At 48.7% G+C, this 57,671-nt stretch carries 51 protein-coding genes and 1 tRNA gene (2 of these 52 cut by a window edge); 16 read left to right on the forward strand and 36 right to left on the reverse strand.

Features of this window, described 5'->3' with window-relative positions; translation table 11 throughout:
* Positions 1 to 526 carry the 5' portion of a thermostable hemolysin gene (locus B4E62_RS04020; RefSeq protein WP_331351153.1) on the reverse strand. 230 nt of this gene lie to the left of the window's left edge, so the window shows 526 of its 756 coding nt (coding positions 1-526); the start codon lies at positions 524 to 526; its stop codon lies off the left edge, out of view.
* Positions 527 to 702: 176 nt separating this feature from the next.
* On the opposite strand from B4E62_RS04020, the gene B4E62_RS04025 reads away from it, so the two are divergent.
* Positions 703 to 1,887 (forward strand): TMEM43 family protein, encoded by a 1,185-nt coding sequence (locus tag B4E62_RS04025; RefSeq protein WP_331351154.1) that lies wholly within the window; start codon positions 703 to 705, stop codon positions 1,885 to 1,887.
* 117 nt (positions 1,888 to 2,004) lie between these two features.
* Here the strand turns inward: B4E62_RS04025 and B4E62_RS04030 are convergent, their stop codons facing one another.
* The 12 genes from B4E62_RS04030 to mrcB all read right to left on the reverse strand — a co-directional run bounded on the left by B4E62_RS04030 (position 2,005) and on the right by mrcB (position 15,399).
* The gene (locus B4E62_RS04030; RefSeq protein WP_310072850.1) at positions 2,005 to 2,598 is read right to left on the reverse strand and encodes a porin family protein; all 594 of its coding nucleotides are present in this window, start codon (positions 2,596 to 2,598) and stop codon (positions 2,005 to 2,007) included.
* Positions 2,599 to 2,728: 130 nt separating this feature from the next.
* Complete coding sequence (locus tag B4E62_RS04035) at positions 2,729 to 4,318, reverse strand: ABC-F family ATPase (RefSeq protein ID WP_331351155.1); 1,590 nt, start codon at positions 4,316 to 4,318, stop codon at positions 2,729 to 2,731.
* 176 nt (positions 4,319 to 4,494) lie between these two features.
* Positions 4,495 to 4,920, reverse strand: a complete 426-nt coding sequence (locus tag B4E62_RS04040; RefSeq protein WP_310072853.1) for a phosphate ABC transporter substrate-binding protein — start codon at positions 4,918 to 4,920, stop codon at positions 4,495 to 4,497.
* A gap of 14 nt (positions 4,921 to 4,934) precedes the next feature.
* Positions 4,935 to 6,098 (reverse strand): DNA topoisomerase IV, encoded by a 1,164-nt coding sequence (locus B4E62_RS04045; RefSeq protein ID WP_310072854.1) that lies wholly within the window; start codon positions 6,096 to 6,098, stop codon positions 4,935 to 4,937.
* 141 nt (positions 6,099 to 6,239) lie between these two features.
* Positions 6,240 to 7,187, reverse strand: a complete 948-nt coding sequence (locus B4E62_RS04050; protein WP_331351156.1) for a tetratricopeptide repeat protein — start codon at positions 7,185 to 7,187, stop codon at positions 6,240 to 6,242.
* A 385-nt stretch (positions 7,188 to 7,572) separates the two neighbouring features.
* Positions 7,573 to 7,998: a phosphate ABC transporter substrate-binding protein gene (locus B4E62_RS04055; RefSeq protein ID WP_331351157.1), complete on the reverse strand. Its 426-nt coding sequence runs from the start codon at positions 7,996 to 7,998 to the stop codon at positions 7,573 to 7,575.
* 12 nt (positions 7,999 to 8,010) lie between these two features.
* Entirely contained in the window at positions 8,011 to 9,207 is a 1,197-nt protein-coding gene (locus tag B4E62_RS04060; RefSeq protein ID WP_331351158.1) for a DNA topoisomerase IV, read from the reverse strand.
* A gap of 132 nt (positions 9,208 to 9,339) precedes the next feature.
* The gene (locus B4E62_RS04065) at positions 9,340 to 10,950 is read right to left on the reverse strand and encodes a methyl-accepting chemotaxis protein (protein ID WP_331351159.1); all 1,611 of its coding nucleotides are present in this window, start codon (positions 10,948 to 10,950) and stop codon (positions 9,340 to 9,342) included.
* 223 nt (positions 10,951 to 11,173) lie between these two features.
* Positions 11,174 to 11,509 (reverse strand): hypothetical protein, encoded by a 336-nt coding sequence (locus B4E62_RS04070; RefSeq protein ID WP_310072863.1) that lies wholly within the window; start codon positions 11,507 to 11,509, stop codon positions 11,174 to 11,176.
* Between the two features lie 57 nt (positions 11,510 to 11,566).
* Positions 11,567 to 12,115, reverse strand: coding sequence for an RNA polymerase sigma factor (locus tag B4E62_RS04075; RefSeq protein WP_310072865.1), 549 nt, complete (start codon positions 12,113 to 12,115; stop codon positions 11,567 to 11,569).
* 6 nt (positions 12,116 to 12,121) lie between these two features.
* A complete protein-coding gene (locus B4E62_RS04080; protein ID WP_331351160.1) occupies positions 12,122 to 12,901 on the reverse strand; it encodes a DUF6249 domain-containing protein in 780 nt (259 codons plus the stop codon).
* A 152-nt stretch (positions 12,902 to 13,053) separates the two neighbouring features.
* On the reverse strand, positions 13,054 to 15,399 hold the full coding sequence (gene mrcB, locus B4E62_RS04085) for a penicillin-binding protein 1B (RefSeq protein WP_331351161.1): 2,346 nt from the start codon (positions 15,397 to 15,399) through the stop codon (positions 13,054 to 13,056).
* A gap of 227 nt (positions 15,400 to 15,626) precedes the next feature.
* On the opposite strand from mrcB, the gene B4E62_RS04090 reads away from it, so the two are divergent.
* Positions 15,627 to 16,628: an adenosine kinase gene (locus tag B4E62_RS04090; RefSeq protein WP_331351162.1), complete on the forward strand. Its 1,002-nt coding sequence runs from the start codon at positions 15,627 to 15,629 to the stop codon at positions 16,626 to 16,628.
* Positions 16,629 to 16,696: 68 nt separating this feature from the next.
* Here B4E62_RS04090 and B4E62_RS04095 read toward each other — a convergent pair whose 3' ends face one another.
* Complete coding sequence (locus tag B4E62_RS04095; protein WP_310072872.1) at positions 16,697 to 16,873, reverse strand: PLDc N-terminal domain-containing protein; 177 nt, start codon at positions 16,871 to 16,873, stop codon at positions 16,697 to 16,699.
* A gap of 286 nt (positions 16,874 to 17,159) precedes the next feature.
* Between B4E62_RS04095 and B4E62_RS04100 the strand changes: the two genes are divergently transcribed.
* Entirely contained in the window at positions 17,160 to 19,334 is a 2,175-nt protein-coding gene (locus B4E62_RS04100) for a TonB-dependent siderophore receptor (protein ID WP_331351163.1), read from the forward strand.
* 49 nt (positions 19,335 to 19,383) lie between these two features.
* On the opposite strand, the gene B4E62_RS04105 is transcribed toward B4E62_RS04100, so the two are convergent.
* The 5 genes from B4E62_RS04105 to hemA all read right to left on the reverse strand — a co-directional run bounded on the left by B4E62_RS04105 (position 19,384) and on the right by hemA (position 24,129).
* On the reverse strand, positions 19,384 to 19,944 hold the full coding sequence (locus tag B4E62_RS04105; protein ID WP_310072875.1) for a TIGR00645 family protein: 561 nt from the start codon (positions 19,942 to 19,944) through the stop codon (positions 19,384 to 19,386).
* A gap of 88 nt (positions 19,945 to 20,032) precedes the next feature.
* Positions 20,033 to 20,782 (reverse strand): molybdopterin-synthase adenylyltransferase MoeB, encoded by a 750-nt coding sequence (locus tag B4E62_RS04110; protein WP_331351164.1) that lies wholly within the window; start codon positions 20,780 to 20,782, stop codon positions 20,033 to 20,035.
* Complete coding sequence (gene prmC, locus B4E62_RS04115; RefSeq protein ID WP_331351165.1) at positions 20,779 to 21,639, reverse strand: peptide chain release factor N(5)-glutamine methyltransferase; 861 nt, start codon at positions 21,637 to 21,639, stop codon at positions 20,779 to 20,781. The genes B4E62_RS04110 and prmC overlap by 4 nt, the downstream gene beginning before the upstream one ends.
* A gap of 118 nt (positions 21,640 to 21,757) precedes the next feature.
* Positions 21,758 to 22,840, reverse strand: coding sequence for a peptide chain release factor 1 (gene prfA / locus B4E62_RS04120; RefSeq protein WP_331351166.1), 1,083 nt, complete (start codon positions 22,838 to 22,840; stop codon positions 21,758 to 21,760).
* Positions 22,840 to 24,129 carry a glutamyl-tRNA reductase gene (gene hemA / locus B4E62_RS04125; RefSeq protein ID WP_310072883.1) on the reverse strand — a complete coding sequence of 430 codons (1,290 nt, stop codon included), beginning with the start codon at positions 24,127 to 24,129 and terminating at the stop codon, positions 22,840 to 22,842. Before hemA ends, prfA begins: the two co-directional genes overlap by 1 nt.
* Before the next feature lie 163 nt (positions 24,130 to 24,292).
* Between hemA and B4E62_RS04130 the strand changes: the two genes are divergently transcribed.
* The 9 genes from B4E62_RS04130 to ychF all read left to right on the forward strand — a co-directional run bounded on the left by B4E62_RS04130 (position 24,293) and on the right by ychF (position 32,088).
* Positions 24,293 to 24,826 carry a hypothetical protein gene (locus B4E62_RS04130; protein WP_310072885.1) on the forward strand — a complete coding sequence of 178 codons (534 nt, stop codon included), beginning with the start codon at positions 24,293 to 24,295 and terminating at the stop codon, positions 24,824 to 24,826.
* Positions 24,827 to 24,956: 130 nt separating this feature from the next.
* Positions 24,957 to 26,675: a tetratricopeptide repeat protein gene (locus B4E62_RS04135; RefSeq protein ID WP_331351167.1), complete on the forward strand. Its 1,719-nt coding sequence runs from the start codon at positions 24,957 to 24,959 to the stop codon at positions 26,673 to 26,675.
* Positions 26,672 to 27,283, forward strand: a complete 612-nt coding sequence (gene lolB / locus B4E62_RS04140; protein WP_331351168.1) for a lipoprotein insertase outer membrane protein LolB — start codon at positions 26,672 to 26,674, stop codon at positions 27,281 to 27,283. Before B4E62_RS04135 ends, lolB begins: the two co-directional genes overlap by 4 nt.
* Positions 27,280 to 28,125: a 4-(cytidine 5'-diphospho)-2-C-methyl-D-erythritol kinase gene (ispE, locus tag B4E62_RS04145; RefSeq protein WP_331351169.1), complete on the forward strand. Its 846-nt coding sequence runs from the start codon at positions 27,280 to 27,282 to the stop codon at positions 28,123 to 28,125. Before lolB ends, ispE begins: the two co-directional genes overlap by 4 nt.
* A gap of 25 nt (positions 28,126 to 28,150) precedes the next feature.
* Positions 28,151 to 28,225 (forward strand) — tRNA-Gln (locus tag B4E62_RS04150).
* 240 nt (positions 28,226 to 28,465) lie between these two features.
* Positions 28,466 to 29,407 carry a ribose-phosphate pyrophosphokinase gene (locus tag B4E62_RS04155; RefSeq protein ID WP_310072892.1) on the forward strand — a complete coding sequence of 314 codons (942 nt, stop codon included), beginning with the start codon at positions 28,466 to 28,468 and terminating at the stop codon, positions 29,405 to 29,407.
* 130 nt (positions 29,408 to 29,537) lie between these two features.
* Positions 29,538 to 30,146, forward strand: coding sequence for a 50S ribosomal protein L25/general stress protein Ctc (locus B4E62_RS04160; protein WP_310072895.1), 609 nt, complete (start codon positions 29,538 to 29,540; stop codon positions 30,144 to 30,146).
* 146 nt (positions 30,147 to 30,292) lie between these two features.
* Positions 30,293 to 30,886: an aminoacyl-tRNA hydrolase gene (gene pth / locus B4E62_RS04165; protein ID WP_310072897.1), complete on the forward strand. Its 594-nt coding sequence runs from the start codon at positions 30,293 to 30,295 to the stop codon at positions 30,884 to 30,886.
* Positions 30,887 to 30,996: 110 nt separating this feature from the next.
* Positions 30,997 to 32,088 carry a redox-regulated ATPase YchF gene (gene ychF / locus B4E62_RS04170; protein WP_310072899.1) on the forward strand — a complete coding sequence of 364 codons (1,092 nt, stop codon included), beginning with the start codon at positions 30,997 to 30,999 and terminating at the stop codon, positions 32,086 to 32,088.
* Between the two features lie 434 nt (positions 32,089 to 32,522).
* Here ychF and secD read toward each other — a convergent pair whose 3' ends face one another.
* The gene (gene secD, locus B4E62_RS04175) at positions 32,523 to 34,829 is read right to left on the reverse strand and encodes a protein translocase subunit SecD (protein WP_331351170.1); all 2,307 of its coding nucleotides are present in this window, start codon (positions 34,827 to 34,829) and stop codon (positions 32,523 to 32,525) included.
* An 89-nt stretch (positions 34,830 to 34,918) separates the two neighbouring features.
* Positions 34,919 to 35,320, reverse strand: coding sequence for a hypothetical protein (locus B4E62_RS04180; protein WP_331351171.1), 402 nt, complete (start codon positions 35,318 to 35,320; stop codon positions 34,919 to 34,921).
* Positions 35,321 to 35,680: 360 nt separating this feature from the next.
* On the opposite strand from B4E62_RS04180, the gene B4E62_RS04185 reads away from it, so the two are divergent.
* Entirely contained in the window at positions 35,681 to 37,276 is a 1,596-nt protein-coding gene (locus B4E62_RS04185; protein ID WP_331351172.1) for a hypothetical protein, read from the forward strand.
* Positions 37,277 to 37,380: 104 nt separating this feature from the next.
* On the opposite strand, the gene B4E62_RS04190 is transcribed toward B4E62_RS04185, so the two are convergent.
* The 6 genes from B4E62_RS04190 to B4E62_RS04215 all read right to left on the reverse strand — a co-directional run bounded on the left by B4E62_RS04190 (position 37,381) and on the right by B4E62_RS04215 (position 47,080).
* Positions 37,381 to 38,703: a glycoside hydrolase family 19 protein gene (locus B4E62_RS04190; protein ID WP_331351173.1), complete on the reverse strand. Its 1,323-nt coding sequence runs from the start codon at positions 38,701 to 38,703 to the stop codon at positions 37,381 to 37,383.
* Between the two features lie 194 nt (positions 38,704 to 38,897).
* Positions 38,898 to 40,193 carry a glycosyltransferase gene (locus tag B4E62_RS04195; RefSeq protein ID WP_331351174.1) on the reverse strand — a complete coding sequence of 432 codons (1,296 nt, stop codon included), beginning with the start codon at positions 40,191 to 40,193 and terminating at the stop codon, positions 38,898 to 38,900.
* Positions 40,193 to 41,464 (reverse strand): TIGR03862 family flavoprotein, encoded by a 1,272-nt coding sequence (locus tag B4E62_RS04200; protein ID WP_331351175.1) that lies wholly within the window; start codon positions 41,462 to 41,464, stop codon positions 40,193 to 40,195. The genes B4E62_RS04195 and B4E62_RS04200 overlap by 1 nt, the downstream gene beginning before the upstream one ends.
* A 202-nt stretch (positions 41,465 to 41,666) precedes the next feature.
* Complete coding sequence (locus tag B4E62_RS04205) at positions 41,667 to 43,643, reverse strand: sialate O-acetylesterase (protein WP_331351176.1); 1,977 nt, start codon at positions 43,641 to 43,643, stop codon at positions 41,667 to 41,669.
* Between the two features lie 168 nt (positions 43,644 to 43,811).
* Entirely contained in the window at positions 43,812 to 44,117 is a 306-nt protein-coding gene (locus tag B4E62_RS04210; RefSeq protein ID WP_310072909.1) for a DUF3144 domain-containing protein, read from the reverse strand.
* 119 nt (positions 44,118 to 44,236) lie between these two features.
* On the reverse strand, positions 44,237 to 47,080 hold the full coding sequence (locus B4E62_RS04215) for an insulinase family protein (protein ID WP_331351177.1): 2,844 nt from the start codon (positions 47,078 to 47,080) through the stop codon (positions 44,237 to 44,239).
* Between the two features lie 62 nt (positions 47,081 to 47,142).
* Between B4E62_RS04215 and B4E62_RS04220 the strand changes: the two genes are divergently transcribed.
* The gene (locus tag B4E62_RS04220; protein ID WP_331351178.1) at positions 47,143 to 47,274 is read left to right on the forward strand and encodes a hypothetical protein; all 132 of its coding nucleotides are present in this window, start codon (positions 47,143 to 47,145) and stop codon (positions 47,272 to 47,274) included.
* Between the two features lie 14 nt (positions 47,275 to 47,288).
* Here B4E62_RS04220 and B4E62_RS04225 read toward each other — a convergent pair whose 3' ends face one another.
* The 6 genes from B4E62_RS04225 to B4E62_RS04250 are packed head-to-tail and all read right to left on the reverse strand — an operon-like array spanning position 47,289 to position 53,445.
* On the reverse strand, positions 47,289 to 48,068 hold the full coding sequence (locus tag B4E62_RS04225; RefSeq protein WP_310072913.1) for a hypothetical protein: 780 nt from the start codon (positions 48,066 to 48,068) through the stop codon (positions 47,289 to 47,291).
* 36 nt (positions 48,069 to 48,104) lie between these two features.
* Positions 48,105 to 50,588 carry an ABC transporter permease gene (locus B4E62_RS04230; protein WP_331351179.1) on the reverse strand — a complete coding sequence of 828 codons (2,484 nt, stop codon included), beginning with the start codon at positions 50,586 to 50,588 and terminating at the stop codon, positions 48,105 to 48,107.
* Positions 50,588 to 51,262, reverse strand: coding sequence for an ABC transporter ATP-binding protein (locus B4E62_RS04235; RefSeq protein ID WP_310072917.1), 675 nt, complete (start codon positions 51,260 to 51,262; stop codon positions 50,588 to 50,590). Before B4E62_RS04235 ends, B4E62_RS04230 begins: the two co-directional genes overlap by 1 nt.
* Before the next feature lie 5 nt (positions 51,263 to 51,267).
* Positions 51,268 to 52,203, reverse strand: coding sequence for a hypothetical protein (locus B4E62_RS04240; protein ID WP_331351180.1), 936 nt, complete (start codon positions 52,201 to 52,203; stop codon positions 51,268 to 51,270).
* Positions 52,203 to 53,081 carry an ABC transporter ATP-binding protein gene (locus tag B4E62_RS04245; protein ID WP_331351181.1) on the reverse strand — a complete coding sequence of 293 codons (879 nt, stop codon included), beginning with the start codon at positions 53,079 to 53,081 and terminating at the stop codon, positions 52,203 to 52,205. The genes B4E62_RS04240 and B4E62_RS04245 overlap by 1 nt, the downstream gene beginning before the upstream one ends.
* A 1-nt stretch (position 53,082) precedes the next feature.
* Positions 53,083 to 53,445 (reverse strand): GntR family transcriptional regulator, encoded by a 363-nt coding sequence (locus B4E62_RS04250; RefSeq protein WP_331351182.1) that lies wholly within the window; start codon positions 53,443 to 53,445, stop codon positions 53,083 to 53,085.
* 200 nt (positions 53,446 to 53,645) lie between these two features.
* Between B4E62_RS04250 and B4E62_RS04255 the strand changes: the two genes are divergently transcribed.
* Complete coding sequence (locus tag B4E62_RS04255) at positions 53,646 to 54,956, forward strand: diguanylate cyclase domain-containing protein (protein WP_310072923.1); 1,311 nt, start codon at positions 53,646 to 53,648, stop codon at positions 54,954 to 54,956.
* Positions 54,957 to 54,987: 31 nt separating this feature from the next.
* On the opposite strand, the gene B4E62_RS04260 is transcribed toward B4E62_RS04255, so the two are convergent.
* The 3 genes from B4E62_RS04260 to B4E62_RS04270 form a co-directional block, all read right to left on the reverse strand.
* Positions 54,988 to 55,389 carry a nuclear transport factor 2 family protein gene (locus B4E62_RS04260; RefSeq protein WP_310072925.1) on the reverse strand — a complete coding sequence of 134 codons (402 nt, stop codon included), beginning with the start codon at positions 55,387 to 55,389 and terminating at the stop codon, positions 54,988 to 54,990.
* Positions 55,390 to 55,433: 44 nt separating this feature from the next.
* On the reverse strand, positions 55,434 to 56,213 hold the full coding sequence (locus B4E62_RS04265) for a GIN domain-containing protein (protein WP_331351183.1): 780 nt from the start codon (positions 56,211 to 56,213) through the stop codon (positions 55,434 to 55,436).
* A gap of 65 nt (positions 56,214 to 56,278) precedes the next feature.
* Complete coding sequence (locus tag B4E62_RS04270) at positions 56,279 to 57,073, reverse strand: DUF2884 family protein (protein ID WP_331351184.1); 795 nt, start codon at positions 57,071 to 57,073, stop codon at positions 56,279 to 56,281.
* Between the two features lie 249 nt (positions 57,074 to 57,322).
* Between B4E62_RS04270 and B4E62_RS04275 the strand changes: the two genes are divergently transcribed.
* A protein-coding gene (locus tag B4E62_RS04275; protein ID WP_331351185.1) for a Tex family protein crosses the window boundary here: on the forward strand, positions 57,323 to 57,671 show its beginning. The gene runs 1,982 nt beyond the window's last position; only the first 349 of its 2,331 coding nucleotides appear in the window; its start codon is at positions 57,323 to 57,325; the stop codon falls past the right edge of the window.

Genomic DNA, 57,671 nt, shown 5'->3' on the forward strand with positions numbered 1-57,671 from the left:
CGGGGTCAGCTTCGGCCAGCACGATGGGTGAATAACGCAAGCGTGCGAGCAGCGCTTTGACTTCGCGAGTGCCCGTAAACATCACATAGTTATAACCCAGGCGCTCCATCACTTCACCAATCACTATAAACAGTAATAAGCTGCTGCCTTTCCAGGTGGACACTAAATTGCCGACTTCAATAATTTGATCGCGTGCGACTTGCATGCTGAGTTTTTCGCTAATTACCTGTTCAACCGGCGCATTCAAATATTGTTCAGCAAACACCTTGCCGTTACCGGCGGACGCCAAGCCCACGGCCGCTGAATATTCACCGCCGCAGCGCAGGCTGATAAGGTTGGGCAGAAAATGAGTAACCTCGGCGTGATGCACGCCGGTAAAACGGTCGTGAATATAAGCTTCAACCACTGCACGTTCAGGTGAGCTGGGAGTATGCAACCCAAAACGGGGAATGCGGATCTGCGGCAGGCGCGGCATATGCCAGCTAGCTATGGAGGCTTCAGGTAGGGTAGCGGACAGATCTTTCATACTGCATCCTCGGATTTGGGATTTCTTAGGATGTAGATTAGGGAAAGAAACTTAAGGGAAAATTAAGCCAGGGAAATTACGCCAGAAAAGAAAAATAATTGCCTGAAGCCAATCAAGCTGTTAACAATACGCAGCCGTTAACCAGTCTTAATAATAACGAAAGCAAGGAGAACATCATGGGCGATAGATTTACCGAAATAACTCACACATCCTGGTTTAGCCGAATTGGATCATCAATTAAAGGGTTGCTATTCGGCATCCTGTTTATTGTTATTGGTGTATGCCTGCTGTTCTGGAATGAAGGGCGTGCAGTCAAAACTCACAAAGCACTGGTGGAGTCGCAGGGTCTGGTTGTTTCCATTAATGCGCAGGAGGCAGCGCCGCAGATGAATGGCAAGTTGGTGCATCTAACCGGTGAAGCCACTAGCACACAAACACTCAGCGACAATCTCTTGCCTGTGAGTGTGCAAGCATTGAAATTGCAGCGAAAAGTGGAAACCTATCAGTGGGAAGAAACATCGCACAGCGAAGAGAAAAAAAATATGGGTGGCGATACGGAAACCATCACCACTTATAGCTATGAAAAAGTGTGGTCCGAAAAATACATCGACTCATCCGCTTTTAAAAAACCTACCGGCCACCAAAACCCGGAAAAATGGCGTTACCAATCTGAGCTTTGGACAGCTGATCAGATTAGTATTGGCCAATACCAATTATCGGAAACCCATAAAAATAAGATCAATAATTTTCAAACCCTGGTAATCCCACGCAACATTGAATTACCAAAAGGTGTGGCGCAAAACAGCGATGGCTTTTATTACGGGAAGGATGAGCGGCAACCCAAGATTGGCGACCAACAAATCTCATTTAGTTATATTCCCGCACAAACCTATAGTGTGATCGGCGATCTCGCGGGGACAACGCTCACGGAACATATCGCTAGTAATGGACGTTCAATTGCCTTATTGCAAGCGGGCATGCATACCGCAGATGCCATGTTTGAAAAAGCCAAAAGCGACAATGCAACTTTGACCTGGATGATTAGATTGGCAGGCAGCCTATTGCTGATAATTGCATTCAATATGATTTTCAAACCCTTATCGGTACTGGCAGATATTGCTCCGCTATTTGGCAATATCGTTGCGATAGGCACAGGCATTGTCAGTTTTTTATTGGGAATTATTTCGGCGTTAACTACGATCAGTATTGCGTGGATTTTTTATCGCCCGCTCGTGGGGCTCGTGCTTTTAGTTGTTGCAGCCGGATTGGTTTATTTGCTGAAACACAAATCAAATCAAGTAGCGAAACAATCACTGCGTCAACACTCCATCGACGAACCCATACGCGCTGCGGGAAATTGATATATCAATAGCGGCAACGCTTAGGATTATAAGCGCCAAAAAAATCCCGCATTTATTTCCATAAATGCGGGATTTTTCTGACTGAAAATCATCCATTCAGTTTTCTACGTGCACAGATTAGAACGTGAACTGCAAACTCACACTGGCATAGTCAACATCCATATCAATATCATCTGGCTGCAGAACGTTGATTTCATCACGTGAGATTTCGAAATTAAAACGCTCATACTCAACACGCAAATCCAAATGTTCGGCTAGACGAAACTTGGTGCCGACCCCCCAGAATGTCTCATCACCATCTGAATCGCTACTGGTAATGAATTCGGATGTATCGATATTCGTGTCTGCATCCCACCACATTTGCCCGCCTTTCGCATAGATTGAAAAGCTTTGCGAAATCGGCAACTCAAGAATCAAATCTAGCGTTTTACCTTTGATATCAATATCAAACGCTTCATTACCGGATTCGTCAAAATCGATGTAGGCTGCTTCAATACCAATAAATTCGTTTATTTTAAAAACGGCGAAGGCTTTTTTCGCCGCTTCCTCTTCATCAAAATCGCCATCTTTCAACTTGGTCAAACCGTAACCGCCACCAATGGAAAACTCGGGACTATATTGCCAGCCATTGCCTGACGCCCTGTCTTCTTGCGCAACAGCAGCGGTTGACAATGCACTGACACATAAAATGGCTAATAAATTTTTGTTCATAGTGATAACTCCATTAATTTAAAAGACGTCATCACAATATAAAAAACTATTTTTTTCGTCTGTACGTTAACGCACTCAAAAAAAAGCCCGCATGTTGCGGGCTTTAATCGAACCATTGCGCGAGCAAATATTACATAGTGTAAATGCCCTGACTGCGCAAATAATCTTCATAGTTACCGTGGAAATCGATCAAGCCTGTCGGCTGCATATCAATAATTCTGGTGGCCAGTGACGAAACAAATTCGCGGTCATGGCTGACGAAAATCAACGTGCCGGGATAATTTTCCAGCGCGAGGTTTAAGGCCTCAATCGATTCCATATCCAAGTGGTTGGTGGGTTCATCCATCAACAATACGTTGGGGTTTATCAGGCTGAGTTTGCCAAACAACATGCGGCCTTTTTCACCGCCGGATAATACTTTTACATTTTTCTTTACTTCATCGTTGGAAAAAAGCATGCGACCCAAGGCACTGCGCACTAATTGCTCGTCGCCTTTGGTCCACTGTTTCATCCAATCAAACACAATTGCATTATCGGCAAAATCAGCAGCATGATCTTGCGCGAAATAACCTATTTCCGCCTGCTCCGCCCATTTCACTGTGCCCGCGTCAGGTTGTAAGTCGCCATACAAACAGCGCAGTAATGTGGTTTTACCGGCGCCGTTCGGGCCGATAATCGCGATACGCTCACCCGCTTCTACCTGCATATTTAAATCAGTGAATAGTGGACGGTCGTAACCCTTGCTGACACCATCCAAGGTTACCGCTTGACGGTGCAATTTTTTGTTTTGGTTGAAGCGAATGTAGGGGCTTACGCGGCTCGATGGCTTGATGTCATCCAACTGGATTTTATCAATTTGTTTTGCGCGCGAGGTGGCCTGCTTGGCTTTGGAGGCGTTAGCAGAGAAGCGGCTTACGAAAGTTTGCAGCTCGGCAATTTGCGCTTTCTTTTTCGCATTTTCGTTTAATAATTTTTCGCGCGCTTGCTCTGACGCCATCATATAGTCGTCGTAATTGCCCGGGTAAACGCGCAGCTCGCCGTAATCCAGGTCCGCCATGTGGGTGCACACGGAATTCAAAAAGTGGCGGTCATGCGAGATGATAATGATGGTGCTGTTGCGCTGGGTGAGCATGCCTTCCAACCAGCGAATGGTGTTGATATCGAGGTTGTTGGTTGGTTCGTCGAGCAGTAATACATCGGGATCAGCGAACAATGCTTGCGCGAGTAACACACGCAATTTCCAACCTGGAGCAACGGCGCTCATAGGGCCAAAATGTTGTTCGATGGGAATATCCAGACCGAGTAATAATTCGCCCGCACGGGATTCGGCGGTGTAGCCATCCATTTCCGCAAACGCCACTTCCAATTCAGCAACGCGCATGCCGTCGTCTTCGCTCATATCCGGCAAGGCATAAATGCGGTCGCGCTCAGCCTTCACCGCCCAGAGTTCGGTATGGCCCATGATCACGGTATCGACTACGGAAAACTCTTCGTAGGCGAATTGATCCTGCTTCAATTTACCCAAACGAACGTTGGGTTCGAGCATCACCTGGCCGGCAGAGGGTTCGAGATCGCCACCGAGGATTTTCATAAAGGTGGATTTACCGCAGCCGTTAGCGCCGATCAACCCATAGCGGTTGCTGTTGTTGAATTTGACCGAAACGTTTTCAAAAAGCGGTTTTGCACCAAATTGCATGGTGATGTTGGCGGTGGAGATCACGGGTATTTTCTCTGCGACTGTGCGACTAAAAAGGGATAGATTAAAGAGCAATAAGGATAAGTGGGTAAAAAAGGCGCGCATTTTAGCCTAATTACATCAGCTTAAGGGATTTTTGTGACGGATAAAAAATGCCCGCACGCGGCGGGCATTATGTACAACGGGTTTACCAGTAAAGATTAAGGCAGCTTGAAGACCACTTTCACGCTGGCATCAACCGCACTGGCGTCCACGTACCCGATCATATTGGGGTTAGCAGCAACCAGTGCTTTTACTGCGGCATCGTCACCCGCGTCTTTGGGTGGCGTACCCTTGCCGGTGAAGACTAACTGCGACCAGTAAGCTTTGTACTGGCTAGCGTTTTTCTTGCATACAGCTTCATTGAATTTATCGCGCGCCGCCGAGCCTTCATTTTGATTCACCGGCACAGCTTGGCCACCCGAGGGGAAGCTTTTGCTTTTGCCAAGGAACAAGCGTGATACATCATCTTCAGTTAGGGAATCAAAACCTGCTGATGGGTGCACAATAACGGCGACTTCGGCAAAGCAGAAGCTGGATAAGCTAAGTACAAGGCTGGCTGCCAATGATTTGAATACAGTTTTCATAGTAGCAACTCTCCTTAAAACACGGCTTGTAAGGCAACAGACAACACTTTCTGCTCGCCTCTTACATCATCAACATCATCGAGCTGCAACTTGAGCGCAGTACCTGAGGCAACATCCCAGCGGGTACCAAGACTGATAACGTCACGCTCAACATTGCGCGCAGCGGCGATGGCATCGAGAGTGCCAATCAACTGTGCTGTTTGGGCACTGGCGGGTATACCAGCCGAAAGCGCGGCAATTTCATCATCCGCTTTGGAGCCAGTCACATGGAACAGGAAATCCCCAAAGCGCAGGCCAACCATTACGTAGTCGCGCACGTTTTTAGCCAACATGGTTTCCTTGACTTCAAACTCTACGTGCTCTGCTGCCGCAACAAACATACCCGTGTCGATATTAAGACCTATCTGTGCAAAGGTGCCCTGATCGTCATCGATAGTGATGCGGGGTGCCAGATAGGCGAAATTTGTATCAGCCTCCAGTTGCGCTACAAAACCATCCAATGTCGGGCTAAATACGTCCACGGTCAGATCCGACTGGTGATAAGCGGCACGGAAGTTCCACCAATCTTTGCCAAAAGTAACAGCAACACCCATTTGGTTGCGCAGGCTGGCGTTGCCCTGGGTACCATCTTCAAAACTGAAATCGGAATCAAAGCTGCCGAAATAGGCCTGGAAGCTGGTATCGAAACTCCCCAGGGCTGCCGTCAGGTAATAGTCGATGCCATCAACACTATTAAACGGCAAGTAGTACACCTCGTTGGGTGCACTAATCCAGGGATAGGAATAGCCTACATCCAGGAAGTCTGAATACATGTACAACGGGGTGCGCAGACGGCCAGCGCGCACCTTGCCGTTGTCAGATGCCTGCCAGGTGAGGTAAGCCCATTCGGCATCCACCTGGTAGTCATTTTCACTGCGTGCGAGCAACTGGGCAGTTGCGGTAATTCGCTCACTCACCTTGCCCGTCACCTGCAAACCCAACAGGTTGCGATCAAAGGTTAAATCCTCTTCGCTATAACCATCGTAGCTAACGCTGGTTTCATCATCGACCATGCCACCACCAACCGACAAAAAGCCGGAGATGCCCACATCGGACGCTTGCGCAAGAGGCGCAAACATCACGCTCGCCATGGCAAGCGCGATGCCATGTTTTTTGTGTATTTTGTTAATTAAACTCATCAATAACCTCTCCTAAAGTTAGCCACAATTTTCCACAACACATTTCAAACAACATCAATCAGCCAATCGAAAATAAACCGCTTTCAGGATTCGCTTATGAATTTTTATGCGATGGTTTTTTATCGAACCTTCACTTCACTCTCACTGCTTTATAGTTGCACGCATTTCATCGAGCATTTTTTTTGCTTTGGCATTACCTTGGGCGACCGCTTTTTGTAGCCAGTCTTCTGCTACAGCGGAGTCTTTTTTTGCGCCTTTGCCAGTGAAATACATGTAACCAACAATTAATTGGGCCTCGTCATAACCCTGGTTAGCCGCCTTTAGATACCACTCGAATGCCGCTGAAATATTTTTATCAACACCCATGCCCTGGTCATACATGTAACCCAACATGTATTGCGCGTTGCGATTGCCCGTTTGGGCGACTTCATTAAACAGGGAAAAAGAGAGGGGATAATTCTGCGCTAATATCTGGCCATTCAGATAAAAATACGCAAGGGTGTATTTAGCATCGAGGTGACCTGCATCCGCTGCCTTGCGATACCATCCTAACGCGGCATCAATGTCCTGTTGAACACCATCACCTTTGTACAAAATATTGGCGAGTTCATATTGCGCATCGAGATTGCCATTAGCGGCGGCAGCCTGAAACCATTCAACAGCTTTGGTGATGTCTTTTTCGTGCAGCTTGCCCTGGTAGTACACGAGCGCCAATTCATATTGCGCTGCGAATGAGCCCTGTTCAGCCGCTTTGTTCAACCACTCGATGGCAGCGTCTGTATCCTGCTCAACGCCTTCACCCGCAAGGTACATCTTGCCAATCTGGTAACTCGAATCGATGTAGCCCTGGCTGGCAGATTTTTTAAACCAGGCCATTGCCCGACCGGCATCCTTGGGCATCCCCAAACCGTCCTTTTGCATAAGCCCCAGATAGTATCTCGCCTCCGCATTTCCCACCGATGCCAACTGGCGGAACTCTGCCAGCGCGATATCGTATTTTTGTTTCTTAAACGCTTTAATGCCGTCAGTTAAGGTGGCGGAGGCTGCCATGCTAAATACACAACCAACGAAGATCAGAAACCATTTCATGTTCAAACATCCAGAGTGCTGTAGTGGTTTTATAGGGTGCAACTGCGTGCAACCTCTTATCCAAGTTACAAATAGTTTCCACGCAAACTCAGCCACAGCGAGGTTCATAGCGCGGCGATGAGGGCATGGGGGATTGAAGTTATTATTAAAATGGGGAAAAGCGCAGGCGTTAACTATTTGACCGACTTAGATATAGTCTTGTCGCATATATCATATTTTCATATGCAATCTAAATTGTCGCACAACTGGTTCTCGCATGCATATTTCAGTGCCAAAAATGTGTTTGGGTATACATTTTAGACGACTAACAAGGCCCCGCTTGATACGGGGTCTTGTTAACCAGTGGTGAATATCATCGTTATCAACCGGCTTCACCAGCCCACAGTCAAGGTATTTTGAATACCACCTTTACAGTCGCATCTACCGCTCCGGCATCGACATAGCCAATCATATTGGGATTGGCGGCGATCAAGGTTTTCACTGCGGCATCATCACCAGCATCTTTGGGTGGAGTGCCTTTACCGGTAAACACCAGTTGCGACCAATAGGCCTTGTACTGGCTGGCATTTTTCTTACAAATAGCTTCGTTGAATTTATCGCGCGCGGCTGAACCTTCATTTTGGTTGACCGGTACCGCCTGCGCACCAGCGGGGAAGCTTTTACTTTTACCGAGAAATAAGCGCGCGACATCGTCTTCAGTGAGCGAATCAAAACCGGCCGACGGATGCACAATTACTGCTACTTCAGCCCAGGCAAAACTGGCAATACCGAGTGTTAAGGTTGCTGCCAGCGAACGAATACTTTTTTTCATGATGGCATCCCCCTAAAACACGGTTTGCAAGGCGACAGAGAAAACCTTTTGATCACCTGCCGTTTTGTTATCAACGTCATCGACCTGAAACTTGAGAGCGGTACTGGATGCAACATCCCAACGAACCCCGAGTGATAGCACATCGCGTTCGGTGACTTGTGATTGCGCGATTGCCTGCAATGTCCCAATCACCACATTCGTGTTACCAAACACCGGAATCGTCTGATTTGCGGGAATGCCGGCTTCAGGGTGGGTCGCTTCGTCTTTCGCCTGCGAGCCGGTCACATGAACCAGCCAGCTTCCTGCACGCACACCCGCCATCACATATTGGCGAATATTTTTGGAGAACACCGCATCGCCCGGATCAAATTCCACATATTCTGCCGCGGCAACAAATCGCCCTGTATCAATATTGAGCCCAAATTCAGTGAAGACAGCATCATCCTCTTCCACTAACAAACGCGCTGCATTGTCGGGATAGCCAAGTGCAGTCAAGGTCGTTGCAAATCCTCCCATGGTAGTTGTGGGGCTAATGGGAATACCGCTCACATCAACAGTTAATTCCGCTTGGTGATAGGCCGCACGCAAGGTCCACCAATCTTTACCCAAGGTGCCCGCCACCCCCATTTGATTGCGCGTTTTGGCTTCAGAAGGTGCACCACCCAATGTCAGCTCATCATCAAAACTACCGAAGTAAGCCTGGAAGCTGGTATCAAATATTCCCAAGGTTTGGGTCACATAAAAATCAACGCCATCCACATTATTAAAGGGTAAGTAATAAACTTCACGCGGCGGAGTAATCCAGGAATAGGCATAACCCACATCAAGAAAATCAGAGTACATATAAAATGGAGTGCGCAACCGACCTGCACGCACCTTGATGGAATCAGATGCCTGCCACGTCAAATATGCCCATTCTGCGTTCACTTCATAATCTGTTTCACTGCGCGCAATCAGCTGTGCAGTCGCGGTTATTTTTTCACTGACTTGCCCGGTCACCTGCAAGCCTAAAAGGTTTTTATCAAACGTTAGATCCTCTTCATCGTAACCACCATAACCGGGGCTGTCTTCGTCATCGATCATGCCGCCGCCAACCGATAAAAATCCCGATAAGTTAAGATCGCCCGCCTGTGTTAACGGCGCCGCCATACAAAGTGCAATGATCAAAGCAAGACTGTGTTTTTTGCGTATTGAATTCATTTTTTTCATGTGCGTGTCACTCCTAATGTTTAGCACTGCCTGTGCTTGAACTCCCTGAATACATAGTTAACGCTGCCATGCGGCGCTAAAACGACTGAAAAATTAAACGCAACGATTAAATACGACGATTAACCAAAGAAACTAAACACGGAATTGGCTGGCGACTTTGCGCAGCTCCTGACTGATGTGACCAATATCGTGGCTGATTTCATTCAGCTCATTGGTGCTACTGGTAACCAATTGTGTGCTGTTATAAATTCCGTTCACGTGTTCAGACACATGCGAAAATGTCACCGTTTGCTCGTGTGTGGCCGCAGCGATACGCTCATTAATACTGCTGATGGTTTCCACATTATTCAAAATAGAATTGAGCACTTCGCCCGATGCGACCGTTGCTTCAACCCCGCGATTTGCACGCTCAACACTGCCCTGCATGGCAGTCACTGCACTCGCTGATACTGAGCGCAACTCGCTAATCACTTTATGAATTTCTTCTGTGGCTTGGCGAGTGCGCACCGCAAGGCCGCGCACCTCATCAGCGACTACTGCAAAACCACGCCCATGCTCCCCCGCGCGCGCTGCTTCAATCGCTGCATTGAGTGCAAGCAAATTGGTTTGCTCTGCAACATTTTGAATGGTGTTAAGCAATTGCCCCACATCGGATGAAAATTCTTCAAAGCGATTCACTACACCCGCCGCACTGCGCACCTCTTCTGCCAGAGTGCTGATAGTGGATACATTGGCTGCGAGAGTTTCTTTTCCACGTGCGGCAGCACTGCTGGCATCCTGCGCCTGGTGCGATGCATTACCTGCAAACTCGGCAATCTCACTCACCATTTTCATCAGGTCTTCAATCGACGTGCGCATACTGGAAATTGCAGTGGCTTGTTCATTAATGCGGCCTAAATTTTGACTGCTGGAGTTCGTTAAACGCGCTGCTACTTTGGTGAGACCACCCACATCCTGGCTGACATTGGCAAAAGACCCATGTAATTTTTCAACAAACGCATTGAAATATTTCACCAGATAACGAATTTCATCGTGCCCTGGGTAATGAATTCGCTTGGTTAAATCGCCCGCACCTGAGGCCATTTCTTTTAACGATTCAGTCACTTCATTAATACTGGAGGTAATTGAGCGGCTGATAATCGAACTCACCACTAACAGCGCCACTACCGAACAAATTGAAATAATTAAAATAATACGCGCTGCACTTTTGGAAGAATCCACCGTTTCACTAATTGATTCGTTAAACCGCTTAGCGGTTTCGGTTTTCATGCTGGATAAAGATTTTCGCAACGCTTTTAATTTATCGGCATTGGCTGCCGCCTCTGCGCCGATTTGATTAAGATCCACAGTGCCCGCAATAAAACTTTTGGCGATGCGTATTGCCGTGGTGTACCAATCTTGCAACTGTGCATCTATATCTTTTACTTGCACTGAAAGATCAGCGCTGAGGCTGGATAATTTTTCCAGATTTTTGCGGATTTCCTGATAATGTTTATCGGCATCAGCCAGTACTTGTTCATCTCCCGTGGTTACCGAACTGTTAATTTGCTGCTCCATCAGCAAGAGCGAACCTAAATTGATCGTGGTTAATTCCAGGGTTGGATAAATACGCTGCTCAACATCTGCCAATCGTCCGCTGTTAGCGCGTTCAACCCACATGGAATAACCCTGGCTAATCACAAATCCCAAGAGCGCAATGGTTACCAGCAGCATTAATTTTTTAGCGATGGTCAAGCGGAGCATTAGCCTTGCCTCAATAAACGCAGTGTTTTAATAGTCATTTTGGTATAGCAGTCGCTCATAGAATGCGCAAACGCGATAAGGAATTTAGCGCCTTAAACGCCTGAGTGAATTTACTTATCAGCACTTATGACGCTTAAAAAAAAACGCCTAATTACCAATGGTAATTAGGCGTTTTTTTATGCAAACATTTTTCTGAATGTGCAGATAACTGTGCGCGATACCGCTAAAACAGGGACTTTGGTTTGAAGATCAATAGCACCGGCGCAATTAACAGGAGTGCGGCCATGACCACACCAAGTATCACAAGGCTGTGCATGTCCAGCGTGAGCACCCAACCATAGGCAGGCTGGACCAGCTCGCGCACGGAAAATTGGCGCAGCACTAACACCGCAATCAGAGTGACCGGCAAAAGCACAATCAGTTTTTCCAACCAGGGATTCAAGCGTTTGGGCGCGGGTAAGCTTGCCAATACGCGCGCGCTGAAATCGCCATCATCGAGATAAGGGCTGGAGCCTTGCAGCTGCAGCCGCAGGAAATCATCAAAATTCTTGTCGTTCATAGAGCGACCTCGTTTAACCACAGTTTCATTTAACAAAAGTGTTATTTAACAAAAGTTTCACTGGGGTAACGCATCCTGCCAGGATGCCAATAAAGTTTGCAGTTTTTGTTTGCCGCGCGCTATATGTGTTTTCACAGTTCCGAGCGGTATACCCATAATCGTCGCCGCTTCTTCATGGGAGAAACCATCTTCATAGCATAGCCGAATCGCCAGCTGCTGGCCTGGACTCAGGGTTTGCATAGCGGCCTCCACATCTTTTTGTGCATGATATTGCTTTACGCTGCACTGCTCAGCTTCGATCTCTTCATTTTCGTCGAGTTCACACCATTCAATTTTTTTCGCGCGCCAGCGGTTGGCGGCGATATTAAATGCAATGCGATAAAGCCAGGTGGAAAACTTGGCTTCTGCACGAAACGCGCCCAGCGCAGCATAGGCCTTCATAAAAGCCTCCTGCGCCAGATCGTCCGCGAGGTGCGTGTCGCCGTTGCACAGGCGTCTTGCCCAGATGCGCAACGGCGACTGATAGCGCAAGACCAGCTGCGCGAAGGCGTGCTGATCCTTGCGGCTAACCACCCGCGCAATCAATTCCTGATCGGAAAGGGACATTGCTGGTTAGTCCTGCTGCCCAGCCTGTTCACTCGCATTAGGTCGGTTCAGATACCAGATGACTACTTGGGATGCCCCAAGAGCGATCCAGATAAATCCGGCTGACCCTATATCAAAACCCACCATGATCGTCAGGAAAACCAACCAGCCAGTACCGAGGAAGATATTGCGAATCCCCTTGTCGCGGCTGCCCACCGGCTCATCGCGCCGTGGCTCATCACCGCGCAACAATTCGACGGGAATATCGCGTCCCGCAGCAAGCAACTTGTCGATATTCATATTGATATCCTGCTGGCGGCGGCGCTTGGCGCCAAAGAAAAACACCAGGATCAAGATTAATAAAAGAATGGGGCCGCCAAAAATAAACAGGATGGCAAACAGGGGAATCAATAGCGCCGGGTGAAAATCTCCATCATCTTCGTGATCGCCACCAAAGGCTTGGCTAAGGTTTTTTTCCCAGTCGCGCTCCCAATTTTGGTTGTCGCGCACCCAACGCTCGTTGTCTCGTTTCCAGCGTTCATTGTCCTGCTTCCAGCGCTCGTGATCTTCGGCACTGGGAGGCTGAGGGGGTTGTTCAGGTGCAATGGCATCAGGGCTGGCCGGAGCGGATGCCGGCTGGGGAGCGTCCACTTGAACCTGGACGGGCGCTGAGCCATCGACGGTTACTACTGTGCCCTCAAGTTCTGCCGCAGAAGCGGCCATACTGTAGGCAACGGGAAAAGCACAGACCAGCGCGAGGCCGAAGGCACTCATCAAGCGACGCGGCAAGCTTAGGAATAATGTCATGGGAAAAGCCTCTCAGGAAAAATCCGGGCAGGATTACATCAATATTGCCCCCAACTCACAAGCTAAGACACAGTCTAGTGAGCTTCAGATTCACCTGAGAGGTTTATTTTTTTGACGCACAGAAAGCCGGCCAGATCACCGGCTTACGCAGATCAGTTCAACAGCTTCTGCCAGAGGTTCTTGATCGGATTTTTGCCTGCCATATCGCAATCCGCAGATTCGAGTGGGCGGAAATCGTCACGTAGTGGCAACCAAACGGAGCCTTCGCAGGTCTCGGCGCCGAGCTTGCCGGTTTTGTCGTCGACCCAGTCAAAACTGACACCAGCGGGTGGTTCCTGCTCCAAACTGCGGGTTGGCAACTGCTTCATAAAATCCGTCCAGACTTGTAAGGCGCCGCCCGCGCCACTTAATGGCGTTGCGCTGTTGTCATCGCGCCCGAGCCACACAATCGCCAAATGTTCACCACTGAAGCCCGCAAACCAGCTATCGCGCTGATCGTTGGTAGTACCGGTTTTGCCGGCCAAGTCAATGTGCGATGGGATCTGATTGTAGGCGCTGCGCCCAGTGCCCTCACGCAAGGTGCGCTGCATCGCGTATTGCAACTGAAAGGTAGATTCATTGGAGAAGCGCTGCTCCAACTCAAGTGGATAACGCTTGAGCGGTTTGCCATCAGCGGTGAGCACTTCCCGGATCGCATGCAGTGGTGTGTACACCCCTTCAGCGGCGATGGTGTGGTACATACCCGCGACTTCCAGCGGCGACATATCGATCGAACCCAGCAACATCGCCGGCAGTTCCGGTACATCGCCTTGATAGCCCGCGCGCTTTACGGTTTTGGCAACCGCACCTAAACCGAGTGTCATACCCAAGCGTGCAGTGGATTGGTTGTAGGAATAGGCGAGGCCTTTGTAGAGCGGAATATCGCCGTGATCTTTTTTGTCGGCATTTTGCGGCGCCCACCATTTGCCACCAGATTTATAACTTACTGGCGCATCGCTGATGATGGTCCCAAGATTATATTTCTGTGGGATTTCCAGTGCGGTTAAATACACAAAGGGCTTCAATAGTGAGCCGATAGGACGTTTTGCATCGAGCGCGCGATTAAATCCGGTGAAGCGCGGATCGCGGTCGCCCAGCAGTGCGAGAATTTCACCGCCGCCCACTGAGGTGACCACCATACTGCCCTGCACGTTTTTGGTTTTGAATTGTTTCTCCAACTGCTCTACACGGAACTTCATCGATTTTTCCGCCTGGCGCTGCACCATGGGCGAGAGCGTGGTGAAAATGCGCAAGCCTTCGCTGCGCAAATCATTCTCTTTGTAATCCTGATTTAACTGGCGCTTCACCAAATCCATGAATGCTGGATAGGTTGTTGAGCGCGATTCACCTTCGGCCACAATACCGAGCGGTGCCGCCTGTGCACGCTTGAGTTGCGCATCATCAATCAACCCTTCCTGCTTCATCACGCCCAATACCACATTGCGTCGCTCTTTCGCGCGTTCAGGATTGCGCCAGGGATTGTAATAAGATGCACCTTTTACCAAACCTACCAGCAAGGCTAATTCATGGGTATCCAGTTCACGCAGGGGTTGGCGGAAATAATGCTGCGCACCCAGCGCAAAACCGTTGATCGAACGTGAGCCGCTCTGACCTAGAAACACTTCATTGATGTAGGTTTCCAGAATTTCCGATTTGCTGTAATGCACCTCCAGCAGTACCGCCATGATCGCTTCCGGAATTTTGCGCCGGAAAATGCTCTGCTCGTTGGTGAGATAAAAATTCTTCACCAGCTGCTGCGTAATTGTGCTGCCGCCCTGCCTTACACCACCACTGCTGGCGTTCACCCAAGCTGCACGCAAAATCGCCAGCGGCGATACGCCGTGGTGATCAAGAAAATGTTTGTCTTCCACCGCCAATAAAGTTTCACCAAGTAAGGGTGGCAAATCTGCAAGGCGCACCAGCAGGCGATCCTCTTTATCGGCCGGATAAAAACCGCCGATCTCTTCGGGTTCCAAACGCACCAGCGGCAAATCGGCACCGGCCAAATCGATCAGGCCCTGCACGCTACCGTTGTTAACACGCAGCATAAATTTGCGCGCAACTTCTTTTTTATCCCAAAAATCAAAGCCGCGACTGTGGATGTGGTACACCACCTCATTGGAACCCGCGCTAACTTTTTTCAACACCTGGCCGGGTGTATTCGCATTGCCTTCAAAACGATAACCCAGGGCACGCAACTCCTGTTCAAACAATGCTGGCGTCAGCGATTGTCCTTGATACAACTCCAGCGGCCGCGCATAAACGCGCGCGGGCAGCGACCATTTTTTGCCCTCAAATTTGCTGCGCACTACTGAATCCAGATACAGCGTCCAGATGCCCATCAACGCCACCACCAAAAGCAGACTATAAAAAATCCAGATACGCGCCAACGCCCAGCCGCGACGGGGGGCAGAACCGGATGATTTAGTGCGACGGGTAGTAGAGCGGCGTTTAGTCATAGGCAATCTTAGTGATGAGTGAAGCAAAGGAAGGGATGCACCAGGTGCAAAAATTCGGGCGCCAGTTTAACCGCCACACCCGGTGAATGCGAGGCAAAATCCATGCGATTGGATGCGATCTACGCACTTCTGCTTTATCGGGCGAGGCGAATTTTGCATAATGCCGCGCGAGTTCACACTCCCCCTGTTATCCGACTATCACCCCCAATCAAAAGGCATATCGGCTTATGAGCAAGCAATATCACATTTATGGCATAGGCGCGGCCTTGGTCGATACCGAAATCACCCTCACCGATACCGACCTTACTACCATGGCCGTTGCCAAGGGTGTGATGACCCTAGTGGATGAAGAGCGCCAAAACGCGCTGATCGATTATTTGCAAAACCATCTGGTTGCCTCGCATCGCGCAAGCGGTGGATCAGCGGCTAACAGCATCATCGCCGCCAGTTATTTTGGCTGCAATAATTTTTATTCGTGCAAAGTCGCCAACGATGAAAACGGCGCATTTTATTTAAACGATATTCACGCCGCCGGTGTTGCAACACCTGCGCATATCACTCCACCGGCAGGCATTACCGGAAAATGTTTGGTGATGATCACGCCCGATGCCGAACGCACCATGAACACATTTCTCGGCATCAGCGAAACGCTTTCCGTCAATGAGCTGGATATAGCGGCAATTGCGCAATCGCATTACGTGTATATCGAAGGTTATTTAGTCACCTCTCCTACCGGCCGCGCCGCTGCGATTGAATTGCGCAAACACGCCGAAGCGAACAACACCAAAACTGCACTGAGCTTATCAGACCCGGCGATGGTGCAGTTTTTCCGCGATGGTTTAGTGGAAATGATTGGCGATGGTGTGGATTTAATTTTCTGCAACCGCGACGAAGCCATCGGTTTTACTCAAACCCATTCCATTGAAGAAGCTGTTGAAGCACTGAAAAAATATTGCACACAATTTGCCATCACCTGTGGTGGCGATGGTGCGTTGGTATTTGATGGCGAACATTTAACACAAGTGGCCGCACAACCGATCAAACCACTCGATACCAATGGCGCAGGCGATATGTTTGCCGGAGCATTTTTGTACGCACTCAGCCAAGGCAAAAACTTTAAAACGGCCGCTGAATTTGCCAATCTCGCTGCAGCAAAAGTAGTGAGTCAGTTTGGCCCACGCTTAAAAGCCGAACAGCATGAGGAATTAAAGAAAGGATTTTTTAACTAAGCGCCTTTCAAATCGCAGCGTGAGTGGAGCACAAGGTTAAGCTCCACTCATGCCACAAAACCATTGCTTTACTTGGGGCCAAACAGGAACCATAAAATAAAACCAAGGAATGGCAGCAACAAAAGCACCACAATCCAGATCACTTTATTTCCCGTGCTTGCACCGCTTTGTGCTGTTTTTACAATCGCGTAAACAACGCAAATCAGCAAAATAAAACCTAAGACACCACCTACTTCAACATTCATGTTTTGCTCCTAGTTGTATGAATTCATTATAAAAACCGGATTCGAGCAGACTAACACTTATCCCCTCGGAGACTACTAACTAAAACACCCGGCAAATAGGTATTGCTACATTTTGTGGCTGATTTATTACGCTGCAACAACCACACCATTACCATATCCAACCGGTAATAATCTCTTCCTGCCAAATAATGTCATTTAATAATTTATACCTTTCGTTAATGATAATTAATATTATTTGTGAAAAAATGCGCCTCTTTCTAGTCTTGTCCACTATATGGAATGCCTCATGAAATTTACGCTATTGCCTCTCTCTGCTGCCATTTTGCTGGGTTTTCACGCGCAATCAGGCCTGGCGCAGGATACTGCCAAGGATGCATCAACCCAGAAAAACCCAAGTTCACTCGAAGAAGTCATCGTGACCGGCAAGTACAGTGTTGGGCAAACCAAGACGTTGGATACCGCAACCGGCTTGGGGCTGACCATAGAAGAAACACCACAGTCAGTATCAATTTTGACCTTTGAGCGGATGCAGGACCAGAACATCACTTCCGTTTTAGAGGCAGTGAATAATGCTGTGGGCGTTACCTCCGAAGAAGTGGACAACGTGCGCAACAGCTTTTACTCGCGCGGCTTCCAGATTGACAGCTACCAAATCGACGGAGTGCCTACCTCCTGGAGTTTGGGCGGCGATTCGGGCGAAACCGTCGCTGATACCGTCATTTACGAGCGCATTGAATTTGTACGTGGAGCAACGGGTTTAATGACCGCTGTAGGAGACCCATCGGCCTCTATCAACCTGGTTCGCAAACACGCCAGCAGCAAGGATTTAACCGGGTTTGTGGATGTAGGCACCGGCAGTTGGGAAAAAAGAACCCTTGCAGCTGACGTATCCAGCGGATTAAACGAAAGCGGTAGTGTCCGTGGTCGTGTAGTGGGCCGCTATTTGGGCGGAGAGTCTTTCGTTGATTATTACGAAGACAACAAAAGCACATTCTACGGTGTACTGGAAGCTGACCTGACCGACGCGACCTTGGTGCGTGTGGGTGCGAGCTATCAGAACAATGACCCTACTTCCACCGTATGGGGCGTATTGCCCGGCTTCTTCTCCGACGGCACCAGACCCGATTGGGACGTTTCCAAAACCACCGCGATGGACTGGAACCGCTGGGAATCAACCAACACCAATTTCTTCGCCAGCATCAACCACTCTTTCTCGAATGGCTGGGAGTTGCTCGCTAACTACAACAAATTACACTACGAAACAGAGGCGCGCCTGTTATATGTGTACGGCTCGCTGGATAAAACAACCGGTGCCGGCCTGAACGCCCAACGCTACCGCAGTGATGGTGAATCCAAACAAGATAGCTTCGATATCCAGCTAAAAGGGGATTTCACCCTCTTTAACCAAACCCACGATCTGGTCGTGGGCGCCCTGCGTGCCGACCAGGCAGCAGAAACCTTTACCCAGCTGCCCTTGGGTGGCGGCTTATGCTGGGGTTACGACTGTGTTCCAGTGGAGAATTTTTATACGTGGGGCGACCTGCATGAACCCGAGTGGTCAGAGGAGCGCACCCAATCCCAGGATATTGAAACCGAGCAGCGCGGCTACTATGCAGCTACCCGTCTTTCGGCTACCGATAAGCTCAAATTTATTTTGGGTGGACGTGTGGCAACCTGGGAACGCAACGGTTTTGACTGGAGCGGCGTAGTTGATTACGGCAATGAAGATGAATTTATCCCCTACGCAGGTGCACTCTACGACCTGACCGATGCGCACCGGGTCTACGCCAGCTACACCGAAATATTCAAACCGCAGAACAATCGCGATGCTGACGGGAATTTTATTGACCCGCTAGTGGGCGAAAGCGCGGAGATAGGTTTGAAGAGCCGCTTCCTCGATGATCGCCTGCAAACCACCATTGCCTACTTTGATATCCAACAAGACAATCTGGCGCAGCTCGACACCGCTTTTGTCGGCACTCCAGAGCAAATGTATGCCTATATTGGTGCCGAAGGCGCACAGAGCAAAGGCTTTGAGATTGAAGTGGTTGGCCAACCAATCGATGGCTGGAACATTAGCGCAGGCTACTCACAATTCACCATCGAAGATGCTAACGGCAACGATCTAAACACCGACAACGCGACCAAATCCATTAAGCTTTTTACGTCTTACCAATTCGGAGGTGCACTTGATAAGTTGATGGTAGGTGGCGGTGTTAACTGGCAAAACGAAACTTACTCAGAAGGCATTAATCCTGCAAATAAACCCGACAGACTCACCCAAGATGCCTATGCCTTGGTCAGCCTGATGGCTCGCTACGCCATTACCGATGACCTGAATGTTCAGTTCAACGCGGCCAATGTAACGGATGAAAAATACTACTCACAAGTGGGATATTTCAGTTCATACCGCTACGGCACACCACGCAACTACACGCTGAGTTTGAACTACAAGTTCTAACCAAAAAAATAGGCGGCCATTTGGCCGCCTATTTTTTCCATCTTATGAATTAATGACCCGCTTTATTCGCCGAACTCACTCGTTGCATCAACAAATCGGTGTAAGCAATACCGATCGCGGAAGCAATAAAGGCCATATGAATAATGGTCTGCCACATTACGCCTGCTTCAGTAAATTTTGCACCGGGCATACCGATATTGCCAGCCTCGATAAAGGTCTTTAACAGATGGATTGAAGATATGCCAATAATTGCCATTGCCAGTTTTACTTTCAACACAGTCGCATTAACGTGACTGAGCCACTCCGGCTGATCCGGGTGACCATCCAAACGCAAGCGGGAAACAAACGTTTCGTAGCCACCGACGATCACCATCACTAACAAGTTGGAAATCATCACCACATCGATTAAGCCCAGCACGATCAACATAATTTGTTGTTCGTTCATGGAGGTAACATCAGTAACCAAATGGAGAAGTTCTTTCAAAAATAGAAATACGTATGCACATTGCGCAATTATCAAGCCCAAATAGAGCGGCAGTTGCAGCCAGCGCGAGCTAAAAATTAATGCGGGTAAAAAACCGCTTTTGTATACAGTAGGGACATCACTCATGGTTACACCTTTCTCTCAGTAGATTTTTTGTTAGCGTCAATATAAAGACGTGATGATAAAAAACAAGCCCTTTACACAGTCTTACCCTTTATACCAAGGCAGTTTGGCATACCGGACAATTGTGATCTTTGGGCAATTTCAATTCGCGCCATTGGCTGTGGCGTGCATCCAGCAGTAACAAACGCCCGGCGAGATTAGTGCCGAAGCCGCAAATTAATTTAATCGTTTCCAGCGCCTGCATTGACCCGATAATTCCCACCAGCGGCGCCAATACACCGTTAGCAGCACAGGTTAAATCATCGCTGTCTTCTTCGTATAAGCAGCGATAGCAAGGGCTGTTTTCGTCACGCGAATCAAATACTGCAATTTGCCCTTCCAAGCGAATTGCAGCGCCCGATACCAGCGGTACTTTTGCCGCAACACAAGCCGCATTGATAGCAAAACGGGTTTGGAAATTATCGGTGCAATCAACCACTACAGTTGCCAATTTCACTTGTTCGAGCAACTGGTCTGCATCTAATAATTTTTCGATGCAAGTAATCGTAACCTCAGGGTTTAATTCATGTAGGCTGTGCGCCGCCGATGCCGCTTTATTGTCCCCAATACGCGCGCTGGTGTGTGCAATTTGCCGCTGCAGATTGCTGAGATCAACTGCATCAAAATCTACTAGCGTTAAATACCCGACACCTGCCGCTGCCAAATACATAGCGACCGGCGACCCCAAACCACCAAGGCCGATAATTAATACGCGTGCAGCCAATAATTTTTCCTGGCCATCAATATCCACATCGGGCAGCATAATTTGGCGCGAGTAGCGCAGTAGTTGTTCATCGTTCACGCTGACTCCCCTTTTCTGCCCAATGTGACTCGCTCGTTACCACCCAAATCAGTGCGGGTTTCTACTTGTACAAAGCCGCGCGCAGCAAATAATTCTCGCACCGCCTGACCTTGATCGTAGCCATGCTCAAGCAACAACCAAGCTTGCTCGCACAGAAAATTCCAACTTTGTTGAATGATCAGCTCGATATCCGCCAAACCTTTATTGTCCGCAATCAACGCGGAGCGCGGTTCAAAACGGACATCACCCTGCTCCAGATGCGGATCTTGCGGATCTATATAGGGCGGGTTGCTGACAATAACATCAAATTGTTGCGCGGTAATGGCAGAGAACCAATCGCTCTGTTTAATCTGTACATGACTAAAATGTAATTGGTCGCGATTTTGTTCGGCGAGGGCAACCGCATCAGCAGACTTATCCACCCCCACTAATTGCCAATCCGGCTTTTCACTGGCGATGGCTAACACAATCGCGCCCGTTCCTGTTCCCAAATCCAAACAACTGCGCTTTTGTTGCGGCACATCACCAGCAAACAATTCCAATACTATTTCGACTAGCAGTTCGGTATCCGGGCGTGGAATCAAGGTGGAATTATTGACCGCCAATGGCAGCGACCAGAATTCGCGCTGACCGAGGATATGGGCAATGGGTTCGCCGGATTTGCGACGATTGAAAAAAATCTGGAACGTTTCTGCCTGCTCGGGCGATAAAACTTTATCTGGCCAAGTGAAAAGATAGGTGCGATTTTTTTGCAGAACATGGCACAGAATTAATTCGATGTCCAAACGCGCAGAATCACTTAGGGATTCAAGTTCGTGTGCGAGTTGTAGGCATTGTGCGATGGAGAGTGTATTCATGTGTTCCCGTAGGTTGTGGCGGGCCGCGTAGGCTGAGGAACGAACCGCAACATATCAATCCCGTTCAGAGTGTTGCGGTTCGCAAGCTCACCAGCAACCTACGAAGTCGTTTACCAAATTAATCCGCAATAGCCGCCAACAGATCAGCTTGGTATTCATTTGCCAGCGGTTGCACCACCGGATTTAAATCGCCTTGCATAATCGCATCCAAGGAATAGAGCGTGAGGTTGATGCGATGATCAGTCACACGGCCCTGCGGATAATTGTACGTGCGGATGCGCTCGGAACGGTCGCCTGAGCCAACCAAACTACGGCGCTCATCAGACAGCGACTTATGCGCGGCGTCTTCCTGCGCCTGTTTTAATTTGGTGGCGAGCAAACTCATCGCGCGCGCGCGATTTTTATGTTGCGAGCGCTCGTCCTGACATTCAATCACCAAACCGGTGGGCAAGTGCACAATACGGACAGCCGAATCGGTTTTGTTAACGTGCTGACCGCCCGCGCCGGATGCACGAAAGGTATCGATGCGCAAATCGGCTTTATTGATATTAATTTCTTCCATTTCATCCGCTTCAGGCATCACCGCCACCGTGCACGCGGAAGTGTGGATGCGCCCTTGCGCTTCGGTTTCCGGTACGCGCTGCACACGGTGCGCGCCTGATTCAAACTTTAATTTGGAATAGACACCCTGCCCGCTAACTAAACTGATAATTTCTTTAAAGCCGCCGTGTTCGCCTTCATTCTGACTTAAAACTTCGACTCGCCAGCCCTGGGTCTCGGCGTAGCGCGAATACATGCGGAATAAATCGCCAGAGAAAATGGCGGCTTCGTCGCCACCGGTACCGGCACGAATTTCGAGATAGCAGTTTTTCTCGTCGTTAGGATCTTTTGGCAGCAAGAGTTTTTGCAATTCCAACTGCATAGGTTCGAGTTGCGCTTCGCAGTCTTTCAACTCTTCTTCGGCCATTTCTTTCATATCGGCATCACCATCCACCAATAGGTGTTTGGCTTCTTCGATATTGGCGAGCAGGTTCAAATAGTTTTGATAACCCTGCACCACCGGTTCTAACTCGGCGTACTCTTTGGAGAGATCGCGGAATCGGTTTTGGTTATTGATGATGTCGGCTTCCGACAGCATCGCGCTCACTTCTTCGTAGCGCTCTTTAAGACGATCCAGTTTTTCTAAAATAGACGCTTTCATTATTGCTCACTTGCATCGCTGCTTATATCAGCAGCAGGGTTAACAGACAGCTCAAACAGTTCTTGCGCCACCTGGATAACATGGTGACGCGAACTGGCACTCGCCTCTTTTAATACAGCAGTGGGCGAGTGGATTAATTTGTTGGTGAGGTTGCGCGCAAATTGCTGCAATACTTGCTCGGGATTAACACCGGTTTGCAAACTGCGCAGCGCTTTTTGCAATTCCAGATCGCGCATTTGTTCCGCTTTGTTGCGATAGGCTTTTACGGTTTCAACCGCACTGAGTGCGCGCTGGTGACGTAAAAATAATTCGACACCTTCGTTAATAATTTCTTCGGCTTGATCGGCAGCAGCGACGCGGGATTTTTTGTTTTCATCAATTACCGCGTGCAAATCATCCACGGTGTAGAGATACACATCATCCAGTTCGCCCACTTGCTCTTCAATATCGCGCGGTACGGCGATATCGAGCATAAACATGGGTTTGTGTTTGCGTTTTTTCAGCGCCGATTCCACTGCACCTTTGCCAAGCAATGGCAACTGGCTGGCTGTCGATGAAATAACAATATCGGCACGATGCAACTGCTCGGGAATATCGGCCAGTAGAATAGCTTCGCCGTTAAATTCGCGCGCGAGGCGTTGGGCGCGGTCAAGGGTGCGGTTGGCCACAATAATGTGTTTGATGCCCTGCTCTGCCAAATGGCGTGCGACCAGTTCGATAGTTTCACCTGCACCAATCAGGAGCGCAGTATCCTGTTTGAGGTTGGAGAAAATTTGCTGCGCGAGGCTCACCGCCGCGTATGCCACTGAGACAGGGTTCTCACCAATCGCTGTTTCCGTACGCACACGCTTGGCGATATTAAAAACCTGCTGGAAAGTTGCGTGCAATTCCGCACCTAAAGTGCCCGCTTCTTTGGCAACAGCAAAAGCTGACTTCATTTGGCCTAGAATTTGCGGTTCACCCAGCACGAGTGAATCCAAGCCGCCAGCAACCTTCATCATATGGCGCACGGCTTCATGATCCTGATAGCAGTAATAGCTATTGGCGAGATCTGCCGCCTCAATCGCGGTGTGGTCGACCAACCACTGCTGGATCGCAGTCGCATCACTTTCACTCGCCGCATAGATTTCAGTGCGATTGCAAGTGGAGAGAATGGCGACTTCGGTCAACCCCGCGTGGGCGCAGGCCTCTTGCATCGCGCCCTGCAAATTCTCCGGCGCGAACGCAACCCGCTCGCGCAAGGCAAGAGGAGCGGTAGTATGGTTGATGCCAAAGGCTAACAGGGTCATGGATCAGGCTAATCGTTATAAAGGCCGGTATTGTCCGGTCACAGAGAGGGCGTGACAAGAGGCAAGTTCTTAATCCTGCCATAAACAGGTGCTATTACGCCGATTCATCGCCCAGTTACATCTGCATCTATACTCAACCACAGCCGCAGCCCAAGGAATTTTTATGCGCCGACTGCCCAACCCGACCATTATCGACATCGAAGCCTCCGGTTTTGGCTCGCGCAGCTACCCGATTGAAATCGGCGTAGTCAAAACCAACGGCGAGCGCTACTGCGCGTTGATCGAACCGCAACCTGAATGGGATCACTGGAGCGAGAGCGCACAAGCCGTACATGGGATCACCCGCAAACTGATTGAAAACCGCGGGCGCAAACCACGCGACATCTGCGGAGAACTCAACGAGTTTTTGGGTGATATCACCGCTTACAGTGATGCCTGGATCCACGACAGTCCATGGCTCAACCGGTTATTTTTTGCCGCGCGCATCAACCCCAGCTTTCACCTGAGCCCAATTGAAATGATTGCCACCGAGGCACAGCTGCTAGTGTGGGACAAAACCAAAAAGCGGCTGGAAAAGCACCTCGACATCAAGCGCCACCGGGCGAGTGGCGATGCCTATTTGATCCAGCAAACCTTTCTTGAGACACGCCGGCTCATCGATACGCAACCCGCTCTGGCACGGCGTACCGGGCTATAGCCGAAAGGCGCGGGCGGGATCTTTTCACATCAATACCAGAACGCCCTTTTTATCATCCTCCTTCACGTTTATGATGGCAGGCCGCGCAGCCTAGTTTGCGCCCACCCTTCTGTTCCGTTACCGGTCGCGCATGATCAAACTCCGCCCTATTATCCTGTCGAGCATGACCCTTTACTGGGTACTGAGCGGTTGCAGCCTGCAATCGGCGCGCACAGTGGCGGCACCTGAACCCCAGCCGGAAATCCTTATCCAGACACCGGCTAAGCCCTTTCCCACCGAGACACTCTATTCGCTGCTCACCGCTGAAATCGCCGGCAGCCGCGCGCAATATGACCTGGCACTGAGCAATTATGTACAGCAGGCACGCGAGACGCGCGACCCGCAGATCGCCGAGCGCGCCACTATGATCGCGCGCTATCTGGGCAACAATTCGGTGGCGTTGGAAATGGTACAGATCTGGGTCAAAGCCGCCCCACACAATAAAGATGCGCTCGCCAACACCTCCATGGCCTATATGCAAGCTGGCCAGTTGCGCGAGGCCTTTGAGTTTTCGCGCCGTCTGCAAGATGAAGGCGGTGAACCCCTGTTCCAGAATATTGCCGCCAATGCTGCGAGTCTGGACGATATTCAACGCGCACTGTTACTAAACGATTTTGTCACCGAGCTGCAAAGCCATCCAGAGGATGAGCAGCTGATGGTCGGCACGGGCATACTGCTCCAGCAACAGGGCAAATATGATGAGGCTATGAACCTCACCCATCAGGCGCTTAAAATCCATCCGCGCAGTATTCCCGCTGCCATACTGGAAGCCAATTTGTTGCATCAGTTAAAACGCGACCAGGAAGCGATTGCCAAAATGGCCGCACTACTGGAGTTTTATCCGGACAACACCAGCCTGCGCCAGCAGTACGCGCGCATTCTTACCCATCACGATATGGAATTGGCGCAGGAGCAATTTACGATTCTCACCAAGCAGTTGCCGGGCAATGGCGATATGTTGCTGTCACTGGGGATTATCGCGCTGGAGCGCAAAGATACCGAAACCGCCCGCAAAACCTTTGAAGAGCTATTGGATCGCGACCTGCACATCTCTACCGCCCACTATTATTTAGGGCGCATGGCCGACGCGCGCAACGACCTGCCCGAGGCCATCATTCATTATCTACAAGTGGAAAGCGGTAACGACTTTCTCTCTGCTACCATCAATCTGCTGGATATATTTGTGCGCCAGGAAGATTTCCTCAGTGCTCAACAGCATATGAATCGCCTGCGTTTGCGCTTCCCCGACCAAAGCGAAGCGCTCTATGTACTACACGGCCAGACACTGGTAAAACACAATTACCTACTGGAAGCCGACGTTGTATTCAGCGAAGGCCTGAACAATTTCACCACCAGCACTCGCCTGTTGTTTGCGCGCGCCATGCTCAATAACCAGCGCAAACGCATCGCCGCCGCCGAGCGCGATCTGCGCCAGATATTGAAACAGCAGCCGGATAATATCGCCGCGCTCAACTCGCTTGGTTACATACTGGCTGATCGCACGCAGCGTTTTGATGAAGCGCGGGTATTGCTGGAAAAAGCACTCAAACTCAAACCGGACGATGCGGCCATCATGGATTCCATGGGCTGGCTGCAGTATCGCACCGGTAAATACCCCGAGGCACTGGAGCTGTTGCAAAGGGCATTTGCTGCCAGCCCCAATGCTGAAATCAGCGCCCATCTGGGTGAGATTTTGTGGATGCTGGGCAATAAAGAGGAGGCGCGCCGGGTGTGGCAAGCAGGGATAAAACTGACCCCCAATGACCCGGTAATCCAGGAAACCCTCAACCGCCTCAAGGCCGATTTATGATGCAATACCGTTTTCTTCTCATAGTGTCACTGCTGTTTATCAGTGGATGCGTGCACCGAGGTTCGCTAACACCCCCACAAGATGTCTTGGAGCACCAGCGGCAGGTGCAGGCGATTGCTGATTGGCAACTGACCGGGAAATTGGGTATTCGTACCAGTGCCGACAGCGGCAGTGCGAGCGTCAAATGGGCACAACAACTCGCCAGCTACCAAATCAACCTCAGCGGTCCGCTGGGGCAAAAAAGCATGATCATCACCGGCACGCCCGAGAAAGTGCGCCTCGAACAAACCGGTGAACCAGTGCAAGAAGCCAAAACTGCCGAGGCGCTGATCAAAAAATCTGCCGGTTGGACCCTACCCGTTGCACAGCTCGCCTACTGGGTGCGCGGCGTGCCGGCGCCCAAGTTGCGTATTACCCAACTACAACAAAATGAAACTGGATTAATCGCTCAGTTGATTCAAGGTGGTTGGAGCATTTATTACAGCAACTACCGCGATCAAACCTTCAACGGCATTAATTTACCGCTGCCAGGAAAAATCACCGCCGAATATAAAGATGTGCGCTTGGTATTGGTGATCCGGGATTGGCGCTTGGGAGCCGCGCAATGACCAGTCTGACGCTCCTATCGCCCGCCAAACTCAATTTGTTTTTGCACATTACTGGCCGCCGTCCCGATGGCTACCACAACCTGCAAACCCTGTTTCAACTGCTCGATTACGGCGACACTTTGTCATTTAACACCCGCATCGATGGTGAAATCACACTTGCACCGGAATTGCCCGGGGTCACTTTTGAGCACAACCTAATCATCAAAGCAGCGCGTGCGCTTGAACCCTACAAATCCGCCCACGCCGGTATTGATATCCACCTTGAAAAACGCCTGCCGATGGGCGGTGGTATTGGTGGCGGCAGTAGTAATGCGGCCACCACATTAGTTGCACTCAACCATTTATGGGGTTGTGGCCTGAGCAAAAGCCAGCTGCAAACAATTGGTTTACAGCTCGGTGCCGATGTCCCGGTGTTTATCAATGCCCAAACTGCCTGGGCGGAAGGTGTGGGCGAAGAGTTACAAGCTATTGAAATGCAGCCAAAATGGTTTCTGGTTATACAACCTGATTGCCATGTATCCACTGCTGAAATTTTTTCTCACAAAGATTTGACAAGAGATACTTCGGCCATTAAAGTGGCGGCCTTCCTTGAGCGGGGTGGTCAAAACGACTGCGAAGCCTTGGTGAGAAAGCTCTATCCGCAAGTCGATAACGCACTCATCTGGCTCCAAAATTTTGATCGCAACGCGCGAATGACGGGAACCGGAGCCTGCGTATTTGCAAGTTTCGCGTCGGCAGAAGAAGCACTTAACGTGCAGGCACAATTGCCCAAATATCTGCCCGGTTTTGTAGCCCAAGGTGTAAATCAATCGCCTCTCTACAAACTGCTTCCGTCACGCTAATCAAGAACTGTGTTTTTAACACAATAGGGGCGTCGCCAAGTGGTAAGGCAGCGGGTTTTGATCCCGCCATTCGTAGGTTCGAGTCCTTCCGCCCCTGCCATCTATTTTCAGTCATTGTTTCAGGTGTGTTCACAATTTAAATCGCACCACTAACACGAATCCTAAACGATGACTATTCTGATTAATTCCCTTTTGATACAGCTCAATCCGCGCAGCATCCTAAAATTTCCTAGGGTAAAAAACGCTGCTTTGCGCAGACAGACTTTTTACAGAGAGAAAATATCGGCTCTGGCATTTAACCACCAGCAATCACCCCAGCCATCACCAAAAGGTATCTGACGTGACTGACTTAATGGTCTTTACCGGCAACGCAAACCCCGATCTCGCTAAAAAGATTGTGGATCACTTAGGCATGCCACTTGGCAATGTTTCCGTGTCGCAATTTTCCGATGGCGAAATCGCCGTCGAGCTGCACGATAACGTGCGCGGCCGCGATGTGTTTGTAGTCCAGTCAACTTGCGCACCGACTAACGACAACCTGATGGAATTGATTGTGATGGTGGACGCCCTGCGTCGCGCCTCCGCTGGCCGTATCACCGCCGTGGTGCCCTACTTCGGCTACGCCCGCCAGGATCGCCGCGTACGTTCAGCGCGTGTACCCATCACCGCAAAAGTAGTCGCCGACATGATGGTTGGCGTAGGTGTTGACCGCGTGCTCACTGTTGACCTGCACGCGGAGCAGATCCAGGGTTTCTTTGATGTACCAGTAGATAACGTCTACGGCTCACCCGTGTTACTGGAAGATATAGAAGCGCAAAAATTTGAAGACCTGATTGTAGTGTCACCCGATATCGGCGGCGTAGTGCGCGCCCGTGCGGTAGCTAAACAATTGGGCATAGATCTGGCGATTATCGATAAACGCCGCCCGCGCGCAAATGTTGCGGAAGTGATGCATATTATCGGTGAAATTGAAGGCCGCACCTGCCTGTTGGTGGATGACATTATCGACACCGCCGGCACCCTGTGCAGCGCCGCCAAAGCACTGAAAGCGCAGGGCGCCAAGAAAGTCGTCGCCTACTGTACTCACCCGGTGCTATCGGGCAAGGCGATTGAAAACCTGAACAACTCCGAGCTGGATCAACTGGTCGTTGCCGACTCAATCCCGCTCAGCCAGGCCGCCAAAGACTGCCCACGCATCCGCAGCCTCACGCTGTCGAAAATGCTCGCCGAAGCCATGCGCCGCCTGAGCAATGAAGAATCCCTGAGCGCGATGTTCCGCTAGGAACCCTTTAAAAGGTTCCGCTAGTCGGAGCATTACTCTCGGTAAACCACCGGAATACATTCTGTACTCTGGTTACTGAAACCCATCAGGTTCTGGTCGCGGATCTGAATGGAAAATTGAGGACGATAAAATGTCTGAAGACTTTAAATTAGATGCAACAGCCCGTAACGATTTAGGGAAAGGTGCGAGCCGCCGCCTGCGTCGTTTGGCAAATCAAGTTCCTGCTGTAATTTACGGCGGCAACGTAGCACCTGCTAGCGTTTCTGTTTCTCACAATGAACTGATGAAGCACTTGGAACACGAAGCTTTCTACTCGCACATCATTAGCTTGAACGTGGACGGCACTGCTCAGGACGTGATCCTGAAAGACGTACAACGTCACCCGTCCAAGCCAGTGGTTTTGCACTTGGACTTCTTGCGTATTGATAAGTCAACCAAGGTACACACTCACGTACCTCTGCACTTCATCAATGAAGCAATCTCCAAAGGCGTGAAAATCCAGGGCGGTAAAGTGGTTCACAACCTTACCCAATTGGACATCATCTGCTTCCCACACCAATTGCCAGAATTCATTGAAGTGGATTTGGCAAACGCAGAAACCGGCACCATCATTCACATTTCTGACCTGAAATTGCCAAGCGGTGTTGTTTCTGCTGACTTGCAAAAAGGTGCAGATCACGATTTGGCAGTTGCCACTCTGGTTAAGCCGAAAGGCGCTGCAGAAGGCGAAGAAGCGTAATTTCTTCCTCACCTTTCAAAAAAGGGCTGACTCTTCGGAGCCAGCCCTTTTTTTATGGCGATGATAAAAGGACAATTCCCAAGCTCAATTCCCAAGTACAATGCGCGCCGCAATAACTATCACCCATTCAAGCATGAGATAGATTCATGGCCAACACTGAAATTCAATTGATTGTCGGCTTGGGCAACCCCGGCAGTGAATATGAGCGCACCCGCCACAATGCCGGAGCCGATTTTGTCGAGGAGTTCGCCCGCTCGCTCGGCGTATCTTTGGTGAATGACAGCAAATATTTCGGCCTCACCGCACGAGTGAATTACCAAGGGCGCGACTTACGCCTACTGATCCCCACCACTTATATGAACCGCAGCGGGCAATCGGTCGGCGCTATGGCGAATTTTTTCAAGATCGAACCAGCCGCGATTCTGGTCGCCCACGACGAACTGGATTTAGCACCTGGCATCGCCCGCTTTAAACAAGGTGGCGGCCACGGCGGCCACAACGGCCTGCGCGATATCATTGCCGCACTCGGCAACAATCCCAATTTCCCGCGCCTGCGCTTGGGTATTGGCCACCCGGGTGTCGCGGCGATGGTCGCCAACTTTGTGCTCAAACGAGCACCCGCCAGCGAACAGGAACTGATTGATGATGCTATCGCCCGCGCCATCAAATGCACTCCTGACGCGCTCAAAGGCGATTGGAATACGGCGATGAAAAACCTGCATACCGATCCCAAAAAGTAGCAGCAAGGGAATGCAGCGCAAACTTCGTCTAATGGGCGCCGAGCATGTATAATCGCGCCCTCTCGATTTTCACCCCTTATTTTCATACCTCTCATTAGCGGAATAGCATCATGGGTTTCAATTGCGGTATCGTCGGCCTGCCCAACGTCGGTAAATCAACACTGTTTAACGCCCTGACCAACGCAGGAATCAGTGCCGAAAACTTTCCCTTCTGCACCATTGAACCCAATGCCGGTATCGTGACCGTACCCGATCCACGCCAGGACAAGCTCGCGGAAATAGTTAAACCCGAGCGCGTTGTCGCCACCACTATGGAATTTATCGATATCGCCGGTATTGTTGCCGGTGCATCGCGCGGCGAAGGCTTGGGCAACAAATTCCTCGCCAACATCCGAGAGACTGATGCCATCGCCCACGTAGTGCGCTGCTTTGACGACGACAACGTGATCCACGTTGCCAACGGTGTAAATCCCGCGGCCGATATCGAAGTGATCAATACCGAACTCGCGCTCGCCGATCTGGAAGCGGTAGACAAAGCCATCAACCGTTACGCCAAATCCGCCAAAGGCGGCGACAAGCACGCTATAGCGATCAAAGCCCTGCTGGAAAAAGTTCAGCCTCACTTGAACGAAGCCAAACCACTGCGCTCGTTCGGTTTGGACAAAGAAGAAGTGGCAATGCTGAAAGAAATCAACTTGCTCACGCTCAAGCCGACCATGTATATCGCCAACGTTGCGGAAGATGGTTTTGAAAATAATCCGCATCTGGATGTTGTGCGCAAAATTGCTGAAGAAGAAAAATCTATCGTCGTACCAATTTGCAATAAATTGGAAGCCGATATCGCCGAACTAGAAGGCGATGACAAAAAAGAATTCCTCGACGAGATGGGCATGGAAGAACCAGGCCTGAACCGCGTCATTCGCGCTGGCTACCAACTACTCGGCCTACAGACTTATTTCACCGCCGGTGTAAAAGAAGTGCGCGCCTGGACAATTCCCGTAGGCGCAACTGCACCGCAAGCGGCTGGCGTGATCCACACCGATTTTGAAAAAGGGTTTATCCGCGCTGAAACAATTTCTTACGAAGACTTTGTGCAATACAAAGGTGAGCAAGGTGCGAAAAATGCCGGTAAGTCGCGCAAAGAAGGTAAGGAATATGTGGTAAAAGATGGGGATGTGCTGCATTTCTTGTTTAACGTCTAATCCCAGTCGAAAGAAGTAAATATCCGTATTCTTTGCTCTTGGTTTTGATTATCCCCCCTATAATTTTCATAGGAGGGATAATCAAATTATAGAGCATTGCTTTATGCATTAAGAAATTCTAAAAATAAAATTATGGCTTATTCTTATAGTGACTATACAGTGTTCGACTTTTATTTCGAGCCCGGTATATACCAATTCAAACTCAATGCTAGCTCTTTTTGATAAGTTTTCTCCCCAGCTACGGTAGCTAAAGTAAAATTCAGTGTAAATTATCGCGTTATTTGTGAAAAAATAAAGTCGATGAGCAGGATGAACTAATATTAGAAACTCTCGTAACGACAATAATTAAAAAAGACACGATGGAAATACCATTCATTTCTGAAAATACATTGAAAAACAGCTACCACTCCCGAAGTGATAGCCATACAAAAGCACTACGGCAATAGATCTAACTCACGCTGTGCTACCTCTGCACTATCGCGCAACTGTGTTTTCCCCTTCCGTATCCGTCGCTCCCCCAGCAACAATAAAATCGGTGCGGCAATTAATATCGATGAGCTGGTGCCGATCACAATACCAAACAACATCGGCAACGAAAAACTCGCAACCGCATTGCCCCCGGCCATCGCCATAGGTAAAAGCGCAAGAAAAGTTGTAACTGAAGTAAATACCGTGCGCGTTAACGTTGAAGTAATACTTTCATTGAGCAATTGCACCAAGGGTTTATTGGGCGTAAGGCGCAGATTTTCGCGGATGCGGTCAAACACCACCACTTTGTCATTTACCGAATAACCAATTAATGCCAGCAATGCCGCTACCGCAGTGAGATTAAATTCCACACCGGCCAACGCAAAAAAACCGATGGTTTTGGTGAGATCCAACGCGAGTGTGAGTGTTGCTGCCAGGGCAAAATGCGATTCAAAACGAATCCATAAATAACCGAGCATACCCAAGCCAGCCAAAATAATCGCGAGAATAGTCGCATCACCAAAATCGCCACTCACACGTGGGCCGACCATTTCTACGCGCGGAAATTTCGCATCCGGCGAGATAGCTAACACAGCTGTTTTAACGGCTTGCACACTGGTGCCGTTCGCCACATCCTCTGCCGACTGCGCTGGCATGCGCACCAGATAATGGCCTTGCGCACCAAACTCCTGGATCGCCAGCTGCGCAGCGCTTTGCTGCTGCAAGCTTTTACGTAAATCCGCCACACCCACATCCGGTGCGCTCACTTCAATTACAGTGCCACCACTAAAATCGACACCGTAATCCAACCCCGGGTTGAAAAATAAAAATACCGATGCAAACGATAATACCGCTGATGCTACCAAACCAAAAAATCGCGCGCGCAAAAACGGAATCGTATTTTCACTGATCCGATCCAGCAACTTAATGCCGGAGATAATCAAAGGTTGCTTACCCAATTTTTCAACACGCCACTCCATCACCAAACGGGTAAACGATATCGCGGTAAACATAGAGATTAATAAGCCCACCGCCATGGTCACCGCAAAACCGCGCACCGGCCCGCTGCCAAATAAAAACAACAAGCTAATCGCAATTAACGAGGTGACATTGGAATCGAGAATGGTGCTGTAGGCGCGCTGGAAACCTGCGCGCAATGCTGCCATGGCAGGTTCACCGCGCCGCGTTTCTTCGCGGATACGCTCGTTGATTAAAATATTCGCATCCACCGCCATGCCGATACTTAAAATAAAACCGGCAATGCCCGGCAGCGTCAATGTCGCACCCAATAAACTCAGCACACCAAAACTCAAACCGATATTCACTGCCAAACCAACACAGGCAATAAAACCCCAGCGACCATAAATGCCCACCATAAAAGCGAGCACTAATAACGCACCGACAATGCCGGTGCTGATGCCCATAGAAATCGCATCGCTGCCCAGATCCGGCCCCACGGTTCGCTCTTCAATGACTTTTAGCGGCGCAGGTAAAGCACCGGCACGCAACAGCAGCGCAAGATCATTTGCACTCGCACTGGTAAACGAACCGCTGATTTCACCACTGCCGCCTTGAATTGCACTGCGAATTACCGGCGCGGTGACTACACGATCATCCAATACAATTGCCAGTGAGCGGCCGATATTGTGTTTGGTCATATCGCCAAAGCGACGTGCGCCTTCGTTGTTCAATTTAAAAGTAACAACAGGTTCGCCGGTTTCTTGATTAAATGCCAAACGCGCATCGCTGATATGTTTTCCCTCCAGCGCTACGCGCTCTTCAAGTTGATAGCGCTCGCTTGGAGTATCGCCTTGTACTGAAATAATTTTCCCAAGCAGCGCCGATTTTTCATTCGCCGCCCAATGAAAAGTCATACGCGCCTTAGTGCCCAACAATTCGCGGATATGTTGCGGATCATTCACGCCCGGCAGTTGCACTAAAATACTGTCGCTGCCCTGCCGCGTAATCATCGGCTCCACCATGCCGGTTTCATCCAGACGGCGGCGCACCACTTCCAAACTTTGTTCAACCGCATCGCGCACTATCTGCTCATGCAACGCGGGGTTTTTATTGGCCACCAATTCACTGGTGTCCACTTCCAATAACAAATGCGAACCACCGCGTAAATCCAAACCCAGTGTTAACTGATTTTGCGTGTACCAATCAGGTAATTTTTGCAAAACAGAATCCGGTAATACATTGGGCAACGCGCTAAGCAGCCCAAACAAAATAATCAGGCCATACACAATAGCCCGCGAAAAACGTGTTTTCATCGCCAATACCCCACCATGCCTAGGCTCGTCACTGTTTTAATGCAGCGAGAGGAAAGCAAAAAAATTAAATTGTTTTTTAACGGAAGTAATTAAACGAGAGGTGGCGCGCGGGAAATATTGAGCGTCTGTAATTGATGAAGAGCGATATGCGGACGTTGTGTAGCATCATGCGACCTTGCCGGCACCAATGGCAACGAGGCAATAATGTCATTCGCTGTTAATGCCCAAATAGGCTCGGGCGGTTCAGCGGACTTGGGCTGATCTTTGTAGCGACTGAAAAAGCGTTTCAGCGTGAATGAATGTTCGCTGTTGGCGTGCAGCGGCATATCCACAGACACCGCACGGCTATTACGCCCGGCATCACTGCTGGAGTAATCCGCTGACGACTCCAAACTCCAACCCGCTAGCAGACACAAAAAGCCAACAACCAAAATCCCGCCCCACAAGAGCCGAATAGTAGATTGTTGCTGCAGGAGTGGTTGGAGTGGCATAAATATCACGGATTGTAGTAATTCATCACATATGGAGCAATATCTGGTACTTTCAAGCCCTCATCCTTGCTCGCCGCAAAAAATAAATTTTCACTTATGAAATATTAACTAGTGATTTAGCACCTAATAAGTAGCGGCTCCACCACATTGGCATCAAAATCCATAGCTTTATAAATTTTTTAATCTGTGCTGATTTTTTTTATGCGTGCAAAAGTCTCACACCAGAAAAACTATTAAGCAAACAACTGCAAAGCAACCAGACTCACCCTAAGCTTGGAAACTCTACCCACAACATGGACGCTGGCAGTGGGTTGACCGCTCGCTGAAAATTCAATTCTGGTTTTATAAAGGCGAAAAGCTATGCAAAAAGTTATTGTTGCACTCCTGGGGCTTCTCAGTTGCTCTGCGCTCGCACTCATTGACACTCGCTTTCCTGAATCGCCCACCTATATGTCAAAAGCGAACATGATTCGCTTTCAATACATGTCCCATGAGGGCGCCCAATGCACGACTGGCATCAACACAAAACTGATATCGCGTGTACCCTATTATGTGTACGCACCCGCTACCGGTATTACGCAAATAAAAACGGGAAAATATGCTGCCGTTATTTTTTTACACGGTATGGGTGAACAAGGGTCATCTGTACTGAATATGTGTTACACACGTGATGATGCTTATTACGCCAGCATCGCCACTAATTTAATAAAAGTAGAAAACCAGGCTGGCGGCCCGGGAGCAGCCATTCTTAACGGCCAATTTATTCCGCAAGAAAATATGGTGGTGATTATTCCACAGTCAATGCAACGCGGGGGATTTTCTACGGATGTGATTCGCCGAGTAATCGCCGATACCACCGTGCAACTGGCAGCAAAAGGGATTGAGCTGGATGCAGACCGCATTTATCTCACAGGATTGAGCATGGGCGGTGGCAGTGTCTTTAACTATATCGCCGCAAACCCCACCCATTTTTCCGCCGCAGTTGCGATAGAAGCGGCCGGTGGAATTGATCCCTGTTTAGTGCGCGCGAATAATGTATCGCTGTGGGGATTTGCAGGCGGCGCATCGGGCAATATGGGAGCGGGAAACTTACGCACCATTATTAACAGTAATACCAGCTGCCCCGAAGCGACCATTGAATATACAAATCCTGCCTATACATGCCGTTACAACAACAAAAGCTGCACATTGTTGTCTGCATTGCGCCCGAATAATTTACGCGCGACCTTTATGCCCAGTAATGGCCACAGCGGTTGGCGAGAAGTTTACAACGGCACTCACAGCGCGCTGCCAGCAACGGAAAAAAATATTTACAACTGGATGTTGTCGCAAAAAAATTCCGATCAGGGAAAACCTTTATTTCCGCTTGACTATGACACTGTATCAAGCAGCAGCGCGGCATCGTCCACTGCCCTGTCATCAACGCCATCATCCGTTCCCACTTCAAGTTCGAGTTCATCGATAGCAAGTACAGCATCATCGATTGCCAGCTCGGTTGCATCAAGTACCAGCTCAACCGCGTCGAGTTCAATTATGTCATCGGCGAATTCTAGCGCGGCAAACGGCGGTACACCCGCACCTATTTTATTATCACCCGCAATGATTCTACCCGGTGCAATAGGTAATGCTTCCGCATTGGTGGACGAACAGAATGCAACTGCACCTACAACTTACTGGTTCGCCGGTTGGTCAACAGCCATTTATCCGGTTGAAGCGATTATTGATTTAGGTCGCGAATATACACTCACCGAAATCACCCTTTACGATGCAAATGGTACAGGTTTAGTGGAATTTTCTGATGGCGACTTATCACACTCACAAGCGGTGATAGTGTCTGATTCTCTAACGCGCTATTTGAAATTTACGAGTTACCCAATCAACCTCACTACGCGCTATTTACGGGTTAAAAAATTCAATGCTGCGAATATGAACGAGGTAAAACTGATGGGTTATTAACGAATAGCTTACTAACGGATAAGTTATCTGTACTCAATTTTATTTTTAAATCGCCAATAAAAAAACGCCGCAAAAATGCGGCGTTTTTTGTTACACCATTAAAATTAACAACCTAAATTATTACCCGCCGTTCCGCCAATAATTTGCAGGATACGGTTGAACTCATTGATCCGGCTTTGTACTTGTGCAGGGTTTCCACCGTTACACTCGATTGCACCGTTGATAGTGCGGATGGTTTCACCGAAACCATAGTTGTTAACAATATTGTCGTGTGCCGGGCGATAACCCGAACCGCTCTGGGTCATCCAGAACCAAAGTGCTGTTTGCCAAGCCACTGTCGCGTTCTGCTCAACAATCTCAGGGTTGCGACGCAAATCCAAACCAAGAGCGGCGCCAGCAGCACAGTAGTTACCGTTATGGCTCAATTGGATAGGACCACGGCCATAATATTGCTTGCCAGGCTCGCATGGACAAGTTGCCAAGTTGCCCCAGTCACTGCAGTACAAGCCGCGCGCAATTTCAGTGACGTGCACAAAGCTGCCAGTCTCATGCGAGAAGTTAGCAAGTGCCGCCGCTGCTTCGCGTTTTTTCAACTGGAGATCACCAGTTCCTGCGAAGGTTGGATAGGTTTTGGTAGCAGCCACTAAACCAGCATAGGTGTAGAAAGGATTGCGGCCCGGGAACATTTGATTAAATTGTGCCTCGCTCACTACTGCCGCAAAACCGGTTCCGGGATTGGTGGTCGATGACACACTTGAACTGGCGCCGGTGCCATTACAACCACTGGTTGGCTCCCAATACCAGGTGCTGACCAACGGATCGTAACCCGGGTTGTCATACTTCGCGCGGAAGGTGCCACCGTTGTAACTAACGGTATTGCCTGCGTAATACATTCTTCCAGCAACCCATACGGCGCAAGTGCCGTTATTACCCGAACTGCTTGATGAATTAGTGCCGCCCGGGCAAGAAGCAACTGGTTCCCAGAACCAGGTACTGATCACCGGATCATAGCCAGGGTTTTCATTCTTCGCACGATAGAAAGCGTTGTTATATCTCACCACCACACCAACGGTGTAGTTGGTACCAGCAGCCCAGTTAGGGCAGTTGCCGCCGGTGCTCGGAGTACTGGATGTTGTGTTAGAAGGAGTGCTTGAGCGAGGCGTTGAACTGGTTGTTGTAGTGCCGCAAGAGCCAAGGTTAATCCAGGCATCGCCCGCTGCCCAACCTGTGCCGGGCGCGTAAGGTCCGCCAACCGTACACCAGCCGCCCACTTTACAGCTAAAAGCACTACCCACGTTTTGCACAATCGCATTGTTATTGTAGGAGCGGCCATCCACATATTGAGCCACGCCGTTACAGTTGTAAGCGTAGGCCTGTGTCGATAAGAGAAGTACGGAAGTCATTCCGAATATTTTTCTGAGGTTCATTTTGCAATCACCCGTCCGGTTTTATTTCCTAAGAGGAAATATTTGATTATTAAAAAGGGTTCATCTACCGAAAAGCAGGCTATGCGCGATGGACAACGTTGTCAAATGATTGGAGAAAACTCGAACGTGGCACTTTTAAAAGATCAAAGTGGGAAGGAGAAGTGCGGATTTATTCAGCGAAAAAGAAAAAAGAATTACTTATTTTTCGCTTCAATCCACTGCCCCATATATTGGGTGCTTTTGTGGGAGTGATGGCGGAGCATTTGGCCGATAAAGTTATCGCCACGCTCGCGTTGAAGATTGTGAAGCAGTTCCGTCAAACGCGTTTGTAACGAGAGGGAGTGATCTGTGCGATGAAAATAATCGCGCAGAATTGCAAAGCCCTGTTGCTGTTTTTGTTGCCACAAGGTTTCATCTTGATAATGCGCAACTGCCGCTGCAACAAATGTTTCAGCACTATCTGCAACCGCCCCGCCCCATAGCAAGCCTCCGTGCATGGACTCAACACCAATAGATGTTGTAATCGAGGGTGTACCGCAGCGCATAGCATCCATCAACTTGCCTTTAATACCTGCACCAAACCGCAGCGGTGCGAGGCAAACGCGCGCGGACTGCATTACTGCCTGTGCATCTGCCGCCCAGCCTTTGACATGAAAGCCTTCTTTCGGATTGTGTAATTGTGTGGCCTTGGGCGGTGGATAAGCGCCATAGATATGTAACTCTGCCTGCGCCATTCCCACCGCAGAAAGTTGCGCGCGGATCATCGGCCACAATTGATGTTTTAACCAAAGCACCGAATCCCAATTGGGTTCATGACGAAAATTGCCGATAGCAATAAAATGTTGCCTCGCTGAAAAACTGTGAGCCGCTTCCGATTCAATTGCAGGCAACGAAAGGAATGGGCAGTAAAAAAGTAATTGGGGGGAAACCGAAAAATAACGCTGCAATAAGTCGATTTCCACTTCAGAAATCATTAGCGATAAATCACAACGAAAAATCGCTGCAACTTCGCGCACTGCCATATCGCCCTTACACATCTGCTGATAGAGCAGTTCGCTGTCGGCGGTGATGGGGGCAACCGATTGTTTTTCTTTTTCACTGCCACAGAGTTTCTGCGCAGATTTTAATAATTGTTGGCGCGCATGGCGCAGGCTGTGCAGATCTTCAGTATCGAGAATTCGCAACGCATCCGGACAAGCTTGCTCAACACGCCAGCCAAATTGTTCTTCAGTAAAAAAGCGATCAAACAACACCAGATTGGGATTTAAATCGCGCACAAACTCATCGAAGCTACTGCAATTTAATGCAATCGACTTTTCGGTAACATCCAAACTGTTTAAATCAAACCGATGTTCGGATAAAGCTGCGGCCGATGCAAATGTCACTTGATAATCCATACGCACAAGCAGCTGCACTAACTCCAACATACGCGTGCCCGCAGCAGATGAAGCAGGTTCCGGCCAGACATAACCCACTACCAATGCGCGCATCAAGTCATGTCCCGCAAATATTTCACCACACCTAAACCAGCCGCGCGCCCGCTGGCAAAACAGCCGGTAAGCAGGTAACCGCCGGTAGGCGCATCCCAATCTAGCATTTCGCCTGCGCAAAACACACCGGGAATTTTCTTGAGCATAAAGGCGGCATCCAATTCTTTTGCAGCAATACCACCGGCACTGCTAATGGCTTCATCAATAGGGCGAGTAGCAGTTAAGGTCAGCGACAATTTTTTCATCGCCATGGCAAGCAGATCCGTATTTTCAAAGGTGTGTTTGGTGGTGAGTTCACGCAACAGGGCAAGTTTGGCAGGCGACAAATTTAATTGCTTGCGTAAAAAATTACTGAGCGAATTTTTCTCGCGCGGCTTATTCAAGCGCTGCACAATTTTATCCAGCGATAAATCCGGCAGCAGATCAATATTCAACAGGGCAGTACCATTTTGCTCCAACTGCTCGCGCAAATATTTTGATAAAGCATAAATACCAGTACCCTCTATACCGTAAGCACTGATAATTGCCTCGGATAAAATACTGCGCGGCATGTTCTGCGCATCAATACAGCTTAATCCAACACCATGCAAAGGCGCACCTGCATGCTGCTCGCGCAACATTTCGCTCCAGGAAACATCAAACCCGCAATTGCTCGGCACCAATTCATTCACGTTGATATTGCGCTCGCGCAGCAAAGGCACCCATGCACCGTCGGAACCCAAACGCTGCCAACTGGCGCCGCCCAAGGCTAAGACCACCGCATCTGCAGTTATCGTTTTGGAGATGACATTTCCGTCTTCCGATGTAGAAAAAATTAACTCTTTATTATTTTCAAAACCCAACCAACGATGGCGCGGATAAAATGTTACACCCAAGCCACGCAGGCGATGCAACCAGGCGCGTAACAGCGGCGCCGCTTTCATATCCGCAGGAAACACGCGGCCAGATGTACCCACAAAGGTTTCAATACCCAAGCCATGCACCCAATGGCGCAACGCAACGGAATCGAATTGCTTGAGCGTATTGATAAACTGTGAATTCGCTGAATAGCGTGCACGAAAATCCTCAGCTGGCTCCGCATGGGTGATATTCATCCCACCCACACCAGCCAATAAAAACTTTCGCCCCACCGAGGGCATTGCATCGTAAACCGATACTCGATGACCTGCAGACGCAATTTCTTCAGCCGCCATTAAACCTGCAGGGCCACCGCCAATAATCACAACCGTTTTGGTTGGGGACGTATCAAAAATATCGAATTGTTTCACCATAAAAAACGCCGATGAGAAAATGATTTCTGCATCGGCGTTTGCTGTTTTTTCCTATTTGAAACGCATAGGTAGCAGCATGGATTCCGGAGTCTTTTTAGAGACCGTTGCCCGCAGGGATGCGGGCAATGAGCCCCCATGGATGGGTTCACGGCGAGTCTCTGAAAAGACTCCCGGAATCCATGCGGCGGGGGCACAGCAAAAACTAATCCAAAACACGAGCCTCAAACGGCGATGCAGGCAGACCGGCGCTATTATACAGATTTGCCCCCTCAGGGTTATCGGCCCATGCATAACGCACCCATTTAGGCTCAGCAACAACATCCGCCCACACCATCAGCTTGTTACCCTTCACCTCCGCCTTGGCCCACACAAACTTTTTATCCGCGCCCGCAAGCGCAATATGCTTTAACTCGCCACCAACCGCTTGCAGCCCCTTACCCACATCCGCAAACGTTAACTCTACTTTATTGCCCTTCGCCTTCACTTTTTTCAGCGATGGCCCGGATGCAAGCAGCGATTTTTTACCATAAGCCACTTTCAACGCGCCCAACGCCAAACGTTCACCCACTTTTTGTTTATCCAGCGGATGTATATCGTTCCATTCACCCGCATCAATCGCCACCGCCATCGCCGTATTTTTTACCGCGAGTGTTTTACGCTGTGCCTCACGCAATTCAGCCCATCCACTCTCACCCGGTTGACTCGCAGCAGGAAGGAAATTGGCTAATTGAGCATAGATAAAAGGCAAATCGGATTGTTGGAATTGTTTGCGCCAATCGCCAATTAAATCCGTCATTAATTGGTGATATTCCGCTGCGCGATCTACGTTGGATTCGCCCTGATACCAAATTACGCCTTTTATTTTTAGCGGCAATGCAGGCGCCAGTTTTGCGTTAAATAATGACGATGGAAGATAATGCAAAGTCGTACCCGGTTGCATAGCGCCCGCAGTGGCGGCGATCCGATACTGCCACTCACCGCGCAATGAAACTTCTTCATCACCTGAATAAGCCGCACCAAATTTACTTTCGCCGAACATCAGCGCGTAGCGTTTATCTTTTACAAAACCGGCATTAGCGGAATAACTGGTTACACGAATAGCGATGCTATTTTTACCGGATTTTAACAGTCCCGCAGGCACCGCATAAATACGTGGAGGATATTGATACCCCGTTTGCCCAACCGCTTGCCCATTCACGAAGACCTGGTCGCCATCGACAATGCAACCCAACCAGAGCACCGCTTTTTTTTCGACTTGAGCTTGCGTCAGCTCGACGGTTTTACGCACCCAGAATGCACCATTAGTAAAATCGATGCCCTGCTCTTTTAAAAATCCCGGCACTTGCAATGTTTTCCACGCGCTGGTATCGAGCTTTTCTTGCGACCAATTATTTTTCAATCCAATGTCAGCAGCTCCCAAATCACCATACCATTTGTCGCTATTGGCTTCGTCTTTAGCGATAGTCGCCTGCACATGGGCATCATCTTTAAACGGTTGCAGCTTCTGCAAATATTGCGGATATTTTTGTAACACGGATTCGCTCACCCAAGCCTCTGCCGGTGAACCGCCAACAGGAAGCGTGATGATACCCACCGGTACTTGATTTTCCGCCAATAATTTTTGTGCGAAGAAAAATCCTACCGCAGAAAAATTTTCCAAATTTTCCGGCGTCGCCATTTTCCAATCGCCTTGGGTGAAATCGCTCAAGGGACCTTTAAAGGCATAAGTAACAGGCACATTAAATTCGCGGATGTTGGGCTGCCGTGTAGTTTCAATCAGCCCCGGATATTGGTATCTCACACGGCGCAAAGGCAATTCCATATTGGACTGACCCGATGCAACCCACAGATCACCCAGCAAAATATTGCTGCGCTTAAGCTGATTCTTCTCACCCATCACCACTAACTCATAAGGTCCACCCGCTTTGCGCGAGGGAAACGTCACTTGCCATTTACCATCGACGGCCTGGGTTGATTTTTGCTTACCTGCAAAACTCACGGTCACCTTCTCGCCTTCAGCCGCCCAACCCCAAATCGTTAAAGGTTTATCGCGCTGGAGAATCGCACCGTCATTTAACAGGCGCGGCAAAGTGACATCGGCAAAAGCATTGGAAATAGAGAGTAAAGAAAGGCAAATCAGCTGCAACAGCTGCAAATAAACGGCTCGTGGGTTTCTCATAAGTAGTGGCTTTTATGGTTATTGGAGGATAATCAGAAAACAATCAATATACTTGTATACAAGAAAAAGATAAACACACATTATTTCCGCATGCACCAGTTTTACACATATTTATTTGGACAAATAACAAAAAAGCAGCCGAAGCTGCTTTTTCAATACCAAACCGATCTATTCTTCCGGCAACTCCCTGTTGCCAATTAAGGCGGTGTAATTCTCGCGGTAATCTTCCATATGTTCTTTAAGGAAATCGCGGTAACGGCCAGACAAATAATTCGTTGTGCCTTCCACGTCTTCAGCAAACTCATTTTTATCGAGCGAGCTTTGGGCGACGACGAAGGCATTAAAGCGCGCTGCCGCATTCATAAGCGCGGCGCTGACAATACCGGGGTCAGCATCTTCGCAGGCGTCATTGGCCTGCTCGATAAATTTTTCAACCAACTCCCAGAACAGATCGTCGTCGTTTTTGTCGCTCATGGTTCACTCGCTAAAATTAAATAAGATTTCTATTTTAATCCAATAATCCCCGAATCCAATAGTCCCTGCAAATACATTGCAGGGACTATGTCAGAGTTATAACAAATGCTCTGGCAGGATTATTTTGCCAGTGCAAAAGGTTTTGCTTTGAAGTTGGTACCGCGCAATTGAAGGAGCGCTTTGCCCACTTTATCGCTGAGCAATAATTGTTCGTAGATTTTAACCAAATCGTCTTTAGTGACTTTTCGCAGCGAGGCCAAATAACGATCGCGAGCGTCAAATTGATATTTACCATGCCAGAATTCGCCTGTGTAGAGACCGGCTTCAGCATAAAAATCCGTTGGCTTTTGCAGCACATTAGCAATCATTGCCTGTTTGGCCTGTTCGATTTCCGCTGCATCAGTGGCTTTTAATTTGGCCAGATATTCGGTGCGGAATTTATCCATACGCGCTTTAATGCCAGGCAAATCCGTATTGGAACTTTGTACCAACATCACAAAGCCGGGAATGTCATCGACCGGATAATTAAAGCTGGTGACCACATAACCCAATTGTTCATGGGTACGCAACTGCATAAAAAAGTCATTGCTGAACAGCGAATTTAATACCGCCAATTGCGCCTGTTCATCATCAGATTTTTTACTGCCAAACCAGGCTTGCAAAACCGCGCTATCAGCCAGCTCAACATCATCGCTGAAGTTAATAGCCTTGCCGGGTGCAGGAGTCACATATTGATTGACTACACGCTGCGCCGGTGTACGAGTGCCGGGAAGAATCGCAGCCGCTGCCAAAGCCATTTCTTTTATTTGCGCGTCGGTGTAATTGCCCACCGCAAAAATGCGCAACAGTGGATCGCGTTTAATGGCGGCATGATAAGCAACTACATCGGCTTTGCTAATTGTTTTTGCGGCGGTAAGCAGCTGCTCATCGGTCCATTGCACTTTACTGGTCAAACGCTGGCCGTGGCCAAACAACTGGCGGAACACATGGTTCTTTTCTTTGTTGGCAACATTTTGCTGAAAGCTATCCAGCGCTTCATTAAACGCTTTATCGCTAATATCCAACGTGGAAAATTCTTTCAGCATTTGCGTTAACAGCAATGGATGTTTAGTGGTGTAACCGGAAATGAAAATACCCTGACTATTGGCATCCATCACGGTCGCCGAAACCCCCAGGGATGCGCGCCCGGCGCGATCAGCCAGGGTCATGGTTTGTTTGTTGTAAATATCATTAATCAACGAAGAGAGAACAATCTTTTTGGGCGACTTTAGTGAAAAATCGACATTGATTTGCACTGATACCTGGCCCTTGTCTTCACGATAATGCTCAGCGTGAGTCAGATAAGCTTCTACGCCCGCTTGGCTAACAACCTGATGAGGCTTGAGGTGAAGGTTATCAACAATCGGCGCAGGTTTATCGGTAAATAAATCATTCAGCGGTGGCAAATTAAATTTATGTTTAGCAGCCAATGAATCCCAACGCGCAAATTCTTCGGCACTAATAGAGCGGATTGCATATTTTCCATCAAAGAAGGGTACAGGGGTTTCAGCTTTTTCAGTGGGATTGATGTACCACACCCGGGCGTTGCGCTCGTCCAATTGCGCTAGCAGATTTTTAATTGATTTGGCGTCGTAACGGTCGTAGATGTAATCGGCATTTAATAAATTTTCTACCGGCAAATCGAACTGCAACATAGTCAATTCCACCGCTTGGTCGAGTGGCTCTGACTTGGAGGCGTTGGCAAAATCTTTGGTACGCATGGCTTGCAGTTCGCGGTAGTAATTGGGATTCAAACCATCGCGCTTGATCAGATCGATATAGGAAAAAATCGCCGCGATGATTTCATCCTGCTGTTGCAGCCCCGCATCGGTTAACTCTGCTTGCACGCGCAAGAAGCCATCGGGGCCATAACCCTCTGCGTCGATATAGGCGGTAATCATTTTTACCAAACCTTTACTGCGCAACTGCTCACCCAAGGTGCCCTGCTCTTCCGAAGTAATTAAATTGCGCACATACTCATTGGGCTTCAAACGCCACTGGTGTTTGTTAGATTTCACTGGAAAATCCACATAGAGTGCTTTCAATTCTTTAATCGGCTTATAGTGAATGCTCTTGCCCATTTCGGTTTTGGTTAAACCCGGCACAGTAACTTCAGGCAAGGTCACATTCTTATTGGGAATTGACGAAAAATGTTTTTCAGCGAGGGCTTTTAATTCAGGCAGGGATTGTTTACCCACCAAAGTCAACTTCATGATATTGGCGGAGTAATAGCTGTTATAAAATTTTTTCATTTCATCTTGCAAAGTTGAACCCGGTTTATCTTTCAATGTATCCAAATTGCCAATGTTAAATTTAGCGGCAGGACTTTCTGGATTGGCGGTAAAACCTTGCAGCGCAAATAAATTCCAGCCGTCTTGCGCTTTTTGCAGCGACCACTCGTTGTTAACCGCATTGCGCTCTTTATCACTGAAATGCGGATCAAAGGTCGGCTTCTTAAAATAGTCGCTAAAACGATCCAAAGCCTCATCAAACTTTCCGGCATTAATCTGGAATAAATAATTGGTTTTATCATACGCAGTAAAGGCGTTGGTCATACCACCATTAGCCTGGGTGTACTTCATAAAGCCGTCGGGCTCAGGAAATTTCTCCGTTCCCAAAAACAACATATGCTCAAGATAGTGCGCCAAACCCAATTGCGTTTTAGGGTCATGTGCACTGCCCACGCCCACGGCAATCGACGCAGCAGAATTTTCCAATGTCGGGTCAGAGACCAAAACCACCTGCAAACCATTAGGCAACAAAAGCGCCGAATACTGGCGATCATCATTAGGGCTCTTAATGATGGTGACTTGTTCAAGGTTTTGTACTGCAGGCTTGGAGCTGCTGGTGGATTGGCAGCCCACCAAACTGATTCCGCCCAGCAACAGCAAACTGAAGGCATAGGCCGAGTAGCGCTTTAACATAGCGTAGTTCCTTTAGGGTTAGAGTTGGTTCAATTGGCGGGCAAAGCCTAGCAGAGTTTGGGGTGGCACGCACAGTGGTGCTCGCACAGGGGCGCCAGCACAGAGCCATTCGCACAAGGTGGAGTACGGGCGATGAAGAGTTTTTGCAGCAGACTGCTATGCCCAGCCAATATGACCATATTGGCTGGGCATAGGTTCCTCTTGCCGCTTAGTTAACTAGATTCACAGTGGCGATAAAATGCCGCTGGCTTTGCATAGTTGCACCCGAGCTTTCATCTTTTACTTCGCGTTTTACGGCGATTAACCGCCCGTTCTGCTGACGATATTCGGTGTAGATTTCATTCTTGAAGGTAAAACCAATCACGATAAATATGCGCCCAGAACCCTTTTCAGTTAACTGGCTAGCGAGCGGGACGCCTTTATCGTCAATCCATATCTGCAAATGGTTTTTGTATTTCTTTACATATTGCCGAAAGCTTTTATCGATTTTTTCTTTAGGCATACTAAAGGTGAGCAATCTGGTTGGACTGCCGTTGAATACATCCATTTTTTCGCTAACAAAGCGGCAGCGTCCGAGCATCAGCTCCATTTGTGCTGCAGGATACAAAAGTTCGCGCCATTCCCAATATTGAAACTGCCCAACCGCATTGAGTGCTGAATTCTTTACATTTTCATCCTCAATTTTTGCCAGCTCTTCTGCGTGTAATTGCCCAATCAGTGCTGGGGAATAAACCGCTTGCAACCCATTCGCGCCATCCTCCAAACGCATATTAATTACGCCTTCACGTTCAATTAATTCGTCGTGCTCGCCGCTGCGGCCAAATAACTTGAACTGCGCATTGACGGCAATGGGGTCAGTAGACTTTAGCTGTGTTAAGGCGCTGCGAAAATCAGTAAGGCCATCGGCCATTACCGTAGCAGAAAGGCTCATCGCACAAAACATGACGAATATAGGCGAGTAGCCATACCAAAAAAAACGTTTGATCATTAAAATTTCCTTTCTATTATAAAACTACACCAATGATTAAGTGGCCTCGCGCAGCACCACTGCAGGAGGTGTAACAACGACAGTGCGACAACAAACAACACCCAAGGTTGCAATAAATACCATTCCAATAAGTGGCGATGCCAACCAATACGCGTAGTGAGGTTGCATTTCATTCTTAAACACAAGATGTTGCAAAGCGAACAAAAATGATTCGGCACCAGCGATAGCAATTAAACCCGATAAAAAGCCCAGAATGGCAAACTCGACCAGCACGCTGCCCAACATTAAGCGGCGCGAACTTCCCAACGCACGCAGCAGGCCTGCTTCTTGTTTGCGGCTTTCAATACTGCCCATTACCGCCGCAAACAACACCAGACACCCGGCGCTCAGGGTCAACCAAAGCACCAAGCCAATACCGTTACTAACCTGACTGATAATTTTTTGGATATTTTCAATCATGCTCCCGAAATTCAATACCAATAAATTGGGATGTTCGCGAGCAAAATGGTTAAAGTATTGCGTATCGCCTGTTGGAATAAACGCACTGGTGCCATAAATCGGTGAAAAACGGTCAAGTGCAGTTGGCTCAAATATAAATAAGAAATTTTGATTTAACGACTCCCAGTCAATACGCCTAAAGCTGGCCACTTCTGCATTCAAGGCTAAGCCCCCAACAGAGAAAGCCAGTTGATCGCCGATATGTAGTCCAATAAGTTTTGCGAATTCAGCATCGACTGAAACCCCCACGCTATTGGGTGCAGTTTTTTGCCATAAATCCCACCATTGCCCCTCCACAATCTCATGATCACTTGCCAATGAAGCGAAATCAGTGACATTTAACTCCTGCTTAAATGCAGGATGGCGATTACGCAATTCCGCACTCGGTTCGACCGTATTGATTTTTGCGATTCGGACTCTTACGACAGGATAAATGGGGTTCACATTAATACGTCTATCGAGCAAAAACTGCTTGAAATCTGCCACGTCAGCAGCATTCATATTGCCAATAAAATGATTCGGTGAATCAGCGGGAATTTGCCTCTGCCATTCCGCAATAAATGAGGTACGAATAATCGTCATGGTTAGCAATAGCATCAAAGCCACGGCAAAAATGGCCACCTGTACAACACTTTGCCCCCTACGTTTTTGCATTCCCGCAAATGCAAGCCGCCAGACCCCACCTAAATTGCTAATAAATAGCTTACTGATTTTCAACAACAACCAAGACACAACACAGGCCACCACTAAAACAACCAGTAATCCCAGAGTTGAACTTAAGGTGATTTTTATATTGCGACTAAATAGCCCCACCAACGCCACCATCGCAAACACTGCCAAGCCTATTTGCAACCACACCTGCGGCATATTCACCGCTAATTCCCTGCGTAAAATTTTTAGTGGGGGAACACCAGGCAAAAACCAAAGCGCAGGCAATGCAAAACACAACACACAAACCAAACCTCCGATAAAACTCAGCACATAGGGATAAGCACCCGATGACGCAAGCGTAATGTGGTACAACTGCTTAATGTTGACTGCGACAATTTCCTGAATCCCGTAACCTATCACCAAACCAAACAAAGCCGCCACCACACCCAACATCAATAACTGTCCGAAATATAATAGCCGGACACGCACAGCACTAGCGCCCAAGCTTTTCATAAGCGCAACCTGATTAGTGTGGCGCATTGAGAACTGGCGTGCCGCAATAGCAATTGCGACACCAGCCAGGAGCACCGCCATCACCGATGCAATTATCAGGAAGTTTTTGGCGGTTTTTAAATTGGCCGTTAACTGTTCCTGCGATGACTCAATGGTTGCAATACTTTGATGTTGATTAAGCTCAGGTTTTATTTTTTCAAGAAAGCCAGTCAACTTTTTGCTATTGCTCGCAGCAAGCAGCCATTGATAATTCTCTTGCGGAATATTGGTTTTTGGCAGATCAGCAATATTCATTATCAAGCGCGCGCCAAAGTTAAAAAACGGATTCACGCCGACCGGCTCATCAATAAGTATGTTAGTTAGCGTCAAATCCACATCGCCTACGGAAACCCTGTCACCCATGGCTACTTTTAATGCGGAGAACAATCGTGAGTCTACCCACACCTCACCGGCGGCAGGAGCTACACTGGCCGTTCTAATATCAACTGCATTTTCCGCATAAGCCACATGGCTAATGTCCAATTGCCCGCGCAATGGGTAATACGAATCTACGACCTTAATCGATGCCATTTGCATCTCATCGCCGGCATAAACAACTGACATAAACATAGTGGAAAATGATTGCTGGAATTTGTCTTCTGTGGCGCGGTCAATCCATTCCTGACTTATCGGCACAGAACCACTTACAACAGCATCTGCACCCAAGATGCTATTACTTTGTAACAACAGGGTTGATTCAAGTCTTGCCGAAAAAATAGAGATGCCACTTAAGACAGCCACCGCAAGAATAAGGGAAACAGCCAACAGCTTTAACTCGCCACTGCGCCAATTACGCAGCAATAATTTTAATGCCAACATTATTGTTTACCCTGCGATGGCATCATTTCGCCCGCCGATAATTCAATACGTGTTTGGCAACGCGCTGCAAGCCGATCTTCATGGGTGATCAGAACCAGTGTTGCGCCCTGTTCAGCATTTAACTCAAAGAGCAAATCAATAATGCGTGCGCCTGTCGCAGAATCTAAATTGCCGGTCGGCTCATCGGCGAAAAGAATTTTAGGTTGACTGGCAAAGGCGCGTGCGACCGCAACCCGTTGCTGCTCACCACCAGAGAGCTGTTGCGGGTAATGGCTCATACGCTTATCCAATCCCACCTGCGCTAAAAAATCCAGCGCGAGGGATTTTGCTTTTTTATTGCCGCGCAATTCCAGCGGTAGCATGACATTTTCCAGCGCCGAGAGCCCAGGCAATAGCTGGAAAGATTGAAAAATAAAACCCACATTGTCTGCCCTGACTTGCGCACGCCCCTCTTCATCAAGACAGGTAAGCGAATGATTATTTAAGCTGACGCTACCTGTGGTTGGCACATCCAATCCTGCCAAAATGCCCAAGAGGGTTGATTTGCCTGAACCCGATGCTCCGGTTATCGCAAGTGATTCTCCCTGCGCGACAGCCAATGAAATATCCCGCAAGATAATCAAATCGCCTTCCTGGGTTGCAACTTTTTTGGTAATTCCTTGAACCTTAATCATATCGATTAAATCTCGTAACGGTTATTGCGCAGCCAAATAGTGGCTGCAACCAAAAGCACAGAAATAATTATCGCGATTGAGGAGATTTTTGGATCCACCGCAGACGCCAGATTAATATCCAATATTCTATAGCCCTCAGAGCCCCACAACTTACGAAAAGAGGTGGATGCAAATTGCCAATAGCCGCCTAACAACGCCTTAACTCCTAGACTAATCTCAGCATATTTTTGCAGCAATACATCGGCCAACCATAAGCCTGCCGGAATTGCGATGCTGATAGTGACCGGTGAACGCTTTGCAAATGCAGAGGCAAATAATCCCCAGCAGATAAAAGGCAGTATCAGCAGCACAACTACAAAACTACTGCCTAATATTTTGAAGCTGAGCACTCCCATTTTTAGCGCTGGCCACCACTGTGAAAAATCTTGCCCCATGAATAGTGCAGTTATCATAAACAAAGCAAAACTCAATAAATTGCAGAGCAGGATCAACAGTGGTACAACCAAACACACCATTAATAATTTCGCCATTACATTGGTGGTCTCGCTTACCGGCATGGAGCGCCAAAATAAAATCTCCCGGCTTTTTCTGTCGGCGATTAAGGTGCTATGGACGTAGTTCGCAATAGCCGCCGCAAACATCAACGCAAAAATCCCCCAGGCAACGATTTGATGCAAGCAGGCAATTAATGCCAGTGCGTCAGGCGTATTGAAATCCAAATGTATTTTGCCGGTAGCAGGATCAAGTGATGAATAGGATTTAACAGTCAGCGTATCCAGCGTTATAGGCACATTCTCGGGAAAGTGAAGATTCTGTGGACTGACCATTACCCCAATAGAGAGCGCTTCAACCAGAAAAATAAAAATCAGCGGCGCCCATAAAAAACTGACTCGCTGCTCCCAAAATTCACGCTTCATTTGCGCCGCAATAGTTGCGATCATCACACATCTCCCTGGACAAACATTTGTGGTTTTACCTTGGCGACAAATAAATCACTCAGGCTGGGTGTGGCCAAACGCCCCAAGGCTGCCAGCGAATCGCGCTGGTGATGGGCGCCTTCATATAACATACCGAAACCACCGAGTAGATTTCGCACATGAATCGGATTGTGTGCCAGCGCATGCTCTTTATAGTGCGCATCCACCTGCAACTCCACATAGGTCTCGGCGATCTCGTCCATGCTGCTATTCAGAACTAGCTTGCCCTGATTGATAAAAATCAAATCGGTCAAGATAGATTCAATTTCCTCCACTTGATGAGTAGTAATTAGAATTGTTTTCTGAGCATCGTAATAATCATTCAGCAACCGCTCATAAAATTGTTTGCGATACAGAATATCCAGGCCCAAGGTGGGCTCATCCAATACCAACAACTTGCTATCAATCGCCATAATCAGTGCCAGATGCAGTTGCGTCACCATTCCTTTGGAAAGTTGCTGCACCTTATCGTTTAATTGAATATCCGTATTCGCTAAAAACGCCATGCACTGCGCGCGACTGAAACGCGGATGCACGGCTTCGGTGTAAGCGATTAATTCACGTACCTTGATCCAGCGCGGCAAAGTGGCGGTATCCGCTATAAAGGAAACCTGCTCCAGTAATTTCACCCGCTCCCGCTGTGGGTTCATCCCCAACACTGTCAATTCGCCCGCTACCGGAGCCAAACCTAAAATCCCTTTCAACAAGCTGGTCTTACCCGCACCATTAGGGCCAATTAAGCCCACAATTTTTCCCGCGTCGATTTGTAGATTAATATTATCCAACGCCATTTTTTTTCCGTAATGTTTGTGTACCCCCCGGGCACTAATTACTGATCTCATATTATTCTCCTTGCGCGGCTTGCAGCGCGGCGATCAATTCTTTTTTACTTACACCCAATTGCCGCATACGCAGCAAAAGTGCAGGCACCTCGGTAGAGATAAATTTTTCTTTTTCGATGTCATGCAGTTTTTGTTGTGCCCCCTGCACCACATACATACCCATGCCGCGCCGCGCTTCCACCAGCCCCATATCCACTAGCTCCTGATAGGCCTTACTCACGGTAATGTGATTAATTTGATAGTCACTGGCGACCTGCCGCACCGACGGCAATGCGTCACCCTCTTTGAATACACCCGATAAAACCAACGCCACAATTTTTTCGCGCAGCTGTCGATATATGGGCTGATCATCATTCCAATTCATATCTTCTATTCCGGCTTAGCGATTTCATTTCACACACCAACACAGTGTTATACATAACTATAACAGCATAACAATTTTAGACAAGCCCCCTACGCACAAATCGCTAGCAAAGGTTTTACAAGCCCCCTCCGATCTGACTATGCTATGAAGACAACAACGCCAACGCCTTGAGTGATGGCGATTAGAGACGGATATACGCTATGAACTCCCTCACCTTCCCTGCGCTGGGCAAATATATTGACCTGTTAGTCGATGCCGTGTGCGTAGTGGATAAAAACGGGCACTTTCTTTATGTCAGCCCCAGTGCAGAGCAGATTTTTGGCTACACCCAAGCCGAGATGATGGGTAGACAAATGCTGGAGCTGGTGCATCCGGATGACCGCCAGCTCACATTGCAAACTGTGGATAGGATTGTTGCCGGTGAACCCCAGCCACATTTCGAGAATCGCTATATCCGCAAAAATGGCGAGACGGTCCACATTATGTGGTCGGCGCGCTGGTCGGAAGTGGACCAATGCCGCGTGGCGGTTGCACGCGATATCACCCGGCGCAAACAGGCTGAGAGCATTCAGCAGGCCGTTTTTGCGATTGCTGAAGCCTCACACAATACACAGGATCTACATGCCCTCTTCGCGCAAATCCATCGAATTATTAGCGAGTTGTTAGCCGCTGAAAATTTTTCGGTGGCACTGCGCGATAGTAATTCCGCATTAACCAGCTTTCCTTACTCACATGAGCAGGTAGTGCTTTCGTTTAGCAATGACGGGACCGAGATCGCCAATCAATTATTGGCGCAGGTGCTGGATACCAATAAAGCGCAGCTCTACAACGCTTCCTATGAACGGCAGGCGCTGCAAAGTTGGCTGGGCGTTCCACTGAAATCCCATTCGGGGGTATTGGGCGCATTGGTATTAAAAAGTTTTTCACCCGAGCACCATTACAGTGAAAAAAATATGGAGTTATTGCAATTTGTTTCTACGCAAATTGCAGCGGCGGTAGAACGCAAACAGATGATGGCGCGCCTTGAGCACCTCGCACTTTATGATCAATTAACTCGCCTGCCTAATCGCACCTTATTTTATGATCGCATTCACTCTGCGATGGCACGCGCAAAACGCAACCACGGCATTTTTTCACTCTTGTACCTGGATATGGATAAATTCAAAGCCGTGAACGATAACTACGGCCACAATATCGGTGATTTATTATTAGAGCAGGCATCGCGCCGCCTTGAACACTGCGTGCGCGAGTGCGATACCATCGCACGTTTTGGTGGTGATGAATTTGTGATCCTATTGGAAAACATTGAGCGACCCGAACAGAGTACAGCGGTTGCCGAAAAAATTTATGCGGCGCTTAGCCTACCCTTTGCACTTGCCGAACACACCATCACCATTTTACCGAGTATTGGCTTGGCGCATTTTCCGCAGCACGGCGACAACGAGAAAGACCTGTTGCGCCATGCAGACGCGGAAATGTACCGCAAGAAAAACCAGTCATCGTTTACATGATGTTCTTGATTACCAACCGAGGCGTGAGTTTTTACATATCCCGCACAAAACGCACCTCAGTTATCAAACCATCAACAACTTTATAAATCGAGACATAATCCGTTTTTTTATCCGCGTGGATCACTGTCTCATGATTAATCACATAGCTGTCCTTTTCGATTTGCTGATGTATTTTTACGGCAACATTCCCCTCTTTAAACATGGGTTCAAAAATCGATTGTAAATGCGCCTTGCCGCCGGCGAGCTGTTTGTCGGGGTATGTATACACTTGAACAGTCTCAGCATAGGTGGCCAAAAAAGCGTTCAGATTGTGTTGGTTGTAAGCATCCATGCGTTTGTTGACTACTGCCAGTGGCGACAAATCTGCCTCACTTGCACTGATTGACTGAGCAAAAGCAACCATCAACAGAACTCCATACAATATTGGTTTCACAATTACTCTCCTTATTTTATTAAAGCACTTATATCTACAGATGTTTATTCAACTGCATGCGAATTGACATGGCTTGCGCCACTTGCATCGGTCTTCGCTTTGGGGCTGCCGTAGTAATCAACACTTGACGCACCACTGGCATTGGCATCCAGCATTTCCGTCACGGATGCTTCTATGTGTGATGCGCCGCTTGCTTCCAAATGAGCTCTTTTAGCGATGAGATTTTTTGCGCGAAAGTTACTCGCACCGCTCGCGCCTACATCCAACTCCTGGGTATTGCTTGCGGATTGAATTTCGGCGTTTGATGCTCCCGATAAATCATAATCCTGTTCCTGGCTATTGACACTGTTAATACGCACATTGGCGGCACCGGATAATTCCATGCGCAACAGTTTTGCATTTAATTCCGCAAAATTAACATTGCCCGCACCACTGACATTGAGCTGGAATTTTTCACCTTGCAAATCGCCAACTGTGGCGCGCGCGCCGCCAGATATTTCCAAATAGTCCAATTCTTTTACACGCAAGACTATGCGCACAGGGTCATTGCTGTGACCGAACCAATTAAAAAAATTTCCGTCGCTTTTTACCCACACACTCACACGCTTACCGCTTTGATCCACCTTTACTCGCTTCATCACTTCAGCATCAGCTTCAACGCGCAAGTACTCAGTACCATCCTGGCTAATTTCTACCGCCGTATTTCCGCCGGAGACAAATTCAGTAAAGTCTTTTACAGGGTAAGTTTTGGCAATGGTTTCGGCAAACGCCATCGGCGCGGCCAATGCAACCATCGCAGTCATTATTAAGGCACGAATAAACATAATCAGCTCCTGTCTTTATACAAAATAATATTGAATACTATTAATCAGCAAACAATTATCACCCATTATATTTTGTGCTGGGCAATGTCGGTTTCCGGCAAACTGATGCGAAGAATATTAAACGACTCAATCGCCGGCACAGCGTGCTTTAACTGCTCTTCCCTTGCATCAACAGCACGTATAGTCTTGCAAAGCTGCTCGCCGCGCGCCTCCATACGCACTGCTTTAGCATTCATCTGCACCTCCATTTGCTCGCCGAATTTATTCATACGCGCTTCAAAGGCGTTCATATCACCACCCGATGCCAACACCTCTTTACCCATTGCAATCATGATGCTGCCAATAGAGTTTTGTACTGAAGTCTCCACAATACGCTCGATCCGGGTTTCAAAATATTTACCTAAAAATTCGGGGGTGTCTTCATTACCGCGATTAAAGGTGATGGGATTACCCGCGCTAAAATAACGGTTCACATCACTTTTTACATTGTTTAACTCTGTAAGTAATTGCGCTGAGACCTGATTCTTTTCGCCGAGCAAACCATCGAAAGTAATAGTGATAGCGTCAATCGCCAGATCAATTCCATCCAGCGCCATGCTGCGTACTTCCGGCACGGCGGCGCGGATACTGGCGGCGTAGCTTGCGACCATCTCTTGTTGCATCTGATTGAGTTTGAGCACACGCCCTTTCACCACCAGATATTGGTCCTCAACAATTTTGTAGGCCTGCTGATCCTCGTTATAAAACTCAATGCTGCTATCAGTGATGCGCACACCCGCATCCAATTCCAGATTGCACGAGTTGTGCGCAGCAGCAGAGCCTGCGGCAAGCAGTAAAACCGAGGCAATAAGTGTTTTCATGTCCAGCTCCTTTCGGTTGTCATACATCGATCAATGGATGTTCAGTGGATGTTAAAAAGCAAGGCTTCTTTCGGTTAACTCACGGCGCGGTTATTGATTGAGACGCAGGCAGTGCCGAATCGGATTCACCCGTTGCAAAATATTCTTTTCCGCTCATAAACACCGGCTAAAAACAAGTCTGGCAGGCGCCCTGAATATGGGGATAATGGTGCCCTTTCCGATCCAAGCCGCAACACGAGCATTTCTTCTATGACCAGCTTACCCAGTATTGCCAAACGCATTGCCGATGAATTAAACGTTCAGGAACAACAAGTTAGCGCCGCCGTCGGGTTGCTTGATGAAGGCGCGACCGTGCCCTTCATCTCCCGCTACCGTAAAGAAGTGACTGGCGGGCTGGACGATACGCAAATGCGTTTCTTGGAAGAGCGCCTGCGCTACCTGCGCGAATTGGAAGAGCGCCGTGCGGCGATCCTCAAATCCATCGCCGAACAAGAGAAGCTCACGCCGGAATTGGAGCGCGAGATCCAGATCGCCGATACCAAAAACCGCCTGGAAGACTTGTACCTGCCCTACAAACCCAAGCGCCGCACCAAGGGCC

The organism is Cellvibrio sp. UBA7671 (assembly GCA_002483145.1).
Taxonomy (GTDB): domain Bacteria; phylum Pseudomonadota; class Gammaproteobacteria; order Pseudomonadales; family Cellvibrionaceae; genus Cellvibrio; species Cellvibrio fibrivorans.

Excerpts from the sequence above, each read along its gene's own strand:
- B4E62_RS04025 (WP_331351154.1), top strand. The coding sequence starts at position 703 with ATGGGCGATAGATTTACCGAAATAACTCACACATCCTGGTTTAGCCGA.
- B4E62_RS04030 (WP_310072850.1), bottom strand. The coding sequence starts at position 2,598 with ATGAACAAAAATTTATTAGCCATTTTATGTGTCAGTGCATTGTCAACC.
- B4E62_RS04040 (WP_310072853.1), bottom strand. The coding sequence starts at position 4,920 with ATGAAAACTGTATTCAAATCATTGGCAGCCAGCCTTGTACTTAGCTTA.
- B4E62_RS04045 (WP_310072854.1), bottom strand. The coding sequence starts at position 6,098 with ATGAGTTTAATTAACAAAATACACAAAAAACATGGCATCGCGCTTGCC.
- B4E62_RS04050 (WP_331351156.1), bottom strand. The coding sequence starts at position 7,187 with ATGAAATGGTTTCTGATCTTCGTTGGTTGTGTATTTAGCATGGCAGCC.
- B4E62_RS04055 (WP_331351157.1), bottom strand. The coding sequence starts at position 7,998 with ATGAAAAAAAGTATTCGTTCGCTGGCAGCAACCTTAACACTCGGTATT.
- B4E62_RS04060 (WP_331351158.1), bottom strand. The coding sequence starts at position 9,207 with ATGAAAAAAATGAATTCAATACGCAAAAAACACAGTCTTGCTTTGATC.
- B4E62_RS04065 (WP_331351159.1), bottom strand. The coding sequence starts at position 10,950 with ATGCTCCGCTTGACCATCGCTAAAAAATTAATGCTGCTGGTAACCATT.
- B4E62_RS04070 (WP_310072863.1), bottom strand. The coding sequence starts at position 11,509 with ATGAACGACAAGAATTTTGATGATTTCCTGCGGCTGCAGCTGCAAGGC.
- B4E62_RS04075 (WP_310072865.1), bottom strand. The coding sequence starts at position 12,115 with ATGTCCCTTTCCGATCAGGAATTGATTGCGCGGGTGGTTAGCCGCAAG.
- B4E62_RS04080 (WP_331351160.1), bottom strand. The coding sequence starts at position 12,901 with ATGACATTATTCCTAAGCTTGCCGCGTCGCTTGATGAGTGCCTTCGGC.
- mrcB (WP_331351161.1), bottom strand. The coding sequence starts at position 15,399 with ATGACTAAACGCCGCTCTACTACCCGTCGCACTAAATCATCCGGTTCT.
- B4E62_RS04090 (WP_331351162.1), top strand. The coding sequence starts at position 15,627 with ATGAGCAAGCAATATCACATTTATGGCATAGGCGCGGCCTTGGTCGAT.
- B4E62_RS04095 (WP_310072872.1), bottom strand. The coding sequence starts at position 16,873 with ATGAATGTTGAAGTAGGTGGTGTCTTAGGTTTTATTTTGCTGATTTGC.
- B4E62_RS04100 (WP_331351163.1), top strand. The coding sequence starts at position 17,160 with ATGAAATTTACGCTATTGCCTCTCTCTGCTGCCATTTTGCTGGGTTTT.
- B4E62_RS04105 (WP_310072875.1), bottom strand. The coding sequence starts at position 19,944 with ATGAGTGATGTCCCTACTGTATACAAAAGCGGTTTTTTACCCGCATTA.
- prmC (WP_331351165.1), bottom strand. The coding sequence starts at position 21,639 with ATGAATACACTCTCCATCGCACAATGCCTACAACTCGCACACGAACTT.
- prfA (WP_331351166.1), bottom strand. The coding sequence starts at position 22,840 with ATGAAAGCGTCTATTTTAGAAAAACTGGATCGTCTTAAAGAGCGCTAC.
- hemA (WP_310072883.1), bottom strand. The coding sequence starts at position 24,129 with ATGACCCTGTTAGCCTTTGGCATCAACCATACTACCGCTCCTCTTGCC.
- B4E62_RS04130 (WP_310072885.1), top strand. The coding sequence starts at position 24,293 with ATGCGCCGACTGCCCAACCCGACCATTATCGACATCGAAGCCTCCGGT.
- B4E62_RS04135 (WP_331351167.1), top strand. The coding sequence starts at position 24,957 with ATGATCAAACTCCGCCCTATTATCCTGTCGAGCATGACCCTTTACTGG.
- lolB (WP_331351168.1), top strand. The coding sequence starts at position 26,672 with ATGATGCAATACCGTTTTCTTCTCATAGTGTCACTGCTGTTTATCAGT.
- ispE (WP_331351169.1), top strand. The coding sequence starts at position 27,280 with ATGACCAGTCTGACGCTCCTATCGCCCGCCAAACTCAATTTGTTTTTG.
- B4E62_RS04160 (WP_310072895.1), top strand. The coding sequence starts at position 29,538 with ATGTCTGAAGACTTTAAATTAGATGCAACAGCCCGTAACGATTTAGGG.
- pth (WP_310072897.1), top strand. The coding sequence starts at position 30,293 with ATGGCCAACACTGAAATTCAATTGATTGTCGGCTTGGGCAACCCCGGC.
- ychF (WP_310072899.1), top strand. The coding sequence starts at position 30,997 with ATGGGTTTCAATTGCGGTATCGTCGGCCTGCCCAACGTCGGTAAATCA.
- secD (WP_331351170.1), bottom strand. The coding sequence starts at position 34,829 with ATGAAAACACGTTTTTCGCGGGCTATTGTGTATGGCCTGATTATTTTG.
- B4E62_RS04180 (WP_331351171.1), bottom strand. The coding sequence starts at position 35,320 with ATGCCACTCCAACCACTCCTGCAGCAACAATCTACTATTCGGCTCTTG.
- B4E62_RS04185 (WP_331351172.1), top strand. The coding sequence starts at position 35,681 with ATGCAAAAAGTTATTGTTGCACTCCTGGGGCTTCTCAGTTGCTCTGCG.
- B4E62_RS04190 (WP_331351173.1), bottom strand. The coding sequence starts at position 38,703 with ATGAACCTCAGAAAAATATTCGGAATGACTTCCGTACTTCTCTTATCG.
- B4E62_RS04195 (WP_331351174.1), bottom strand. The coding sequence starts at position 40,193 with ATGCGCGCATTGGTAGTGGGTTATGTCTGGCCGGAACCTGCTTCATCT.
- B4E62_RS04200 (WP_331351175.1), bottom strand. The coding sequence starts at position 41,464 with ATGGTGAAACAATTCGATATTTTTGATACGTCCCCAACCAAAACGGTT.
- B4E62_RS04205 (WP_331351176.1), bottom strand. The coding sequence starts at position 43,643 with ATGAGAAACCCACGAGCCGTTTATTTGCAGCTGTTGCAGCTGATTTGC.
- B4E62_RS04210 (WP_310072909.1), bottom strand. The coding sequence starts at position 44,117 with ATGAGCGACAAAAACGACGACGATCTGTTCTGGGAGTTGGTTGAAAAA.
- B4E62_RS04215 (WP_331351177.1), bottom strand. The coding sequence starts at position 47,080 with ATGTTAAAGCGCTACTCGGCCTATGCCTTCAGTTTGCTGTTGCTGGGC.
- B4E62_RS04225 (WP_310072913.1), bottom strand. The coding sequence starts at position 48,068 with ATGATCAAACGTTTTTTTTGGTATGGCTACTCGCCTATATTCGTCATG.
- B4E62_RS04230 (WP_331351179.1), bottom strand. The coding sequence starts at position 50,588 with ATGTTGGCATTAAAATTATTGCTGCGTAATTGGCGCAGTGGCGAGTTA.
- B4E62_RS04235 (WP_310072917.1), bottom strand. The coding sequence starts at position 51,262 with ATGATTAAGGTTCAAGGAATTACCAAAAAAGTTGCAACCCAGGAAGGC.
- B4E62_RS04240 (WP_331351180.1), bottom strand. The coding sequence starts at position 52,203 with ATGATCGCAACTATTGCGGCGCAAATGAAGCGTGAATTTTGGGAGCAG.
- B4E62_RS04245 (WP_331351181.1), bottom strand. The coding sequence starts at position 53,081 with ATGAGATCAGTAATTAGTGCCCGGGGGGTACACAAACATTACGGAAAA.
- B4E62_RS04250 (WP_331351182.1), bottom strand. The coding sequence starts at position 53,445 with ATGAATTGGAATGATGATCAGCCCATATATCGACAGCTGCGCGAAAAA.
- B4E62_RS04255 (WP_310072923.1), top strand. The coding sequence starts at position 53,646 with ATGAACTCCCTCACCTTCCCTGCGCTGGGCAAATATATTGACCTGTTA.
- B4E62_RS04265 (WP_331351183.1), bottom strand. The coding sequence starts at position 56,213 with ATGTTTATTCGTGCCTTAATAATGACTGCGATGGTTGCATTGGCCGCG.
- B4E62_RS04270 (WP_331351184.1), bottom strand. The coding sequence starts at position 57,073 with ATGAAAACACTTATTGCCTCGGTTTTACTGCTTGCCGCAGGCTCTGCT.